General features: G+C 43.1%; 70 protein-coding genes and 1 pseudogene (1 of these 71 running past the window's edge). 20 read left to right on the top strand and 51 right to left on the bottom strand.

Translation table 11 applies throughout. From position 1 onward, the window contains the following. Positions 1 to 546 precede the first annotated feature (546 nt). A complete protein-coding gene (gene mauJ / locus BR06_RS0117955; RefSeq protein WP_031485552.1) occupies positions 547 to 1,266 on the bottom strand; it encodes a methylamine utilization protein MauJ in 720 nt (239 codons plus the stop codon). Positions 1,267 to 1,394: 128 nt separating this feature from the next. On the opposite strand from mauJ, the gene BR06_RS20405 reads away from it, so the two are divergent. The 3 genes from BR06_RS20405 (at position 1,395) to BR06_RS0117970 (ending at position 2,767) form a co-directional block, all read left to right on the top strand. Further along, a complete protein-coding gene (locus tag BR06_RS20405) occupies positions 1,395 to 1,559 on the top strand; it encodes a hypothetical protein (protein ID WP_456085393.1) in 165 nt (54 codons plus the stop codon). Positions 1,560 to 1,638: 79 nt separating this feature from the next. Then, positions 1,639 to 2,526 carry a Rha family transcriptional regulator gene (locus BR06_RS19960; protein WP_051677192.1) on the top strand — a complete coding sequence of 296 codons (888 nt, stop codon included), beginning with the start codon at positions 1,639 to 1,641 and terminating at the stop codon, positions 2,524 to 2,526. Between the two features lies 1 nt (position 2,527). Beyond that, positions 2,528 to 2,767 (top strand): hypothetical protein, encoded by a 240-nt coding sequence (locus tag BR06_RS0117970; protein ID WP_031485556.1) that lies wholly within the window; start codon positions 2,528 to 2,530, stop codon positions 2,765 to 2,767. Positions 2,768 to 2,809: 42 nt separating this feature from the next. Here BR06_RS0117970 and BR06_RS0117975 read toward each other — a convergent pair whose 3' ends face one another. The 29 genes and pseudogenes from BR06_RS0117975 to BR06_RS20410 form a co-directional block, all read right to left on the bottom strand. After that, the gene (locus tag BR06_RS0117975) at positions 2,810 to 3,418 is read right to left on the bottom strand and encodes a hypothetical protein (RefSeq protein ID WP_031485558.1); all 609 of its coding nucleotides are present in this window, start codon (positions 3,416 to 3,418) and stop codon (positions 2,810 to 2,812) included. Positions 3,419 to 3,497: 79 nt separating this feature from the next. Next, positions 3,498 to 4,481: a contractile injection system protein, VgrG/Pvc8 family gene (locus BR06_RS0117980; RefSeq protein ID WP_031485560.1), complete on the bottom strand. Its 984-nt coding sequence runs from the start codon at positions 4,479 to 4,481 to the stop codon at positions 3,498 to 3,500. Further along, positions 4,472 to 4,672 (bottom strand): tail protein X, encoded by a 201-nt coding sequence (locus BR06_RS0117985; protein ID WP_031485562.1) that lies wholly within the window; start codon positions 4,670 to 4,672, stop codon positions 4,472 to 4,474. Before BR06_RS0117985 ends, BR06_RS0117980 begins: the two co-directional genes overlap by 10 nt. Beyond that, positions 4,669 to 5,049: a phage tail protein gene (locus BR06_RS0117990; RefSeq protein WP_031485564.1), complete on the bottom strand. Its 381-nt coding sequence runs from the start codon at positions 5,047 to 5,049 to the stop codon at positions 4,669 to 4,671. Before BR06_RS0117990 ends, BR06_RS0117985 begins: the two co-directional genes overlap by 4 nt. Positions 5,050 to 5,058: 9 nt before the next feature. Further along, positions 5,059 to 7,659: a phage tail tape measure protein gene (locus BR06_RS0117995; protein ID WP_031485567.1), complete on the bottom strand. Its 2,601-nt coding sequence runs from the start codon at positions 7,657 to 7,659 to the stop codon at positions 5,059 to 5,061. A 126-nt stretch (positions 7,660 to 7,785) separates the two neighbouring features. Continuing rightward, entirely contained in the window at positions 7,786 to 8,025 is a 240-nt protein-coding gene (locus BR06_RS0118000; protein WP_031485569.1) for a phage tail assembly protein, read from the bottom strand. Between the two features lie 2 nt (positions 8,026 to 8,027). Further along, positions 8,028 to 8,537 (bottom strand): phage major tail tube protein, encoded by a 510-nt coding sequence (locus tag BR06_RS0118005; protein ID WP_031485571.1) that lies wholly within the window; start codon positions 8,535 to 8,537, stop codon positions 8,028 to 8,030. Further along, positions 8,537 to 9,739 (bottom strand): phage tail sheath C-terminal domain-containing protein, encoded by a 1,203-nt coding sequence (locus BR06_RS0118010; RefSeq protein WP_031485573.1) that lies wholly within the window; start codon positions 9,737 to 9,739, stop codon positions 8,537 to 8,539. The genes BR06_RS0118005 and BR06_RS0118010 overlap by 1 nt, the downstream gene beginning before the upstream one ends. A 14-nt stretch (positions 9,740 to 9,753) precedes the next feature. Next, positions 9,754 to 10,047 carry a hypothetical protein gene (locus tag BR06_RS0118015; protein ID WP_031485575.1) on the bottom strand — a complete coding sequence of 98 codons (294 nt, stop codon included), beginning with the start codon at positions 10,045 to 10,047 and terminating at the stop codon, positions 9,754 to 9,756. A gap of 3 nt (positions 10,048 to 10,050) precedes the next feature. Then, positions 10,051 to 12,615 carry a hypothetical protein gene (locus tag BR06_RS0118020; protein WP_031485577.1) on the bottom strand — a complete coding sequence of 855 codons (2,565 nt, stop codon included), beginning with the start codon at positions 12,613 to 12,615 and terminating at the stop codon, positions 10,051 to 10,053. Further along, on the bottom strand, positions 12,608 to 13,294 hold the full coding sequence (locus BR06_RS19965) for a phage tail protein I (RefSeq protein WP_051677193.1): 687 nt from the start codon (positions 13,292 to 13,294) through the stop codon (positions 12,608 to 12,610). Before BR06_RS19965 ends, BR06_RS0118020 begins: the two co-directional genes overlap by 8 nt. Beyond that, positions 13,294 to 14,172: a baseplate assembly protein gene (locus BR06_RS0118030; protein WP_031485580.1), complete on the bottom strand. Its 879-nt coding sequence runs from the start codon at positions 14,170 to 14,172 to the stop codon at positions 13,294 to 13,296. The genes BR06_RS19965 and BR06_RS0118030 overlap by 1 nt, the downstream gene beginning before the upstream one ends. Continuing rightward, on the bottom strand, positions 14,169 to 14,510 hold the full coding sequence (locus BR06_RS0118035; protein ID WP_031485582.1) for a GPW/gp25 family protein: 342 nt from the start codon (positions 14,508 to 14,510) through the stop codon (positions 14,169 to 14,171). Before BR06_RS0118035 ends, BR06_RS0118030 begins: the two co-directional genes overlap by 4 nt. After that, positions 14,507 to 15,346, bottom strand: a complete 840-nt coding sequence (locus tag BR06_RS20220; RefSeq protein ID WP_211252491.1) for a phage baseplate assembly protein V — start codon at positions 15,344 to 15,346, stop codon at positions 14,507 to 14,509. Before BR06_RS20220 ends, BR06_RS0118035 begins: the two co-directional genes overlap by 4 nt. Beyond that, complete coding sequence (locus BR06_RS0118045; protein ID WP_031485586.1) at positions 15,324 to 15,905, bottom strand: hypothetical protein; 582 nt, start codon at positions 15,903 to 15,905, stop codon at positions 15,324 to 15,326. The genes BR06_RS20220 and BR06_RS0118045 overlap by 23 nt, the downstream gene beginning before the upstream one ends. Next, positions 15,887 to 16,417, bottom strand: coding sequence for a hypothetical protein (locus tag BR06_RS0118050; RefSeq protein ID WP_031485588.1), 531 nt, complete (start codon positions 16,415 to 16,417; stop codon positions 15,887 to 15,889). The genes BR06_RS0118045 and BR06_RS0118050 overlap by 19 nt, the downstream gene beginning before the upstream one ends. Continuing rightward, positions 16,417 to 16,728, bottom strand: coding sequence for a head-tail joining protein (locus tag BR06_RS0118055; protein WP_031485590.1), 312 nt, complete (start codon positions 16,726 to 16,728; stop codon positions 16,417 to 16,419). The genes BR06_RS0118050 and BR06_RS0118055 overlap by 1 nt, the downstream gene beginning before the upstream one ends. Beyond that, entirely contained in the window at positions 16,725 to 17,003 is a 279-nt protein-coding gene (locus BR06_RS0118060; protein ID WP_156952740.1) for a hypothetical protein, read from the bottom strand. The genes BR06_RS0118055 and BR06_RS0118060 overlap by 4 nt, the downstream gene beginning before the upstream one ends. Further along, a complete protein-coding gene (locus tag BR06_RS0118065) occupies positions 16,948 to 17,406 on the bottom strand; it encodes a hypothetical protein (protein ID WP_156952741.1) in 459 nt (152 codons plus the stop codon). Before BR06_RS0118065 ends, BR06_RS0118060 begins: the two co-directional genes overlap by 56 nt. Continuing rightward, positions 17,388 to 17,861, bottom strand: a complete 474-nt coding sequence (locus tag BR06_RS0118070; RefSeq protein WP_084154263.1) for an N-acetylmuramoyl-L-alanine amidase — start codon at positions 17,859 to 17,861, stop codon at positions 17,388 to 17,390. The genes BR06_RS0118065 and BR06_RS0118070 overlap by 19 nt, the downstream gene beginning before the upstream one ends. Before the next feature lies 1 nt (position 17,862). Further along, a pseudogene (locus tag BR06_RS19970) lies at positions 17,863 to 18,270 on the bottom strand (phage holin family protein); the annotation flags it as partial. A gap of 62 nt (positions 18,271 to 18,332) precedes the next feature. Continuing rightward, positions 18,333 to 18,659 (bottom strand): DUF2190 family protein, encoded by a 327-nt coding sequence (locus BR06_RS0118080; protein ID WP_031485601.1) that lies wholly within the window; start codon positions 18,657 to 18,659, stop codon positions 18,333 to 18,335. An 11-nt stretch (positions 18,660 to 18,670) separates the two neighbouring features. Further along, complete coding sequence (locus BR06_RS19975; RefSeq protein WP_051677196.1) at positions 18,671 to 20,758, bottom strand: phage major capsid protein; 2,088 nt, start codon at positions 20,756 to 20,758, stop codon at positions 18,671 to 18,673. Further along, entirely contained in the window at positions 20,751 to 22,214 is a 1,464-nt protein-coding gene (locus BR06_RS0118090; protein WP_031485605.1) for a phage portal protein, read from the bottom strand. The genes BR06_RS19975 and BR06_RS0118090 overlap by 8 nt, the downstream gene beginning before the upstream one ends. Further along, the gene (locus BR06_RS0118095; RefSeq protein ID WP_031485607.1) at positions 22,211 to 22,420 is read right to left on the bottom strand and encodes a hypothetical protein; all 210 of its coding nucleotides are present in this window, start codon (positions 22,418 to 22,420) and stop codon (positions 22,211 to 22,213) included. The genes BR06_RS0118090 and BR06_RS0118095 overlap by 4 nt, the downstream gene beginning before the upstream one ends. Before the next feature lie 98 nt (positions 22,421 to 22,518). After that, positions 22,519 to 23,346, bottom strand: coding sequence for a hypothetical protein (locus tag BR06_RS0118100; protein WP_031485609.1), 828 nt, complete (start codon positions 23,344 to 23,346; stop codon positions 22,519 to 22,521). 72 nt (positions 23,347 to 23,418) lie between these two features. Further along, the gene (locus tag BR06_RS0118105) at positions 23,419 to 23,658 is read right to left on the bottom strand and encodes a hypothetical protein (protein ID WP_031485611.1); all 240 of its coding nucleotides are present in this window, start codon (positions 23,656 to 23,658) and stop codon (positions 23,419 to 23,421) included. Next, positions 23,651 to 24,526 (bottom strand): Rha family transcriptional regulator, encoded by an 876-nt coding sequence (locus BR06_RS19980; RefSeq protein ID WP_051677197.1) that lies wholly within the window; start codon positions 24,524 to 24,526, stop codon positions 23,651 to 23,653. Before BR06_RS19980 ends, BR06_RS0118105 begins: the two co-directional genes overlap by 8 nt. Positions 24,527 to 24,607: 81 nt before the next feature. Then, positions 24,608 to 24,769 (bottom strand): hypothetical protein, encoded by a 162-nt coding sequence (locus tag BR06_RS20410; RefSeq protein WP_156952742.1) that lies wholly within the window; start codon positions 24,767 to 24,769, stop codon positions 24,608 to 24,610. 164 nt (positions 24,770 to 24,933) lie between these two features. Between BR06_RS20410 and BR06_RS0118120 the strand changes: the two genes are divergently transcribed. Then, on the top strand, positions 24,934 to 27,342 hold the full coding sequence (locus BR06_RS0118120; protein WP_031485614.1) for a tetratricopeptide repeat protein: 2,409 nt from the start codon (positions 24,934 to 24,936) through the stop codon (positions 27,340 to 27,342). Between the two features lie 20 nt (positions 27,343 to 27,362). Here the strand turns inward: BR06_RS0118120 and BR06_RS0118125 are convergent, their stop codons facing one another. The 6 genes from BR06_RS0118125 to BR06_RS0118150 form a co-directional block, all read right to left on the bottom strand. Then, positions 27,363 to 27,587 carry a hypothetical protein gene (locus tag BR06_RS0118125; protein ID WP_031485616.1) on the bottom strand — a complete coding sequence of 75 codons (225 nt, stop codon included), beginning with the start codon at positions 27,585 to 27,587 and terminating at the stop codon, positions 27,363 to 27,365. 1 nt (position 27,588) lies between these two features. After that, the gene (locus BR06_RS0118130; RefSeq protein ID WP_031485618.1) at positions 27,589 to 29,550 is read right to left on the bottom strand and encodes a terminase gpA endonuclease subunit; all 1,962 of its coding nucleotides are present in this window, start codon (positions 29,548 to 29,550) and stop codon (positions 27,589 to 27,591) included. Continuing rightward, positions 29,528 to 30,097, bottom strand: a complete 570-nt coding sequence (locus BR06_RS0118135; protein ID WP_031485619.1) for a hypothetical protein — start codon at positions 30,095 to 30,097, stop codon at positions 29,528 to 29,530. Before BR06_RS0118135 ends, BR06_RS0118130 begins: the two co-directional genes overlap by 23 nt. Positions 30,098 to 30,197: 100 nt before the next feature. Further along, positions 30,198 to 30,632 (bottom strand): hypothetical protein, encoded by a 435-nt coding sequence (locus BR06_RS0118140; protein WP_031485621.1) that lies wholly within the window; start codon positions 30,630 to 30,632, stop codon positions 30,198 to 30,200. Between the two features lie 373 nt (positions 30,633 to 31,005). Continuing rightward, positions 31,006 to 33,375 (bottom strand): phage/plasmid primase, P4 family, encoded by a 2,370-nt coding sequence (locus tag BR06_RS0118145; RefSeq protein WP_031485622.1) that lies wholly within the window; start codon positions 33,373 to 33,375, stop codon positions 31,006 to 31,008. A 3-nt stretch (positions 33,376 to 33,378) separates the two neighbouring features. Next, complete coding sequence (locus BR06_RS0118150) at positions 33,379 to 33,846, bottom strand: phage regulatory CII family protein (protein WP_031485624.1); 468 nt, start codon at positions 33,844 to 33,846, stop codon at positions 33,379 to 33,381. 175 nt (positions 33,847 to 34,021) lie between these two features. Here BR06_RS0118150 and BR06_RS0118155 point away from each other — a divergent pair, with 175 nt between their 5' ends. Next, complete coding sequence (locus BR06_RS0118155) at positions 34,022 to 34,222, top strand: hypothetical protein (protein WP_031485626.1); 201 nt, start codon at positions 34,022 to 34,024, stop codon at positions 34,220 to 34,222. On the opposite strand, the gene BR06_RS0118160 is transcribed toward BR06_RS0118155, so the two are convergent. Beyond that, a complete protein-coding gene (locus BR06_RS0118160; protein ID WP_031485628.1) occupies positions 34,212 to 34,466 on the bottom strand; it encodes a hypothetical protein in 255 nt (84 codons plus the stop codon). The two genes, BR06_RS0118155 and BR06_RS0118160, sit on opposite strands and share 11 nt — an antisense overlap. Before the next feature lie 434 nt (positions 34,467 to 34,900). On the opposite strand from BR06_RS0118160, the gene BR06_RS0118165 reads away from it, so the two are divergent. The 12 genes from BR06_RS0118165 (at position 34,901) to BR06_RS0118230 (ending at position 41,346) form a co-directional block, all read left to right on the top strand. Then, positions 34,901 to 35,209, top strand: coding sequence for a hypothetical protein (locus tag BR06_RS0118165; RefSeq protein ID WP_031485630.1), 309 nt, complete (start codon positions 34,901 to 34,903; stop codon positions 35,207 to 35,209). Between the two features lie 124 nt (positions 35,210 to 35,333). Then, positions 35,334 to 35,624: a ferredoxin reductase domain-containing protein gene (locus BR06_RS0118170; protein ID WP_031485632.1), complete on the top strand. Its 291-nt coding sequence runs from the start codon at positions 35,334 to 35,336 to the stop codon at positions 35,622 to 35,624. Next, positions 35,611 to 36,111, top strand: coding sequence for a type II toxin-antitoxin system HicB family antitoxin (locus BR06_RS0118175; protein WP_084154265.1), 501 nt, complete (start codon positions 35,611 to 35,613; stop codon positions 36,109 to 36,111). Before BR06_RS0118170 ends, BR06_RS0118175 begins: the two co-directional genes overlap by 14 nt. 12 nt (positions 36,112 to 36,123) lie before the next feature. After that, a complete protein-coding gene (locus BR06_RS0118180) occupies positions 36,124 to 36,555 on the top strand; it encodes a hypothetical protein (RefSeq protein WP_156952743.1) in 432 nt (143 codons plus the stop codon). Between the two features lie 364 nt (positions 36,556 to 36,919). After that, positions 36,920 to 37,159: a hypothetical protein gene (locus BR06_RS0118190; protein ID WP_031485637.1), complete on the top strand. Its 240-nt coding sequence runs from the start codon at positions 36,920 to 36,922 to the stop codon at positions 37,157 to 37,159. Between the two features lie 120 nt (positions 37,160 to 37,279). Next, positions 37,280 to 37,594: an OapC/ArvC family zinc-ribbon domain-containing protein gene (locus tag BR06_RS0118195; RefSeq protein WP_031485639.1), complete on the top strand. Its 315-nt coding sequence runs from the start codon at positions 37,280 to 37,282 to the stop codon at positions 37,592 to 37,594. Between the two features lie 2 nt (positions 37,595 to 37,596). Next, positions 37,597 to 37,881: a hypothetical protein gene (locus tag BR06_RS0118200; RefSeq protein WP_031485641.1), complete on the top strand. Its 285-nt coding sequence runs from the start codon at positions 37,597 to 37,599 to the stop codon at positions 37,879 to 37,881. Positions 37,882 to 37,888: 7 nt separating this feature from the next. Further along, on the top strand, positions 37,889 to 38,107 hold the full coding sequence (locus BR06_RS0118205) for a hypothetical protein (protein ID WP_031485643.1): 219 nt from the start codon (positions 37,889 to 37,891) through the stop codon (positions 38,105 to 38,107). Further along, positions 38,104 to 38,622, top strand: coding sequence for a hypothetical protein (locus tag BR06_RS0118210; RefSeq protein WP_031485645.1), 519 nt, complete (start codon positions 38,104 to 38,106; stop codon positions 38,620 to 38,622). Before BR06_RS0118205 ends, BR06_RS0118210 begins: the two co-directional genes overlap by 4 nt. A 12-nt stretch (positions 38,623 to 38,634) precedes the next feature. After that, complete coding sequence (locus tag BR06_RS20585; RefSeq protein ID WP_031485647.1) at positions 38,635 to 39,033, top strand: hypothetical protein; 399 nt, start codon at positions 38,635 to 38,637, stop codon at positions 39,031 to 39,033. Next, complete coding sequence (locus BR06_RS0118220) at positions 38,966 to 39,961, top strand: tyrosine-type recombinase/integrase (RefSeq protein ID WP_169738262.1); 996 nt, start codon at positions 38,966 to 38,968, stop codon at positions 39,959 to 39,961. The genes BR06_RS20585 and BR06_RS0118220 overlap by 68 nt, the downstream gene beginning before the upstream one ends. 278 nt (positions 39,962 to 40,239) lie before the next feature. Further along, entirely contained in the window at positions 40,240 to 41,346 is a 1,107-nt protein-coding gene (locus BR06_RS0118230) for a tyrosine-type recombinase/integrase (RefSeq protein ID WP_031485651.1), read from the top strand. On the opposite strand, the gene BR06_RS20645 is transcribed toward BR06_RS0118230, so the two are convergent. The 7 genes from BR06_RS20645 to BR06_RS0118270 all read right to left on the bottom strand — a co-directional run bounded on the left by BR06_RS20645 (position 41,327) and on the right by BR06_RS0118270 (position 44,420). Further along, positions 41,327 to 41,671 carry a helix-turn-helix domain-containing protein gene (locus BR06_RS20645; protein ID WP_031485652.1) on the bottom strand — a complete coding sequence of 115 codons (345 nt, stop codon included), beginning with the start codon at positions 41,669 to 41,671 and terminating at the stop codon, positions 41,327 to 41,329. The genes BR06_RS0118230 and BR06_RS20645 overlap by 20 nt on opposite strands. Further along, positions 41,671 to 42,198, bottom strand: a complete 528-nt coding sequence (locus BR06_RS0118240; protein WP_031485653.1) for a hypothetical protein — start codon at positions 42,196 to 42,198, stop codon at positions 41,671 to 41,673. The genes BR06_RS20645 and BR06_RS0118240 overlap by 1 nt, the downstream gene beginning before the upstream one ends. Next, positions 42,195 to 42,539, bottom strand: a complete 345-nt coding sequence (locus BR06_RS0118245) for a hypothetical protein (RefSeq protein ID WP_156952744.1) — start codon at positions 42,537 to 42,539, stop codon at positions 42,195 to 42,197. Before BR06_RS0118245 ends, BR06_RS0118240 begins: the two co-directional genes overlap by 4 nt. Then, positions 42,526 to 43,275, bottom strand: a complete 750-nt coding sequence (locus tag BR06_RS0118250) for a ParA family protein (protein ID WP_031485656.1) — start codon at positions 43,273 to 43,275, stop codon at positions 42,526 to 42,528. The genes BR06_RS0118245 and BR06_RS0118250 overlap by 14 nt, the downstream gene beginning before the upstream one ends. Further along, complete coding sequence (locus BR06_RS20975) at positions 43,263 to 43,679, bottom strand: helix-turn-helix domain-containing protein (protein ID WP_051677199.1); 417 nt, start codon at positions 43,677 to 43,679, stop codon at positions 43,263 to 43,265. The genes BR06_RS0118250 and BR06_RS20975 overlap by 13 nt, the downstream gene beginning before the upstream one ends. A gap of 142 nt (positions 43,680 to 43,821) precedes the next feature. Continuing rightward, complete coding sequence (locus BR06_RS0118265; protein WP_156952745.1) at positions 43,822 to 44,145, bottom strand: hypothetical protein; 324 nt, start codon at positions 44,143 to 44,145, stop codon at positions 43,822 to 43,824. Continuing rightward, complete coding sequence (locus BR06_RS0118270; RefSeq protein ID WP_156952746.1) at positions 44,142 to 44,420, bottom strand: helix-turn-helix domain-containing protein; 279 nt, start codon at positions 44,418 to 44,420, stop codon at positions 44,142 to 44,144. Before BR06_RS0118270 ends, BR06_RS0118265 begins: the two co-directional genes overlap by 4 nt. Positions 44,421 to 44,547: 127 nt before the next feature. Here BR06_RS0118270 and BR06_RS0118275 point away from each other — a divergent pair, with 127 nt between their 5' ends. From BR06_RS0118275 to BR06_RS0118285, 3 genes are all read left to right on the top strand, one after another. After that, the gene (locus tag BR06_RS0118275; protein ID WP_031485664.1) at positions 44,548 to 44,937 is read left to right on the top strand and encodes a helix-turn-helix domain-containing protein; all 390 of its coding nucleotides are present in this window, start codon (positions 44,548 to 44,550) and stop codon (positions 44,935 to 44,937) included. Between the two features lie 83 nt (positions 44,938 to 45,020). Further along, complete coding sequence (locus BR06_RS0118280) at positions 45,021 to 46,709, top strand: AAA family ATPase (RefSeq protein ID WP_031485665.1); 1,689 nt, start codon at positions 45,021 to 45,023, stop codon at positions 46,707 to 46,709. A gap of 1 nt (position 46,710) precedes the next feature. After that, on the top strand, positions 46,711 to 47,850 hold the full coding sequence (locus tag BR06_RS0118285; RefSeq protein WP_031485667.1) for a hypothetical protein: 1,140 nt from the start codon (positions 46,711 to 46,713) through the stop codon (positions 47,848 to 47,850). Positions 47,851 to 47,886: 36 nt separating this feature from the next. Here the strand turns inward: BR06_RS0118285 and BR06_RS19985 are convergent, their stop codons facing one another. From BR06_RS19985 to BR06_RS0118320, 7 genes are all read right to left on the bottom strand, one after another. Then, entirely contained in the window at positions 47,887 to 48,582 is a 696-nt protein-coding gene (locus tag BR06_RS19985; protein ID WP_051677200.1) for a GIY-YIG nuclease family protein, read from the bottom strand. 270 nt (positions 48,583 to 48,852) lie between these two features. Beyond that, positions 48,853 to 49,155 carry a hypothetical protein gene (locus tag BR06_RS0118295; protein ID WP_031485671.1) on the bottom strand — a complete coding sequence of 101 codons (303 nt, stop codon included), beginning with the start codon at positions 49,153 to 49,155 and terminating at the stop codon, positions 48,853 to 48,855. Beyond that, positions 49,148 to 49,777 (bottom strand): nucleotidyltransferase domain-containing protein, encoded by a 630-nt coding sequence (locus BR06_RS0118300; RefSeq protein WP_031485674.1) that lies wholly within the window; start codon positions 49,775 to 49,777, stop codon positions 49,148 to 49,150. The genes BR06_RS0118295 and BR06_RS0118300 overlap by 8 nt, the downstream gene beginning before the upstream one ends. Position 49,778: 1 nt before the next feature. Beyond that, complete coding sequence (locus tag BR06_RS0118305) at positions 49,779 to 50,594, bottom strand: pentapeptide repeat-containing protein (protein ID WP_211252492.1); 816 nt, start codon at positions 50,592 to 50,594, stop codon at positions 49,779 to 49,781. 79 nt (positions 50,595 to 50,673) lie between these two features. After that, positions 50,674 to 51,399: a TRADD-N-associated membrane domain-containing protein gene (locus BR06_RS19990; protein WP_051677201.1), complete on the bottom strand. Its 726-nt coding sequence runs from the start codon at positions 51,397 to 51,399 to the stop codon at positions 50,674 to 50,676. Between the two features lie 254 nt (positions 51,400 to 51,653). Next, positions 51,654 to 52,013 (bottom strand): hypothetical protein, encoded by a 360-nt coding sequence (locus BR06_RS0118315; RefSeq protein WP_031485680.1) that lies wholly within the window; start codon positions 52,011 to 52,013, stop codon positions 51,654 to 51,656. 51 nt (positions 52,014 to 52,064) lie between these two features. Then, positions 52,065 to 55,379, bottom strand: the 3' end of a protein-coding gene (locus BR06_RS0118320) for an LPD38 domain-containing protein (protein WP_031485682.1). Its footprint extends 7,176 nt past the window's final position; the window shows 3,315 of its 10,491 coding nt (coding positions 7,177-10,491); its start codon lies beyond the right edge, outside the window; its stop codon occupies positions 52,065 to 52,067.

Below are 55,379 nucleotides of genomic sequence, written 5' to 3' on the forward strand. Positions count from 1 at the left end.
ATTCTTCTGAATACTTTCGATTACTCATGAGTATTTCTCCTGCATGAGCTGACTTTAACCTCTCGAGCCGTGTCCGTCATCTATAGAGCACTTCAGTCATTACCCCTGTGAGAGTGGCAAAACCAAACCCCCTACTAAGAGATTGAACAGGTTATTTGAGGGGTCCGTTTTTGTGCACTATAAAATGTTTTTACCACTGGTCCGTAAAACAGCACTGATAACAGCTCTTTCAAGCTCAAGATTATGGGGAGGTGCAGATGTGTTCATGGGCGTACCTCAAAACACATTTCTGTATTTTGGGTAGCATTTGGGTAGCAAAAATAAAAGGGTTTACGATGCTTTTGCAACGTAAACCCTTGAATTATCTGGTGGGCAATACAAGATTCGAACTTGTGGCTTCCAGCTCCGGAGTCCACGAAAGGGAATGTGCATCATGTTAATTCAGCGAGTTAACACCCATTCTATTCCCTTGAAATATGGTTATTGCTGGTGGAAAGGTGAGTAAATCGTGAGTAGAATTTTGACTCATTTTCCATAAGTTTTAATTCATATCTGGTACACTTCCTCACTGCACTTAAAAGTAGGTATTTGTAATTTATTCTCCATATACAACCTAACGGCAGGCTTTAGAATAAAATAAAATTTTTCGATTCTATGGTAGTCATGAAAAGTATGAACATTGATACTATCCTTACCGTGCGCGACAGCACAACGTCCTTGCCTCCACATATCAATTGAAAGCTGTTCAGCATCATCATACTGTTTCTTTACCAAATACTCTTTTAACCACCTTGACCTTTGCTTACCATCCATGCCTATTTCAAGAATTTTAAATAAACCAAGATACTTAAAAAAAATACTATTACTGCTTATAGCTTCTTTATAAAGACCTAAAGCAAGAAGCTGTTCATCTGTTTTTTTTGAATACGAATAACTTTCAAGGTCAACAGGTACACGGCTCCTGCTATGCCCCACAAAATCGGTTATCCCTTTTATTGGAATTGAACCACCTGTATGCATAATATCATATATCGCAACATCAAATAGCCATGAAAATTCACTCAAAAACATCCTGCCAGCGATATGAGCCTGATGCTCTTTATGTGATTTTATGATGATTTGATTAGACAATGCTCTCGGATTTCGGGCTTCATCTTCCCTCTCAATCTTCTCCCTAACAATTTTTAAACTATACTCGCCATAAGGAATTCTTATTTCTTCTTGCTTCAAGTAAGCCGCTGAATCAAACGCAATAACAGAAAACATCACAAATTCCCTACCTTATAATATCTTTATAGTATTTCTCTTTTCCAATACCCACCCCACCATATTAATTCAACACAAAATTATAATTTCACATTGACAGACAAACATTACAGCATTACAGCTATACTATGAAGAAAGAGCAAACCCTATTTTCTATGCGTTTAGACAAAGACCTTCACAAACGAATCAAAATCTTTTCCGCAGAGCAGGAAATGACCATCAAAGCCATGTTCATAGAATGTATGGAAAAGCGAATGGCAGAGGCAAAGAAGAAAGAAAAAGACGAGAAGTAGCCCAAATAAAAACGGCCCGGAAAGGTGTTGAAGCACCAAACCGAGCCTAACCACAAACGACCTTTACTGGAGGTACGTTATGGCTGGAAAGAACGTAGCCAATTCACACACTTCTGACAACAGTTCAGTTGTCGGTTCCCCTACGCTTGTTATAGCAGACGGTAAGCCTGTTGTTTCATCCCTTACAATTGCCGAGCATTTTGGCAAACAACACAAGGATGTCCTGCGTAAAATTGAACTCCTTGATTTACCTGACGATTTCGGACAGCGCAATTTTGCGCCGTCCTCTTACGTCAATGCTCAGAACAAAAAACAGCCTTCCTTCAACCTCACCCGTGACGGCTTCGCCTACCTAGTAATGGGCTTCACAGGCAAAAAAGCATCAGCATGGAAAATTAGCTACCTTGAAGCTTTTAATGCAATGGAACAAGAACTGTTGCAAAAGCAAGCTAACACCAACGTATACATAGGCAAAATCGAAGCAGAGCATCCGCTATGGTACAACCATATTAATATGTTCGTTCAAAACGAATGCTGCCCTGCTCCTGACAGCACAATTTCAAAAGATGATATCTACACCCATTATTGCAACTTTTGCACTCGCAATAATGTTTCGCCAGTTCACCGCGCCCGTCTATTTACGACTTTATATTGTCTCACAACCTATGTTCGTGAAACCCGTCCAAGAGTAAACGGAAAGCGGCCTCGTATTTTGGCAAATATTGCCATTACTCCACAACTGGAAGCTGTTTCAAAACTTTCACTTCGTGACAATCCGCCACCAAAAGTTGTGCAAAAAGCCGAGCCAGTAAGCTATAGCCATGTTCCACAGAACACGAATTTAGCCACAGCAAAAAAAGTCATGCTCAAAAATCTGGAACAATTGCCGAGAGCAGAACGCCAAGCAATGCTAATGGCCTACGATGCCCTTATAGAAGCTGAACATATTTTGAATGGGGAGGCATAAGATGAATAGTGATGATTTATGCCACCACGTTTCGGATATGATGTCAGCGGCTTGTTCTCTCGAATACTTGCGAGATCAAATGGAACAGGAACACCGCTATGGTGAAGCTTACATATTGGACTTAATACGGAAGACAATATCAGAGGGAGCCGAAGCTTTTAGTATGTACGAAGTGGAGGAACAAGTGAAGAAGGCGGGGAAGGGAAAACCTGCGGGGGGTCTGGAGTTGGTGCGGAAGTAAAAAAATCCCCCTCTAAAACAATCATTTTAGAGGGGGATTACTCTATCTACAGTCAATGCCTAAGAAATTTTTGCAAACACTGAGAAGTCCCTCTCTTAAAACATCATTTCTTTTAAAGATCTCTTGAATTAAATCAATTTCACCGTACATCCCTTCATTACAATTAACTTCAATTTCTGACTCTTTTTGGAAATACGATTCGATTTCAGCACGGAAAAGGCTAGGCAAAAAACAACTATATACGGACTTTAACTGTTTCAATTTTAGATTAAAATCCTTCAAAAAAGAATCATCTGGAACGGTTTCCAATTGAATACTCGGATCATTGAATGCCCCTGTGCTTACTAATATATTATGCTCAAGAGTGCTATAATAGTTATCTGCTTCATCTATAAGTTTTAATAAATCAATAAAAAAACTTTTACTAGTATCCCATAAGCGAGACTGCTTTTGCCATCTCAAATGCTCATAGTTAATCCACCCCGCAATGCAAGCGACTATTAACATAAAGAAACTACTTAAGATGCTAAGATAATCCTTTGCTTCAACATCACCATTTGGTCCCGTAAAATATAAAATAAAAGCAGTTCCAGAAATTATACCCAGTACAAATAAAAATACTGAGTGATACGTCGGTTTAATCAATCTCATGTGTAAAAGCTCCGTTAGTTCGATTTGCTTCATCCTTAATTACATAATTGAAATCTATATGTTAAGACTTTTATATATATTAAATTCTCTCTCCCTCAACACTAGTAACATACCCACCACTCCCCAATTTATGAGTCGCACGGGTAACACTCCAAAGACCATTAACCCCATCACGAAAACCAGAAAGCGAAAGCCTACACTCTGCCCTTAGCTCTGGCCTTCCCGGAAGGCTTACCGAAAGGGATTGCTTACCCCTTTGGAAAGCCTCTAGTTTAGCCTTTGCCGCTTTTGCCGCCGCTTCAAATGTTGGATAAATATGTCTAATGCGGTGAACTGGTTCCCCTGCTCCTGCAATCTCTTCAATATCTTTCGCGGATTCAACAGAACGCCAGATAGCAACAACCTGATTATAGTCAGAACGAGCAGTTATATTTACGCGGTAATTTGTAACTTCTGAAGGGATCAGGGCCACGGTAGGCATCGCCTTGCCGGAAATAGTTTTACCCTGCCCTTTGTGAGCAAATACAAGCTTGCCACCGTTAGCCTTTGCTATGGCATCATGATCCGCCGCTATGCGGGTAAGCAGGTGCATATCTGATTCGTTTATCTGGTCGATATGCGGTAACCCTACGCCGGACAAATCAGAAGCAACGGCAGGGTCAAGCCCGTGGTCGGCTCCGACGGTTGCCACCAATGCGCCTATAGTCTGCGGAAGCCATGAGCGAGTTTTCTGCGTTTGAAGATGGGAATAGGCCGCGCTCTTTTCCTGCGGTGCGCCAGCCGCTTTTATGTCCATTTTATCCGGCGGACCGGAAAGCGAAATTTCGTCCGAAACATACAGCCCCATGAAGGTTGCCGCCTGTCCGTACCCTAGCCATACTTTAAGTTGTCCACCTGCTTTCGGTAGCTTGTAGCCTCTGTCATGCAGGGAAATAGCCAAAGAATCAGACTTAACACCAGCTTCATCAGTTATGGTCAGAGATATTAAATTTTCGCGAATGGCTTCGGTTATATCGTTGCCGTCGGCTTCAACTCTATATGCGGGCTTGTGCTTTAATCCCATAAGCTTATTCCTTGATCCGGTTCCGGCGTGGCAATTTCTGGCAAATTGATTTCAATGCCAGCTTCTAAAGTAGTACCCTTATCAGCAAGACCGGGATTAGCTTCAAGCACGATTACAACCGCAGATTCAAAACCGTAATAGTCAAAACATATCCGGTCTAAAATATCGCCGTCTTTAGTTCTGTATATCATTCTTCATACCGTTGAATCTTGAGAGTGAATTCCATCTTGAGGGCAATGCCATCCTTTAAAAAAACACTGTCCTTTTCACCGACTGAAAGAATGCACCACTCGTCGTGAACATTACCCAGCCCGTCCACCAGCATAAGCGGGTCGCCCTTCGCTTGCATTTTCCGCATTTTATCAATCTGCCCTAGACCGCCCTTGTAATGAGTGTAGATAACACCCGGCAAAGTAATTTCATCCTTGCCCGGCCCTAAATCCTGCATAGCGGCCCGTTTGCCAATACGCTCAATGGAGGCCCATTTCTGAGCCGTTGAACGTTGCAAAGTTTGATACGCGGCAGTATCAACACTGAAAATAAAATCGCCTAGTTTCAACATTCCCATAAGCTATCCTTAGTCATGCATGGCAAGTCGTGAATTATCTCGGTCCTGCTCGTTCATTTTTTCGACAACCAGATTTGCAATATCTTCTTCAGATTGCCCCGGAGCGGAATTAATAACTATATTATTATGCTGGGTGCGCTGGTTATTATTGCGTGTAGAGGGCTGCACTGTATCGGGCACACGGATTTCCTTACCTTTAGCTGCACCGACTTCGGGTGTTGCTGTTTCAGATGCGCCGACTTCAGGCATTTCACCCTGTTTCAATCCATGCTTATCCCTAATACGTGTAGCCTTTTCCTTTTCTTCGTCTGAAGTCTGCATGTAGTAATCCTGCATAAGCTGATCGGCATCGTTATGGGCAGACTCGGCCAATTTGCGAAAATGCTCAGCGTTCAAATCCGCCTCTGCAAGTTGCTTTTTCTCACGTGCAGTCATGTTGCCAACTCCTGATACTGTTGAGCCGACTTCGGGTATTGCTGTTTCGGTTGCTGGAGCTTCGGTTACGCCGACTTCAGACTTTTCACCCTGTTTCAATCCATACTTATCCCTAATACGTGCAGCCTTTTCCTTTTCTTCTTCTGAAGTCTGCATGTAGTAATCCTGCATAAGCTGATCGGCATCGTTATGGGCAGACTCGGCCAATTTGCGAAAATGCTCAGCGTTCAAATCCGCCTCTGCAAGTTGCTTTTTCTCGCGAGCAGTCATGTTGCCAACTCCTGATGCTGTCGAGCCGACTTCGGGACGGGCATCAACCGGATCAAGCAAGGCGGATGAGTCAGCAACCGCCGTGCCGACTTCAGGTGATTCTTTTGATCTAACTTTCGACTTTTCCTTATCCTCTTCATCATCACCAAAGCCGAAAAAGCTTGCGACACTGGAAACAGCATCCCCAATACCTCCAAAAAGAGCGGAAGCCTTGTCACCTATCCAACCGAACAAATCACCAATCCACGCCTTGATAGGTTCCCAATGCTGAATAACCAGCCCCAATGGGGTAAAGTTCATAAAAATGGACTTAATAAAATCAAACCCTGATGAAACAGCATCACCAATCATCGAACCAATATTACAGAAAAAATCGCAAATCGGATCCCAATACTTCCAAACAAGCAACGCCACACCGATTACAGCAGCAATAGCAAGGCCAATAGGGTTAGCCATTACAGCCAGACCTATAGATCTTATTCCGCTAACGATTGCGGGGAAATACGATGAAACTAAAGGTATAATGGCCTTGCCCACCGTGAAAAGATTAGTTGCAAACCGCCCAATTCCAAACGCGGCCTTAACTCCAAAGGCAAGCCCAATAATAATAGCCAAATTATCAAATCCACCAACCAGTGAAGCCACAGTAGAAACGACGCTTCCTATGCTTGAAACAACGGTATAGATCCCGCGTCCAAATGCCAGAAAGCCCGGAATAGCATTTTTTACAGCATCCCCTATGCCGATCAAATCCTTTTTATGAGACTTCACCCAATCGGCAAGTTTTGGGCCATATTCATCAACAAGCGGAGCTAGTGCGCCCCCAATCAAGCCTGAAACTTCCGACGCACAAGACCCCACAACTGTAGTAAGATGTGAAAAAGCAGTATTGTATGCAGATGCTCCAGCCCGCCCTTCGTCTGACATGACATTCAAACGCTTTTGCTGGGCAAGCAAAGCATTAATACCTTCCTTACGAGACCTGATATAACCGAAGAATTTATTAGCTTCACCACCGAAAATCATATCTGCCGCAGACACAGCCTGTTGCTGATCAGGCACATCTTTCATAGCTTTAGATATTTTTTCAAACTGTTCTTCAGGGCTTAAACCTTTAATTTCCTCATAGGACAATCCGAGCATGTCCAAGCCGTCTTTAACAGCGGTAACCTCTTCAACCCCGGCAGATTCACCGAGCTTGTTATTCATTTCCTCAAAAAGGTCACCAACAGTGTCTACTTCAAACCCTGCTTCTTTCGCTATCCCGCCCCAAGCTTGCAACTTTTCAGCGGAGACCCCAAGAGAAGCAGCAAGGGCAACCTGTTCCCCAGTAGCCTTATTCGCCATTGTGACCGCCGCGCCAATCACCCCAACGCCAGCGGCAACACCAGCACCAACACGAGCCGCGCTACCTATTTGGCTTTTCATCTTTCCGCCCGCTTCCATAGCGCGATTAAGGCGGTCCATTTTATCTTTTGCTTTATCTAGCTCAGTTGAAAGACGGCGATGCTCCCCGGCAAGGTTATGAGTTGAAACTCCAGCCTTTTTCAAAGATTTGCTCATACTTTCGAGCTTATCGCGCCCAGCCTTATAAGCTTTGCCCGCTTTTTTAGCGGCTGCTTCGGCGCGGGCCAACTCCGCCGCCATCTTTCTAGTGGGCTTAGCTGTGGCTTCGTACTCCTTACGCAACTTAGCAGCATCACGCCGCAGGGCGCGATATTCCTTGCCCATTTTACGAACACCTTGAGGATCGTACTTTTCTAACAAATCGAGCTTTTTCTTTGCATCCCGGACAGCATCGCCTACATCGGAAAGATCACCGCCCAAGACCTTAATGCTTGAGCGCAAAGATTCTTTCACGGCTCCGCCAATTTCAACTACTGCGGAAAACTTTTTACTTGCCACCTTGCAACCTCACTGCCTCATACAAATCATCAAGAAAGACTTCTGTGTCCATGTCCATAAGTTCGGCACGGCTCCAGCCCGTAAAATGGGCAAGGACCAGAACACCGCGCCGAACTTCAACAGGACTTAAGACAAAAAATCGCGATACACTTGCTGAAGCTTGGAATAGTCTTTCATATCCATTTCTTCGATTACAGCCGGAGCAACTTCGCAAAGATTCGCAAAAAGCAGAACCTCTAGTTCGTCAGAAGATTTGCTAGTTTTTTTTGCTGTAATTTGATCTCGAACTTTCGGACGGCGCATTTCTAGTTTTTCAATTTTCCCGCCATTATCTTCAACCGGATATTCAAGTTTAATAGTAGTCATTTTTATAATCCTAATGAGTTGCGTCTTTCAGCAAGCTGGTCAGTTCCGTTAATAAATCTTTTCATGTTTGGGATATCGATTTCATGAAGCACAACTCCATTCTGTTCACGCTTGTAATATTCAAGCTTCATGGAAAAAGTCTGATTATTCTTTTCGCCGGGCTTCCATGTTCCATCTTCAATCTCAGTGATAATGCCACGTAAATTGACCACCACCGGAATGACAGAACCATCATATGATTCAAGAGAACCGCGCGCGGTGAGCTGTGTTTTCTCGCCGACGGAAACTCCCCATTTTGTAAGAACTTCGGGGAAATGCCCAGTCAGAATAAAAGAAGATTCAAGTGCTTCCATACCCATTTCAATAGGTACGGATGAATCCATACCCCCGGCGCGGTGGTCCTCGGTTTTCAAGACAAGCTTCGGCGGCTTGAACTCCTCAATGTTCCCGGCAAATCCGTACCCATCTACAGTCAGATTTAAATCTTTTAAAACTTTATCTGCTACGCCCATTAGAAAATCTCCTCAAAGTAATCGTTAACCATACGACTACGGAAAGTTACGTGTTCAGCTGGTGCTGGCGGTGTGAAATCAAAATCAAAATAGACCTTCCCCGCCGCTATCTGATCCGTTGAATTAAGCTCTTCATCGGCCCAGCAAGTACCGCCAAGAATCGCGCCTATATTTGTAAGGTTGCGAAGATAGGCATTAACGCCTTCAACCACATCTTCCATGTATGTTTTGGTTATGTTGCGATCTACCGCCCATAAATGAGCTTGCAATAAAGACTCGTTAATCATGTCTGCTGTACGGCGAACTGAAAGGAAGGCCCATTTAGCATCAGCCGAACAAGTCCGGTTGCCCCAAAGCCTGAATCCGTCTTCATTAATAATAGTGGTCACGTTCTTTTCATTGAGCAGATTAGCGCGACAATTTGCATCACCAAGTGCAAAATCAATAGGGCGGGCCGTACCGGATATACCGCTGATTTCTTGATTAGAAGGCGACCACCAAAACCCTTTATCATTGTCGATCGAGGCAATAAGTCCTGCGGCGCGCGGGGAAGGAGGCTCATTTACATAAACCCCATCACGATAAACTTTGACCCAAGGGTCAATAAGGTAACAACGTCCACCAAGATCATTTTCCATGCTAATTGCGTCGGCATCGTTCGTATTAGGGCCATCTACAATAATTATTGCCCGTAGACGCGGTGCCAATCCTTCAAGCTCTGCAACCACCGGATTCTTAAAGAAAGTACCAGGATTTTCGGAATCCTCTTCTTGCTGGTGAGTAAAGCCCGGAGCAATCAAAATACGAGGGGTAAATCCTAAAGCAGACTTTGAACCAAGCAGAGCCTGAACTCCTAAATAATTACCATTAAGCGGATCAACGCCCCCAATGACGTTTGTCATTGCTTCTACTTCATTGGCTCCTTCATCAACACGAATCACGATTACTACTGCCCCGATTTGGTCGAATATGGCATCTAAAGCATTAGGCAAAGTTCCAGCCCCATCTCCGACAGTATCCAACTTTGCAGCTTCAGTCCGATTACCCGCAATCATCACAGGAGTATTAAGCGGAAAGGTTGCCGGATCAGCATCAGGAGCAGTGCCTATGATACCAATCACCGAGGACCGAACGGTCCTAATAGTGCGCGGCCCATCGTCAATTTCGATAACCTCAACACCATGTAAAAAATTATCAGCCATAATTATTCTCCTATTTAGTTATTGTGGCCCATTAAAATTACAGTGAAAATTTCAATGATTGATTTAAGCGCATCTTTACGAGTTTCAACATTTGTCGCAGCCTCGTAAGCGGCCTTGGCTTCTGCCAGTTCGTTATGTGTTCCGGTTGATATTTTTCCGCTATCAATAAGACGAACCTGAACCTTAACGGCTCTATCTGCCCCCGGAAGAATGATTTCAGAAGAGTTGCCAATTTCATCAAGAATGAACGGGGCCAGCTCTGCCGCAAGTATCTTTTTATCGGCAACAGTCATGTCATTTATATTCATGTGTTATGCTCCTGTTTTCCAAGTATCTATTTGCGTTTCAGACACACGACACTCGCTGTCCTTAGACAATTCAGACACGCCAAGGGCCACCCGGCGGAAAGATTCAGCCGGGATTTGCTTTATAGATTCAAGTAGAATGAAATCAGGGCGGTCAGGGTCGGAGTCTGTACCAAGAGTTGTGGTTTCGATTGGAATTTCAATGAAATCTTCTGAAACAAACGAAATTCCATCGGGTCCATAGGCGGCTGTGAGAGCGGGCATTACGTGAACCTTAGAAGGTGCACCGCTAAAATTGGCCGAACTTATATCAATCTCATAGCTTCCGACATTATATAGTGATTTGCCAATGCCAACGTAACTATCATTTAAAGTGACATAGCTGTTTGTACTTAGGGTATATTCATAGGCTTTAGAGCTTCCGGCCCAAAGAATAAAAGTATCAGCGTCAACCATACCCAGTGAAAAATATCCCTGTGAAGGCGGCTTTGTTAACTCTACTAAGCTATTTGTACTTATAGTATATTTATACAAAGCATAGTCAGAGTAACCGATAGCAAGAAGCAGCGTGTCATCATCTACCGAGATAATTGCATGGTATGTTGTATCGTCTGTGGTTAAATTGCCTACTTTTAAAGTTATTGTGCCAGTAGCAATGTCGTATTCATAAAACCCACTTTGAATTGCAAAATAAAATTTACCATCTACATTGTGCATAGTTTTACAAATACCCACAACGCTATCATTTAAAGCAACATAGCTGTTTGTACTCAGGGTAAACTCGTAGGCTTTAGAATTTCCTGCCCAAAGGATAAATGTATCAGAGTCAACCATACCCAATGAGAAATATCCCTGTGAAGGCGGCTTTGTTAACTCGACTAGGCTATTTGTACTTATAGTGTATTTATACAAAGCGTAATCAGAGTAACCAATTGCAAGAAGCAGCGTGTCATCATCTACTGAGATAATAGCATGGTATGATGTCTCATCAGAGGTTAGATTCTCTACTTTTAAAGTAGTTGTGCCAGTAGCAATGTCGTATTCATAAAGTTCACTTTGAATTGCAAAAAAGAGCTTGTTATTAAAATTGTTAACGACATCTCCAGAAACAACGGCCCCTAGATTGGTTATGAGGTTTGTATTCGCTAAAACTTTTTTATTTGTAAAAAGAGTATCCGCATCAGTCTTTGCAAGAACGGGTATTCCCTTATCCCGCACTTTCGCCCGCATCGAAATTTCAGCCCAATCAGTTTCAGCCGCATCCTGATCTACGCCATTACTCCGAAGCGCAGCATTATCAGCAAGAGCAACACCCGCCGCACTTGCATCATCGTGCCCATTCCATGCAGAAAGAAACACAGCTTCGTCACCTGTGATGAAAGCCGAGCTCGTGCGGAATCCTGTTGCCGTTGACCATTCAGACCAACTAAGCAACGTACCCTTATGGCGACACTCAAAAACATAATCAGTGGAAACCTGAAGCAATCCGGCAGGCATTAAGTATTCCAGCACCACGCCAAGTTCAGGCGATAAATGCAGAACTGTATCACCCTGCCTAATCCTAAACTGAATCCCCGCGTGAGTGTCCGCAGTATCACCAACAACGGCAAAGGGGCCTGACATTAAAGTAGGGCATTCCTGCACGTTGGTTGCATCGGCTACAGGCAAAGTATTTGCCGGACGTTCTGCATAATTAAAAATTGAACGAGTTGTGAAACTCTTAGGATCAGACCATGGCGACCATTGCCCAGTATTCAAACGGCGACGAGTCCGCACTTTGTAAAGAGTGCTTACCTGTAAATATCCGGCAGGAATTTCAAAGCTGTTCAAAGCAACGGAACTAGGACCAGAATCAAAAACAGGATTTGAAAAATTTCCCGATCCAAGATCAACCTGCCACTGGCTTGCTTGATGCTCAGTATTTGCAAACACAGGCACGAACTCATGGGCGGAAATAATAGGAGTTTCACCGATATCAGTTGCCCCGTCTGCCGGGCTTATAATTTCAGGGATTCCGGTTGCGAGTCTTGCCAGCAAATCAGGATGGGCTTCAGAGTCAACATCATGGACAACAATGTCATCTTGCGTTGCTAAAAGTACCGGACTTTGCATGATAGTAATTTCAGCCGCATTGCCAGTTACAACATCAATACGAAATTGCTTTTCAAGCGGCGCGGCCCCGGCAGGAAGTTGCGGTATATAATCGTATTGTTCACCCGCATAATCCACGGCGTAAAGAATTTCACCGCGCGACGGATGGGTTGCAAAAATTCCTATTTCACGCAGAGCAAAACCCGAGACAAGGCCCGAATTGGTCAGCATTGCGTGAAGAGTATAACACCCTGCGGGTTCATCAGTATCCGGCACGGAACTAGGAGCAATTGAACCAATATCAAGGCTCATAGCTTCATCAAGCAACGCGGTTAGCTCCGCTGGTGCACTTAGTTGAGATTCATTCCAAATGCCGGACCCTACAGCAATACGCGTAAAATCAAGCACGGTTCCCGCACCGACCAAGCCTAAAAGCTCCATGCCGTGCCGGGTAAGTTTCATACCTGTAAAATTAGGCATTAATGCCTCCTATGGTAATGGTATCAATCACCTGTACAGCTCCGCCAAAAAACAACCCCACAGGGTCAACTTCCAGCGACGTAGCAGGTAAATTTATAGTAATAATGTCCGCTTCTCTGACACCTGCACCGCTGTAAAAAAGGGCTGGATCAGAAGAAATATTGATATGCACAGGAATATGCTGAACTGAACCGGAGCGAACAGCCCCGCCAGTAAATGAAGGATTTATAAGCGTGGAATGAAACACAATTGAATCGAGGTGTGAACGGGTGTTTTTCGCAACCGCTACAGCTTCAAGCATGTCAAAATATACAGCTTCACTCGCGGTTGTTTCAGTGGAAACTTTGAACTTGTATTCATCTCCGTCATATTCAAACCATTCAAGTACGTCGGCAGAAATACCGAGGGCATCAAGATACCTTTCAACGGCAACCGGAGTTCCTTTAATACGATGAATAGCTATGCTTGTTTTAATGACCGCCCGCTTTGTTGCCTCGGGCCATGAGTCTTTCCACAGGTCCACGGAAAGCGACCACGCCAACCACGGCAAGAAAACAACCGGACATTTTTCAGGGTTCCATAAATCACGGATATCAACCGGAACGGCTTCAATTCTAGCAACGGCGTTGGATAAATCCCGTTCCTGTTTAGTTGCGCTAATAGGCAAAAGGTCAGACATTAGCCTTCCCCTACTTCAAACGAGGTGCAATAAGCCGCCTGTTCTGGTTGCATTGCTAAATCTGAAACAGGGGAAATAAGTTCAACTTTTGCCACGCCTTCAACGTGCAAAGCGGCATAAATACCGGAAAGCGGAACAGTTGAGCCAAGGCTATGCCTTTCGTTTGCATATTCAGTTACAGCGGCAAGGGCTGAATCAATAACAGACGAAGGAGCCGGACCGGGCTGAATGTAAAGTGTTGCTTTAACTTCGTAGTTTACAATCACAGCAGGTTTTACGGTCACATGGTCAGTTAACGGCCTAACTTCGCGATCATTGACCACATCATCTACAGCAATAAGGGTTTCAGCATCCGGCAAGCCGTCACCGTCACGAGTTAAAACATAAACCTCGACCTCACCCGGCAACGAACTCAAAGCCGCCGCACCACGCACAGCGGGTACTTTTAAAGCATGGAAAACATACGCCCCATCAGGACCAGCGGAAGAAAACCCTTCCGGGGCCATTTGAACGCGGGCACGAAATTCATCATCACCTTCATAAGTAGGAAGAATAACGGGACGGGCTTCAGAATCACCCGCATCAATAAGCTTTCGCTCAACTGGCGCAAGAGCCGCCAGATTATCAAGGTCAGCACCCGGAGCATAAGCAACCATCACAGCGCGGGCGGCATCGTTAACGCGCTGGCGCAAGCCGAGTTCACGGTATGCGGCAACTTCTAAAATTTTATAAGCGGGATCAGATTCAACAAGCGCAGTGAATTGCGGATCACGCGCGCGAAGGTCAGCCAGCAATTCAGCAAGGATTGATTCAAAATCAAGCGGCTCGACAATATCAGGGGCCGGAACCTTGGACATATTAATAGGTTCAAAGGTCATGATATTACTATCCCGTCTAAAGTGATTTCCTTTCCTTCCGGCAAGTACTTACCAACTAAATTGATAATGATTTCCCCGGCTGAATTTAGGCTTTCAACTATAACGCTGGTGAGCTTGTAACGTGGTTCCCATTTCTTAAGAGCTTCAGCAACGGCAGAATAGTATTCAACCAACAAGTCGGAGCTGTACGGCCTATCAACCAGCTTAAATAAGCGACTGCCATAAGTGCGCCGCATGATTCTTGAACCTATTGGAGTAGTAAGAATGTCAGTAATGGACTGGCGAAGGTGTGTAAGCCCCTCAACATGTTTGCCAGTTACAGCGCATACACCTTTCATGATGCACCTCCAGTGGGTTCATCAGTGACGGTGCCGTTTTCACCGTGAACATGATGTTGTAGGGAAACACCCTCGGAAATGGTATCGCCGTCATGCTGAATAAAATCACCTTCGCGGTGGATAATTTCACCGTAAAGTTCTGCCCCGCCACCGTGGGTGCTGTTGCCGTGGGTGATAGGACCATCAAAAACAAGTTGCGGAGCGGAAAGGGTTACACGGGTTGCGCTGTTGATTACAATTTCACCAACAACATCAAGTATTACCTTACCGCCGACGGCACGGTTAACATCCCCGCCAATATCATCTGAAACATTGCCGCCGATAATATCAGTGCGGTTGCCGCCAATATCATTAAAAACATCACGCCCGACCTGCTTAAACTCATCACGATCAATGGTCATGGAAACATCCCTGTGAACCTGAACAGTCATATCCTTATCAATTTCGCGATTCTCAAAACCGGGAATGTAAGCGTGTAAAATATGATTCAAGCGGTCATACTCGATAATCGCGCCATCTTCATAAGTAGTACGATGAATAGTAGGTCGATCCGCCGGGGCCGGATGATTAGTGGAAAAGAGAGAACCCAAAACAGCACCGCCGGAAATCTCACCGGACGGAGCCAAAACAATCACCTGTTCGCCGACTTCCGGTGCCCACCAAGTGTGGTCGCCACCAGCGCGAAATGTAACCCACGGAAGCCAATCAGAAACAGCTTCACCAAAGGACACACGAACACGTGCCTTGCTGTAATCAGCTTCGGCAACGGTTCCTATGCGGATCATGTTTGATAAGCGGCGGTCAATTTCTGACTTATGGAAGTTCGAATTCTGCAATGACCTGCCCTCCGCTTTCCTGTGTTGGAATTTCACCATCTGTAACCACTTGATATTCCGGCTCATGGTCCGCGCCAATCAATGGCGAATAGCCAAGAAAAACCGTTTGCGGTGTATTGCCTTCACCAGTCCAAATAGATTCGCCAAGCAAGCCACTGAACTCAAATTCAACCCGCCACTCTTCATATCCATCCTTTGAAGGCTTGAAGTCTTCAGGATAACCACCAATAAACTTTGTCGCTGAAACCGGAAGCCCAAAGCGGTTCCCGTCGATAAACTTAGCAAGAGAACAAACTAGGGCGGCAACTTCACGGGCCGCATCCTTCACTTTGAAATGGATAAGCGGATAGACAACCCAACGCATGTTTATTTCAAGCTGGCCTGTACCGGGATCTTTTTCGCCCGGCTCAACATGGGCAAGCTCAAGAGCAAGGGCCGGAGCAACCACCGTTCCGCTTTCACGGCGATAGTCACCCACGGAACAAGCGGGAAAAGCTTCTTTAAGCTTTTGAACAATCGCTTCATGCGCTTCGGATATGTCTATTTGCTCGATTCCCATTTCATTTCCCTTTCAAAAAATATGTAAAATTTGCGTTCAAAAGCTTTGAGGATATCGGCCTCAATTACATGTTTAATGGCCTGATCAATTTTCGCTGTTTGTATGGCGATGGGTAGCCGGTTATCTGTTCCCTTCTCTAATGTAACTCGCCTATAAACCTCAGTTTTACCGCCACGCTGTTGAATGAAACCGTGTTTACGTTCAATCTTTCCAGCCTGAACACCTGTCCGATTCTGGTTAGGGTTCATTTCCCGCAAAGGAACTCCATACAATCCAAACCAAAGCCGAGAGGTATTGCGACCACCACCAAAAGATACAAATAAACGCTTTTTAAGAACGGCCTGCTTAATTCCAGTTACCTTGCTGGTTTCACGCAGAGCTACAGTTTTTAAATGCCGGGCAAGCTTTGAAATGGCTCTTTTGCAAGCAACATCAATTTGCTTTTCAGTTGCGGCAAAATCAGCGGCGATCAGCTCAAGTTTATCGCCATCTATCTTCAGAGCTGTAGCCATTACTGAGCCAAAGTAAGTTCAATTTTTCCAAGTCCGGAGCCATCAGGGCGAAAAGCATACACATCGTAAGTTTTGCTTTCCAAAACCACCTGGGAACCTTGTTCAAGACCAGACGCGTCAATTTCCTTACATGTCAAAACAGGGCTGTCAGGATTAAAAACCATTGCCCTGCCTAGCATTGCTTCATCCATGTCAGCATCTTTGTAGGCTTTAAATGTTCGATTCTCGGCAATGACAAGAATTTCATGTGCATCCAGCCCATCAAAGAATATATCTAGGTCGTCTTCCATATCAGCTAGAAAATCGTTCATTGTTCCGCCTGCGTCTCGTAACATCTGATGGTTGCATTTTGATCTTTGATCAACTTGTCCTGATTGATGACATTGTCGGTCAGAATCTTAACATTATAGGGTGAACCGAGGTGTTGTTCGGAATCCAGACGACTGAATTCATAGACTCCTGGGCCGGGGCATTTCTCAAGCTTTGCTACAACCTCGATAACTTCAACCTGAGGTTCAGGAATCTCGAGCTTACTGCTGCAGGAACACAGAATTAAGCAGGCCAACAGCAGAGTTGCTTGTCGCATCGTCGATTACTCCGGTTGTTTGTTCAGGCTTAACCGCCACGGCCTTCCGGCTGATCTCCTGACTAGTGGCCAAGCGAACAACATACTCACGATTATTCGTCCGCTCATCTTCCAACAAATTATTAAGTCCGGCGTTTACCCTATGCAGTCGATTCTCATCCGCTTCAGCAAGATTAGCCCTTGTCTCAGCGTTTGCACGTAGCCCCTGCTCCGTTACAATCGTAGCGTTCAGAGCTACCTTTTCGCCTTTCAGAGTGGTGATGTCGGCTTTCAAAAACGCAATTCTCACGAGCATGCCGACCAGAAGTAATGCCACCACGACTACGCCGCCAATGCAGGCAATAAGTTTTCCTTTGCCACCAAAAAGACCGAGAAGGATGGAGATCATGACATCAAGTTCCAAAGTCGATCTCTGATTTCAGCCACTTCCTGATTCGGACAGGTCTTGTGATCATCTAGTTCGTTGTGACCGTAAACAGCGTCCGCATCGAGTCCGTAGTGCTGGAGTATTTCAAGCAGAACTTGCGTCAAAGTTTCCATCTGATTTTCGGTAAAAGTCTCTTTACCAATCAGGCAAACACCAATGGACCTACTGTTAAATCCTTTGCAGTGCGCACCCTTGACTTCAATATCGCGCCCAAGTTCAACAATACCATCAAGCGAAGGATCATACTCTCCGCGGCTTGTGGGGTGGCCGTTCAGAATTACCATGTGGTATCCGATCCCGCTCCACCCCCTTTCCAGATGCCACTCGTTGATTACTGCCGCGTTGCCCCAAGCCGAGTCCGAGCAATGAACCACCACCATATCTACCTGACGTCCCATAACGACTCCTGTCTTGAATCGGATCAAATTCATCCCTGAAGGACTTAATCCTGTCTGTAAGTTTACGCGGAATCACATGCACATCCATTTCAGCTAGATGCACAGCCACGCTTAAAAATTCATTAGAAGCCAAATACATAACCAAGAATTCGCGAACATATGCACAAACCGAGGGCAGAGATTCATCAAGTGTGACATCAAGCATATTTGCCATGATGATTGCCACGGCATAGACCACAAATTTGCTTACGCCATGCCTGAATTTCGCACTGCTATATGAACCGTTCTTCAATGCTCTTCCGAGTCCAAGAGCGAAATCAGACAGATAGAGAACAATCAAAGCAAGCAAGGCTTTATCGAATCCACCTAAAAGCCATGAGGCCGCAGAACATCCGACTGCAAGGCAAGCTTTGATTGTAATATTGTCGAAAAGTTGGTTCATATCTGTCTCTAATATTTCTTTCAGGTTCGGCCCCGATAAGACGGAACCGAACCTAAATAGTATTAAGCGTTAAGCTTCACCCGAACAGTTTCATCAGCATCAGCCGCAGAAGCGAAAGCGATTCCCGCTCTTACGTTATCAGGAGCCAAAACAGTGATAGCTCCATCCCCATCAAGGTAAACAACGGTCCCTTGCAAGATTTCCCCGGCGATCTTTGGAAACTCCCAAACCTCTTCCGTTGCAAGTTCACCAATTGCGCCATCTGGAATATCTACAAGAGCGACACCCACCAAAACCCCGACAGGAACCGGAGAACCAGACAGAACATCCGCTCCGGTGCTGTTTGTCCATGTCATGGTTTTGCCAATCTGAACGTGATTACCAGCCATGTTAATTCTCCTTATTTACCGGGGTTCTTCTGGAATCCGCGATGATCCATAAGCCCTGCACCAGCTTCGAGACGAACCTTTATTTTAAGGCCGTCTGAATCAAAATCAGGCTCTTCATCAACAAATGGGGATTCAATACCGTCAAGGAATGCCACTTCAATAGTATCCACCTGTGCAGGATCACCGATCAGATAATGTGCATCGACATCAAAATCATCAAGACGAGGTTCGGAAATAGGTTGGAGCTTTCCGGCCCAAGGATTGTGAACACCGGAAGACATATTTGCATCTGGCAGAGCCGCAGAACGGATAAGAACTTCTGCTTCGGTTTCCTGTGCGACTGGAGTCAGTAGAAAGCGTGGACGCAAATCAAGACGCGCCCCATTCGGACCTTTCTGCATACGCATAGACTTACGACCAGCATTCAAAGTGGCAGCAGAAACACGCCCCTTAACAGTGGCTTCAAGGTTGTTATGCTTTGCATGGAATAGGTTGTAATTGTCGCTCATTTTAGGATTGGAAAGCAGCAAACCATAAACAATATCCGCAACTTTGCGGGCCGAAGCATTACCGAACAGTTGCGGAATACGGGTGAAGACTCGTAGATCATCATTAACCAGCATTTCACGGGTAAGGCGCACGTTTTTGCCATAACGGGCAATGCGGTAGCTTTCCATGGAATCCTTGAATGATCCTGTCTTGTATTCACCGTGTTCGTTGATAAGTTCCAGATCAGGAGCTTCGGACAGACTCACACCGTGGATTTCTTTAAAATCATTGGCGGGGATGATGTTCACCCAAGGCCGCCAAGTTGCCGGAGCTTCTGCATAAGCTTTAAGCAACACTTTGTTAGTTATTGCCGCAAAGATTGACGGAAAATCACTTGTGGATGCTCCGAATTGCTGAGGCCTAAGAACCTGCGATGCAAGTTTTGACTGGGACATTCCACGGGTTGAAACACCGCTTCTTTCCAGAATATCCCTTGCAAGATCGGTAAGACGCATCACTCTGAAATCTTCATAGCCCGGTGCGGGTTTTTCTTCGGTTATTCCAGCGCGGAAAAGCATTCCAGATACAGCGGCATCATGAAGCTTTTCACCCTCAGTACGTCCGGCAAAAATATGACCGGAAGGTGCAAGTGGCTGGTGCTGGGAACTTAGTTCCGACAGGATCAGCTTATTCAAATCACTTGCCCCTTTTCCGCCATCAACCAGCTTTTTGCGGAAATCAGCAGATAGCCCGAACATGGTAACCTGATCATCAATAAAATTAATGCGCTGGCGTTCAGCTAGGGCAACTTCCTGTTCGTTAACTAACGGTGGTTGAGGCGTAGCACTTTGATTCGCAGGTGCTTGCGGGGTTTGAGCTTGTGCGGGATCTACTTTCGGAGCACCATCCGCGCTCAACCATGCAGGTGCATCTTCAAGGTTATTCAGGGCTTCGTAATCTAGTCCCATTTCTTTTAATAAGGTGCGGGCAGAGTCCTCAGTGACATTTTCAAGGCCATTAGCCCGCAGGAAAAGTTTCAACCATTTCTTCATGACCGATTCCTCCGGTTTAGGTTTTGGCCGTTCATTCATCGCCACGGCCTCGGTATCTCCATCCGCGCCAAGAACGCAGAAGGATGTTTCACGCACAAACGACTTGCGCCACACATATAAAGGTCCAACAAGCTCTTCACCGTTAACGGTAACGGTTGCACCTACTTTTACTTCTTCAACAGCTTCAGGCCACACCCCTATGGATGCTTGCCACGGAAATTTCTGGTCAGAGAGTTTAATGACTTCCTTCGCATCGTCCGTATCCAGAAAGAACCCTTCCAGCACCAAGCCGGATTCTTCCAGCTTGATAGAATCAGCAATGCCGATCTTCTTTTTAGGGTCATGTTCCTCAAGAATAGGAATGCGCTTTTCTGTACGGATGCCGGAAAGCTCAATGACAAAACGCATGAAACAACGCTGAACAATTGATCCGGTGTAACCGACAATATGAAAGCGGCGCGGCTTGCCTTCTTCCTGTTCTGATAGATTCAGCCCCGCAGTTAGTTGCAGTGGTGCATTCTCACTTTCTGCAAGGTTCAATGGGAAAATTTTATTCACTTTTATTCTCCGTCATTTGCCATTTCTTGATGTCTTCATTTTCGCGCGCCAACTCTTCAACAACTTCATCGTAATCTTCGCCCCGCTCCGCGCATATTTTGCGACGGGTAGTACAGCCCATGCGGAGCATGAGGTCTGCGGACTTGGCATCTTTCATAGGATCAACCCAAGGCCAGCCGGGGAACTGACAACTTGCCGGAACAACCGGACCAGTCATCAAAGGTTCAAGCCCGCCCAGCCAGAGCATCCGGCAGAACATTTTCCAAGTAGGCATAACGCCCTTACGACCTAGAAGATTTTGTTGAACGCGATAGCCGCGCCGTTCTTCCAGAGTGGCGGAACGAGCGGACGCAAAGGAGGCATCTGAATAATCGTTTGAAAAAGCTTCGTAAGACATTCCGAAACCAGTAGAACTACCGCGCAAGCTTGTTTTCACATACGGCTCATAAGTCGGGCCGGGGTGCGTAAACTGGGCTTCATGAACCTTGGTTCCTTGCGGCAAGGTCACAATCTGCCCCGGTTCAACATAGTCGGGAATGTACCCTTCCACGCCTTCGGCCTGATCACCCATTTCGCCGCCAAGCGGATTAACCATTTCTGCATAAGGTGTTTCAACGAAGAAACCGAAAGCCGCCATCAGCCGTGCAACAATACGGTGCGAGTCCTGAAATTCGCTGAAATCGCGCATTTCCATAACAACCGGAGCCATCCACGAAATGCCACGGTTCTGGCTGGAGCGAATAGGCCGAAAAATATGACGCACCCACTGAGCCGAAACTCGAACAGATTCGCGGCTCATCAAGCGGCGCATATCGCCGGGGTGTTCGCTGAATAAATGATAAGCGACAGGATGCCCTTTACGGTTGAACTCAACGCCTCGCATGGCATAACCGCCACCCTCTAAAGGACCATCAACCGAGCTGTCCAAGTGATCGCATTCCAGAAGTTCAACGCCCAAAGGTGCAATACCAAGATCAAGTAAATCAGGATCAGGATAGAAACGGAGAAGGCATTCTCCGTCCTGCCAAAGGTGGTTCATAATCAAACGCTGAATATCTTCAAAACCAACTTCGTCCGATTCCGCCCAGTCTTTCCAGTGCTGTTCGATTTTACGGTTAAAGGTGTGGTCAAGATCACCATCAGCATTGAGCTGTGCGGCCTGCGGTTTGATTCCAGTATAGATAACGTTGTTTGCTATGCGTTCCAGCGCACCGGAAACATGGGTAGAATTGCGAACCAGATCACGCGCACGGGCCACAATCAAAGCATGTTCGTGTCTAGAAAGGTTATCGGCACTGCGGTTGGTTGGTCGCCAATTAGAATTGGGACCACGACGGGAAGCCGCAGAGTAAGCAGAAAGATTCGCACGGCTACGACACCAGCTTGCAGCAGCATCCGGCGAGACTGCACCGACACACTGAGCAACAAAGGAAGTCCAGCCATTATAGACGTTCATTTACGCCCCCGAAACGAAGCACGGGCAATGAACCCCTTGCCGCCGTTACCAGCAAAGGCAAGGCGCATTTCCACTTTGTCACGCTCAGAATAAAGCGACTGCAAAGAACCACGGGTGAGAGTCCGACCATTCAAGGTATAGGACTGTGCGCCGCTTTCGATTGCTTCGATTGCCTTATTTAGAGAGTCCAGCCGTTTCTGGAGCATTAAAAAACCTCGATTATTATGGTTGTCCTTCAAGTTGGGACAATCATAACAATCGAGGTGGTTATTTTGGAATAGGGTTGTTTACTGGGGAGTAAAATTTACTGAGAAGAATTTGTAAAAACAACTGAAGTTTTATTACTAATTGAGTAAGTTTTTAACTTCAACTCATTATGATAAAAAGCAGAAAACCACCATTTAATATCATTAAAATAACCAGTAAATGGTCTGTAATTTGTTTTTTGAACAATAGATGAAATATCTGAATAAAAAATGAACTCAAGTTTTGAAATATTATTATCATACACAATAACACCTTTCTCAAGAAACCTAATAACATAACGCTTTACAACTTTTTCATTCTTAAATTGTATCTCTATCTGCGATCCTAAATATTTCTTAACTTGATCAGCCTCAGTTACACCTGTAAAATACGACAGAGAAATTAATAAGAGTGAGAACTGAAGCATTATTATATATTTTTTTTTATTACCTATATTCCTTGGTCCAAACATGACAGCAAATGGCACAATTGCTAATGCAAATGTAAAAAACATTATCATATTAAATCTTCCACCAAACAAAACATAAAACATTACAGAGATAAGAAAAATTAAAATCATAAATTTAACAATGAACATTCCAGCCTTACTCTTATAGACCGAACCAGAATCGCCTTTTTTTTCAATTATTTTTGAAAAACATAACTCGGTAAACAAATATGTGAGGAAAGTCGCACCGAGGACAGCAATAATACTTAATGAACTCATTATAATATCAGACACATTCACAGGCCATAACGTAATAGACGTTCCCAACTCATTGTAGAAAGCAACTTCATGAACTAAAGCAAAAATAAAATATATAGTTAAAGAACTAAAAAGAGCTACAACAAACGTTTTCAAAATAGTGTCAGATTCATTTTCCATATTACGACTCCATAAAAATTGAATAAGATTAGTGCAATTAGCTCACACCCACACGCGGGTTTTCCATTTTACTCACTTCCGCACCAACTCCAAAACCCCAGCAGGCTTACCCTTCCCCGCCTTCTTCCTCTGCTCCTGCGTCTCATACATACTAAAAGCCTCGGCCCCTTCTGAAATTGTCTTTTTAATCAAACCCAGCATAAAAGCTTCGCCATAACGGTGATCATCTTCTAGCTTTTCTTGCAAGTACTCAAGCGTACAGGCCGCAGACATCATATCCGAAACATGGTGACATAAATCATCTTTAAGCATGACGCACCTCCCCGCAAAGTCCCTGTTCCGCTTCTATCAGGGCATCATAAGCTAGGAGCATGGCTTGTCTTTCCGGCCTTGGGAGGCTGGACAGGTTTTTAAGCAGGAGTTCTTTTGCGGTGGCAATGCAGGATTCTGGAGAATTCAGGCTGTAATCAGGATTTGCGGATGCAGGAAGCTCTAACGGTTCCGATCCTGCCGGAAGCGGATTGTATGGAGCAATGCCTAAGAGCATACGAGGCCGTTCTCCGTTCACCCGTGGGCGGGTTTCTTTAACGCTTCTAATCATGGCGTAAAGGTCACTAAAAAATCTTGCGCGGTGCACAGAACGGCATTGTGTGCGCTTGCAATAAATCTGGTAGCTTTCGTAAAGCTCAGTTTTTGAAACCCTGCCCCATGAGGCTACTTCGCAAGCTTCTTCAATAAAGGCATGCACTGAGTTGTCACGGATCAGGCAATCCGAGATTGCTTTTATAGTTTTATTTTCTAGCGGCCTGTTCCGCACACGTAGAAGTTCCTGCTCCATTGCATTGAAAGCTTCGATATAGCGAATCTTCCATTGCATGGCTTTCTTTCCGGTGAAGCCCATTACTAGCAGGGTGAAGCCATCGCGAGTTATATTGTAAGCGGGAAGTTTGCGGCCTGTTCTGTCTACATATTCACTAACCTCAAAATTGAGGGCAGTGAAATCTTGAGGAACTTCTAGATTTTCAATAGTTCGTAAAACATTATCGTGCCGCTTACCAAAATGCTCGGCAATTGTAAGAGACGAAACAACGGGCTTGCCATCAGAGATAACAAGCGTAGGGGAACCGACAACTGAACTGTTGTCAGAAGTGTTTGAATTGGCTAAGTTCTTTCCAGCCATAACGCACCTCCTTTGAAGGTCGTTTGTGGTTAGGCTCGGTTCTGGTGTTGGTAGCACCTTTCCGGGCCGTTTTTATTTAGGCTACTTTTCTTTCTTTTGCTTTTCTGCTTCGGCTATTCTTCTTTCCATTTCCTCTATGAATATCTCTTTAAAAGTTATTTCATGCTCCACGGCGTATAGTTTGTAACGCTTGTGGTCTGCCTTATCTAATCGAATAGAGACGGCTACTTTTTCTTTGATCATGTGAAGTTTGTACGTACGAGCGTTTAGAATGTCAAGTGGGGATTATATTTTGGAGGTGTAAAAATATAGCTACAGTTCAACCAATAATGTTTTTAGTTGTAAAATCATCTACGCTAAATTATAGACTAAAGAATTACGAATAAGGATTTAACTGGAGAAATTCAATGAATATGCAGCTTGATACAACCGCGACACTACTTGATATATGCGATTCATTCTGGGACCAAGACTTTGAAGAAAAAGCTACGTTTCTTGATGTAGTTGATACGGCTACTTTTACCACTTTTGAAAAAAACTTAGCGACGTTAGTCAAGGCTCGCATTATAAGCAAAAGTAAAGGATACGATGTTGGTTTAGAATTTGTAGCAAAAATATCATCTCTTGACTCCACTTTTGCGTTCAATGATTTTTGGTGTAATGCACTCTTTGCACTATCAAGATACGAAGAGATGCTTCCATATATAGAAAAATGTAAGACTCTTGCAAAAAGCGATAAACAGAAAAGTTATCATTCTGTGAACAAAGGTTTCTACTATCAATATGTTGAAAAAGAAATCTATATGGCACTTGAATGCTATATTGAAGCAGCTAGGCTTTATCCAAACTATTGGGCACACAGTAATGCATACACGATACTACTAGAAAAATATAATTATGATGAAGCGGAAAAGTTCCTAAATAAATGTAAAGAACTAGCATCGAGTGATTTAGAGAGAAGCAACTACGCTCTCAATAAAGGTCTTTATTGCGACCACGCAAATGATAACAGTGAAAAGGCATTGAAACACTATATACAGGCTGCAGAAAAACATCCTAACTTTTGGGCAAACAACAATGCTTTCTTAAAACTAAGAGATAAAGGTGATTATAATAAAGCTGAAAAATACTTAAATAAATGTAAAAAATTATTTTCTAATGATAGAGAAAAAGGTGAATTCCAATACAACAGTGGTTCTTATTGCGAAAATAAAAATAAAGACACCGAAGCATTAAATTATTATATACAGTCCGCTAAAAAACATTCTAACTTTTGGGCTTCAAGCAAATTATTTAATATATATTTAGATAAAGGGGAATACACAGAAGCATTACTACATCTAAAAAAATCGAGTAAAATAGCTACAACGCGTAAAGAAAAAGAACATTTCCTCACCAATAAGGAGCATTGCATTTGGGAAATGCCACATGAAGAGTGGTTTTCCGCTAACTACTGTAGAGAATTTTCATCAAAAATGAACTTTTCATCAGAGATAGATGCTTTCACTCTTTTTCACCTACTTTACAGCAACAATTCCACATATCTTTTAAGTTATAGACTTATACGTGAGCACCCAGAACTTTTAGCACATAGAGAATGGATTGAATTTAAAAAACGTCTTCTAAAAGGCCGTGGACAGCAACTAATCAAGCTACACGAAATTATTAGATCTAATAAAAAACATTCTATTATTGATATAGCAACCCTTGGAATACTTAACTACTATGGCGGAGACCACTTCGTTGCAGAGAAATACTTTTCTTCGATCACCCCAAATAGTGGATTCTTAAATTTATCAACCTATTACATCATAAAATGTAGACAAGGTCAGAACAAAAAATATGATGATATCATTAGTAGATACTTAAAAAGAGACAATGCAAAATTATTTAGCAGCGATAGTGAAAATTACTACCGAGGAATGATTTTAATTTTAAACAATGATTTGAATAAAGCCCGCAAAACAGTTCCTATAAATATAAGACATATCCCATCTTTACTTCTTTTGGCATACATATATGATCAGCTAAAAATGAATAATCAAAAAAACAAGTGTATAAATTTAATCCTTAGCCACGAAGTTATCAAACTACCTAAAAGTAGAATCGTAGGAAAAAGTTTATCCCAATTCCATAAACTTCCACATAAAACAAGCTTCAAAACATTTGAACATTTACTATATTATATCAAACCATATGAATTGCATGAGCCGCTTAAAATGATTTATATAACCTCTAAAACGATTACAAGAAAAGAAAGCTGGTTTAGATTCAAGCATATATTTCAAAACTACACTTTCTATGAAGAATACCCACTTAACTTTAACTGTGGATTAGATTCTAAATTCGATCAATTGTGGGAAAAAATTGGAAACGAAAAAACAAATATTGCTCAAAATATTTCAAAACTCACTGCATTAAACTGGCCTATTTACAGTTTATCCAAGATGTCTTCAGATGATTTAGAACAAAGAATAGGCCTTTATATACAACATAATAAATACCCCTATGACGAGATAGAACTTGCGATCTCATCATTTTATATGATGAAGACACTATCATTTGAAGCAACATTACGATTATATAGTTACCTTAAACTTAAAACAAACAGATTTATACTTACACCTCAACAAATAACGACTCTTTTAGCTGGATATTTAACACTAATGTATGGTGATACTTTTACACGCCCAATACAGGCCTTTTTAACAGTATCTCCTCTTATTGCTGACTATATAACATCTAAAAAAAATAACGAAATGACTTATGAAGAGTACCATAACTTAATATGTTCTAATAGCTCAATTTACAACTAACCCTGCTCCGGCGGGGTTTTCTATTCCCCCTGAATACTCTTAACCCCCTGCCCCATCTGAGCCAGCAAACAACCATGCTCCTTACACTTATGATACCGAATCTTAATCCCAGCATCCCACTTAGGCGATGAAGTAACCGGAATCCGCACAGCCCCGCACCACGGACACACCGCGCCATCCTTCGGGCTGAATATCACGCCCTCTTTCGCTTTAGCCATTGCCGCCGCAATTAACTTGGCTGACATACTATCTACCACCGTTAGTGTAAGGGTTTACTTTCTTTTTCGGAGCTTGCTTCCTAGGCTTCATGCCCGCTTGCTTGTAGGATTTAACGCCCAGCAGGTCCGCAGCAGCAAGGTTGTATCCGGCAATATCCCATGCATGGTTGGGCCTTCCTTTCGGACATTCCCAATACCCTTTTTCATTCACGTATTCAGCGGTCATTTCCCGCGCCCACGCATCCGAAACTTCACTGTGCAGGTGATACGCTCCCGGATCAGCGGGATTAATGGCAAGGCGGTTGGATAAAGCGTTCTTGTAATGCGTCACATTCACCCGCAAAAGCTTAAGGCCGCCGGGTATAGGCTTGTTTGAACCGGGGAAAATATCAATCTGGCTGTATGAAAACGGGCGCGCCATTGTCTGCTCACCTTTTAGCGGCAGAATGCGGCCCCGATTAAGTCGGCAAAAATCGTAAACTTCATCTGTCCGATGCCCCATTGCATCTATTAGAGCCAGCCGCACAAGATATGAATTGCCTTCTGCGTCCTTGTATTCCCGATCCCATAGAACTTCCGCCAAAGCTTCAAAGCTATCCACTTCACCATCAGCAACCAGCCATGATTCATGCGTCATGCCGTAACCCCACGCGCGGATTTCATAGGGGAAATAACCGCCCCTGCCGGACTGCGTATCAATAGCGGCAGTGAGACAGGCCACCACGTCACCACCGGGAACAAGCAACCGCGGACGATCATCTTTAAGCGCAAGAATCTTATCTTCACTACGCTCCTGCTGATAATTAACCCACGGTTCCGCCTTGTGAGAGTTCATGAAGTCTTTCAACTTTTCGCGCCATTCAGGGTTAAGGCCGGACTTCTGACCCCGCAAAAATGCGGCGGCAACTTCAGACAACGAAACGAATCTTGATAGCCAGCTAGGAATATGGAAGCCGATCTTCTTAGGCCGTTTAGATTTAAGGTAAGCTTCAAGTGGAGTGCCGGACACACGATCAAACCATGCGCCATAACTCACGGCCTTATCCCGTGTTCCATCATCCCACTTGCAACCCATGTTCGGGCATTCGTACCACGCCAGCTTTTCAGCCTCGACCCGTTCGGCATGCTGGGAAGGATCAGCCGTTTCTCTTTCAGGCCATTTAATCTGGTCAAAATCCATTTCATGCACATAGCCGCAAATCGGACAACGCACCTTAAAACCGAATACGGCTTGCGCTTCGATATTCAGAGCCGTCCAGATAGGGCCGCTTTCATTTGTCGGTGTGGAAATTTTCAAAAATTTGCGATTGCGATAAGTACGCCCGCGCTTTTCCGCCAGACTGAGCGGATCAGCTTCTTTCTTGTTTGCGGTGGTGGGATATTTATCAATCTCATCAAAGAAAACATACCGGATAGGCTTCGATGCCAGACGGGATGCAGAATGCGCCCAGCCCATATAGATCGGCATATGCCGTAAGTTTATGCGGAGCGATGCTTCATCATCCGTTGAGCCAGTCAAATACTTAGAAAGTTTCGGTGAAGTTTTGAGCATTGGCAGAACTCTATCCCTGCTCGAATCCTTCGCCGCTGTCATATCGGGATAGATGATCATTGCCGGACTCGGTTCACGATCCACGGCATAGCCCAGCGCATTAAGCAGCACTTCGGTTTTACCAACCTGCGGAGCGGCACAAACAACAACGGTCTGAACTCCGCTATGGAAAAGACTATCCATTATGTCGGTAAGGTACGGCGTTACATCATTACGCCACATGCCCGGCAAGGAACTGGATTCAGGAACCAGAATTCGCGACTGCTCCGCCCACTTGCTGACCTTGATCTTTTTACGCTTCCGCAAAATCTGCTTTTCACCCCTGCTAAATGAAAAGGTGAACCGCTTCCCTATCATTTCTGGAGGTAATGAAAAGCGACCTACCGGAACGGGTATGAGCTTTCCGACCATTTTTTTAACTATCGAACTGGCTTCCACTTACAAACTCCATTGTGATTTGATCAGTACGCGCAAACTCGCTCAGTAATTCGTCCAGCTCGTCATTCATAAGCTGGATGAATGTTTCCTCATGTTCCGGTTTACCTTCAACAGCATGGATAAATTCACGCCCTTTCATCAAAAACAATTGGCGAAGGCCCGTATCCAGCACCGAAGTCTTACCAGCCATGAGCATTTCCACGCTTTCACGGTCAATGAGCTTGCCTTGTGTCTGTTCAAGTTTCAGCCTTCTAAGCTCCGCTTCGTATTCCTTGTCCTTGGCTTTTGCTTCCTGAAAACGCTTTGCTGAATCTCCGGTTAAGCCTTCCTCGTCCGGCTGTTCGGCTTCAACCTTTTTACCGATGGGAACCCAGCCGATTTGCTGGGCAAGTTCTGAAATATCATCTTCGTAATATTTGCCGCCGATGGGCTTCACCTGTTTATTCTTACCGACGTAATTGAAGAAGGTTCGCCGCGAAATTTGCCAGTTCTCTTGCCCGAACTGAACCCACGCCTGATTTATCGAATTGTAAAATTTTTCAGCCATTTAAGTAGCACCTGAATTGTGAAAGTGACACGTTTGATACAGTTTGTGCAGTGTGCATATTTTTTAAAACATTCCGTGTGCAAAAGACCCGAGGTCGATACTACCCGTGTTTCGGGAACCGCCGGGGAGGACCCAAATTTAACATGGTGCTTGTAATTCTCTTCGGTGGTTCATCACCATGAAAAGGTAAGCGATTTAGGTAGCATAAACAGATCAACGGCGCGGCTTGTTCGAACAGCTCCCACATTTGCCACACGGTTTCACCATTAGCTCTGCCCCACGCTTCATCAATCACCACAACCAACTCATCCGCCTTGTTCCGTTTAACCATGAACATCTGCCGATGCTCCCGAATCATTGCGCCTAGCTTCTTCATTGCCTTGTGTCCGTCTTCGAATGTTTTCCAATGCTTCTCGAATTCTTCTTTCTGCATGGGAATAAGATCATCCTGCCGACACATACGGCTATACCTGCTGAAAAGGGATTCAGGTTCCAGCTCTTTGTATTTGCTTTGAAGCTTTGTCAGTGCATTCATTTCGGTACCATGTCCCAGTCTTGGTCCAACTCAATTAAAACCAAAAGTACCTGATAACTCTTACTTTTTTTAACTTCAGTCCAAGTGGTCCATGTACCAGACCAGAAAACCAAATGCTCAGAATCTCGCGTGTACGGGTACATATACGCACACACGCATGTAAGGAGATTTACCGAATGGACGTGGACCGCTGGTACCACGTGGACAGAGCCAGTATTCATGCGGGTTAACAAAATTACATGCGGGACCAAATGGACCAGACACATGGACCGTCTCACCAAGGGAGCGGATATTTGCATACATGAATCAAAATGTCGGGCAGTCGAGGCGCGGGCACGCCGCCGTGTTGAAAGGGGTACGGGGAAAACAGACATCATGAAGCCGTTAGTTCAAACTTAGTTTTAATACCCGTAATCATCCGACACCGCCGACCATCTACCCGTGGGCGCGTCTCTCTAAGAGTCTTCACCGCTGAATAGAGTTCCCTGAAAAAGTTCTCCTTATGCATGGGCTGATAGCCATTCTTTGCGCTGTATTCGCGATAGGCTTTATAGAGCGAGTCTTTCGACTCCTTAACGCCGTCTGACAGTTCGCAAGTATCCTCAACAAACGCCTGAACAGGGTTATTAAGCCGCCTGTAATCCATCAGTAGATCAATTGTTTCATCTGATGCCGTGAACCGCCCCTGCTCATAGAGCCGATGCAGACCAACCAACGCCCAATGAAATATTTCCGATAGCTCGTTCTCTTTCAATTCTTTGAATAGATTTGGATTGCGATCAGGATCATCTTCTAGATATTGCCGTTTAAATTTGATCGGCAACATGCGCCTGAAAAAGCCATCCGTATTATCAAGCACACGTGGCAGTTTATTAGCCGCAAATGCCAGCTTACAGAACGGCGGGAACTCAAATGAATCTTTATGCTTGAATGCGCCCTGAATCGTGTCACCGGATACAACAGCCTTAAAGGTCGGTGTTTCCATAGCGGCAGAGCCTATTTCAGTCGAAATATTGAGAAGCTTATTATAGAGGCTAGCGCGTCGGAACTGGTCTTCCAAATCCTGAAAAGCAACTGCCGAACAGTTAGCAGGTGCAACCAACTCCCGCGCAATTTTCAAATATGTTGATTTACCGTCCGATCCGTCACCAAGAAGCAGCAAACACTTTTCATAATGCACGTCGCGAGTCAGACAATAGCCCATGAACTCTTGGAGCTGGGCAATAGGTCCGGGAGTCTGAACCGTTTCATCCAGATACTTTAACCAGCGATTACATTTAGCTTTTGAATCCGGATTAAACGAAACACCGAGGCAAATTGTAGAATAGTAATCCGTATCGTGCGGTTTGAGCTCGAGCGTTTTTAAATTGAGCATGCCATTTTGTAGACACACCCATTCACCCTGATCATTTACTTCGCGACCATGCGGAAGATTCGCAAGATTAATCGCAAGTGACGTTGCATCGTTCACCCTGCTTGTTGTGGCCTCGATGCCGAGATAATTGGTAGCCGACTGTTGCAGATTGCCCCTTGAAATTTGTTCCCAGTATTTTCCGTTCCAGCGATAGAGCAAACCTGTAAGATCATCATAAAGCAAAGGCTGATCCTGAAGCAGTTGATCCGCCAGTAGTCGAGGTTTGAAGGTACGTTCCCTAAAAAACGCCCATTCGCTACCGCTTTCACCAACTTTAGGAATCTCAACCTTGCGGGCCGAAGCAAACAGAGCTTGCAAAGCTTTTGCATTCTGTTTGAACTTCACAAAGTAATCAGTCAGATCAAGGCCATCTTTCGCGGGCAATGAACCATCTTTATTACGCCCCATAAAATCAGGCCATTCAATAACCCGAACAGAGCGCGCAACCTGTACCAGAGAACGAGCCGCATTATCTGCATGCTCTTGTCCCGGCTGATCCGCATCATAAGCAATAATTACATCGCGCCCATTAAACGGTTCTAAATGCTCATTTGACCATCTAACGGTCTTTGATGTTTGGGTTATGGCATTAAAACCATTCGACAGAGCGCAAATAGTATCCGGTTCCCCTTCGCAAAGCAGAACAGGGCCGGACTTACCAAGTAGAGCTGGAGCAGGAAACAAACGAGCATTCCCATATCCCCTACCCCATGACATAATCTTCTTTTGCAGATTAGTGCCGGGCTTGCGATACAAGCGGATATTATGAAGCCTGCCGTCATTGCCGCGAATAGGGATAGCAATACGCATAGATTGCCCGTTAATTGGGCGAACCATGTTTTCCTTATCCCTGAATACCATCTGCATACGCAGATCAAGCCGCTTGATAATTTCAGGATTCCAGCCGCGCTCTTTCTGCAACAGTTGAAACCAATCATCCGGCAACAGGTGCATATGACCCCAAATATCTTCAGGGATAACCGCACCGCCGCCACGTTTCGATTCCTTGCGCTTTTTCTGCACAGTGGGCTTAACCTTCGGCGCGTCGTTAACACCATGCCCGTACTTATCTTTGAATTCCTTAAAGGCTACTTCATTGGGCAAGCCAGTAACCAAACTATAAAGCTTAATCAGGTCGCCACAATCAGTGCATCCGGCAAGGCATTTGAAATAGTCATCTTCAAAATTATATCCAAAGGACGGATTATCATCATTATGAAGCGGACATTTGCCGTTCAGCCATTTACCTTCTTCCTTGGCAACTTCAAACAATGAACGCGCTATAGTATTGCGTTCACTTTCGGAAAGATTTGTTCCGGCCCAGCCCATAGGTTACCCCTTCACCATAGCTTTGATTCCATCCCGCCAGTACAAAGCAGTTGAAACGAGTTCCATGATTTCCTTGTCGAATTCAGCAAATTCTTCGGGCTTGATTTCGCCGTCTTCCATAATGGCGGAAAACTTGACCACGGCATCACCGAATTCCTTAGTGGTTCGGTTCATGTCGTTTTCTAAGTGGCCTGTACAAACTCTCGCTTCCGGCAACGGGATAACCACCATATTCATCTGATGGGCAATTGCTTCAAGAGGTGCAGGTGATCCGCATGTTTTCATGAGCGGCACAAGGTCCAGAACGCCCATCTTCGCTGTAGAATCTTCGGGGTTCAGTTCCTTGTATAATGTCCAATGGCTTTTGGCAGAGCCGAAAGTTAATTCGCTTATTTGCTCTACTGATAAAGCCCGATGCCGTAGCACCATGTTTTGAATTTCTACTGCTACGCTTTTGCGTGATTTATTCATGGATATATTCCTCTTCCAAAGATAGCCGCTATCTGTAGTAGATAGAACTTCACTCCGGTGCTATTTTGTCTTTGCTATAGTTAATCCGATCTTTGACATTGCCCTTCAGAGTCTCCTTCTGATAATGAATCAAACAACAAATAAATTTATAATTTAATCAGAAGGAGAACCCAAGATGTTCACTATTAAAACCTGTCCAATTACAGAAAAACAAATCAATGTAATTGGGGCCAGATTTATAAGCAGCTGCAACGAAACCAACTGTAAGTTCCACCATGAAGGAGTATGCGTTCTGGTCCACAGTTTCATCGTTGAAAGAAATAATGAACAGCGACTTGATGAAATCGAAAGAAAACTCGGAAGAATCAGCCGCTAACGGTTTTGTCGGAGTCGGGATTAAACTTAGTTGAACGGTACAACCCGACTCTTTCCCCTTCAAATGCACTTCTGACATATTCAATTGCAGCATCAAGTTCTGCGAAACTTAGTCCACTTGCCGAACCAATCATTTTTGCAGCAACTTCTTTGGCACGGACTTCCTCTTCATCACTCAAATGGATAAGCGGTAGCATCTTTCCTCCTTCACTTTTAACAGGACGTACGAGCCCCGTTATCATCATATTTTTTAGGCTCCCTCTCCCGACATTCACACTCACCGCACGACAAAGGTGGGTCATGAGTGTGTTTAATATGGTATAGAGGGCAGTCTTCGTTGCAGATTTGGAATTGATGGGATGGAGGGAACACTAGTGCGCCTCCATTAATGAAGCCTCAGAAGGCAAAGGAAATTTTTCGGGATAAGCGATATGTTGCGCTAATCGAACAACTGTAGAATCTGCTCGATTTGTGGATTTGATACGACGAAAGGATGCAGGATGGATTGATAGCGCATTGGCTACATTATCCCTGCCTAACTTTCTCTCTAACTGGGAGATCAATTCTAGTGTAAATGGTTCGCTTCGTTTCATAGAGTTCAAAATAGAACCATTGGCTCCATTTTGTAAAGAGAAATTTGAACAATGACACTTACACCTTTATATGATGATTAATAATAATGAATAGTGAACTACTTGAAAGAATTATTGTGGATGAATTTGCCCAAATAGCTAAAGATCAAGGTATTCATAAAACCAAGGTCGGACGGAAAGCATTTGGCGACAGCGAATCTGGCAGTAAAAAATGGATATATATCCTTGAAGGTAGAAAGGACCGACGCCCACAATCTCTTACAATTGCTGACATGTCAGATCTTTGTAATGCGTTAGGTGTTCCTATTGAATCAATTATGTTTAATGCTATTCAACGCTGTAAAAATGAAGTGCAAGAGTTGGCTAATACCCAGCAAACGAAGAAATCAGCTTAAAGCTTATATATTCGTCTGGCACGGCTATTCGACTAAAAAACAAGAATCATTATAATGGCCCAGCTACAAACCAGACTAGAAAACTATTAAATTTCTATATTGACTCGACTAAAGGCGGTGTATAGTGGTATCACTAAGTGATGGCATTGAGTTGAACACGAAAAATAGAAAGCTACTTGCTAAACTTTTTCGACAACCAAAACCTAAAGATATTAAGTACCAAGAGGTTGAAAGACTACTACTCGGCCTTGGAGCAATAAAAAGTGAGAAAGCCGGAAGCAATGTTGCTTTTTTCTATAACGGACATATCACACAGCTCCACATTCCGCACCCGGACCCAACATTTTGCGGGGGGCGGATAAAAGCCATAAAAGAGTACTTAATTACAGCGGGAGTCGTAAATGAAAACATTTGAATACAAGACCTACACAGGCCAAATTGAGCCAGACACAGAACAAGACATTCTGTATGGTAGAATACTCAATATTAATGATGTTGTTGATTTCCAAGGCACAACCATTTCAGAAGCAAGAAAAGCATTTGAGGAATCAGTAGATTCCTATCTTGAGGTATGCAAAGAATTTGGCAAAGAACCAGATAAGCCTTTTTCTGGAAAAACAACATTAAGAATGGGGACTGATCTTCATAAAAAACTAAATAAGGCTTTCATAACAGGTGGATATAAAAGCTTAAACAGCTATATAGTTACAGCCCTTGAAAAAAATCTTGAGGAAGAACAGCGAGGAAATCTCGAATGTTCCAAGTGTAAACACAGTGCCGCAATAAACGAAATGCAAAGTCAAATTTTCAAGTTCAAAACGGCATTTACAAGCATACCTTCAAGCTCAGCCCCAAACCTCCTCGTTACAGACGACAAAGGTTGGAGCAACTCGATACAATAAATGAGGCATAAGATGAACCCCATAAGCACCATATTCACCATTATAGACTTGAATTACAAAACATATGAACTCAAATCGGCAACTTACACTGGCCAAAATGATATAAGTACTAAATTTAGAATAAATAAGACCAGCAACCTAATATCCGTGAGACTCACCTACACAACGGCTGAAAATGCATTCCCCTTTTTCTTGAATACAACAGGAGAACTTACAAGTCAGTATAAAAAATTAGGCAATGCAAACCAAATAGTAGAAAGCTTAATAACAGTACTGATACCCATTTTGTATGACAACATAAGAGCTACAATTGGATCATTGACACTCATTGGAGGTCATCAAGCTTTTTTAGGTGCATCACGCTCTGAGATCATTGCAAACCACTCAACACCTGACCACAAAAAACTCCTAAAGCAACAAGCAACCCAAATGCTCAAGTCATAACTACCCCTCACGAATTCAACTTAGAAACCCCCGCCCCCGCGGGGTTTTCTTTTGCCCAATTACCAGTGTAATCCCCACAGATAGCAAAACTGCCCCATGTATTTTGAGCCAATGGATCTATTTTTATGTTGACAAATAGATCCATTGGCTCTATTTTTAATTCTACACAACGACCACAAGACCAAACGCACCGCGCGAAACATCCGGAACAAGTACGCCTTGAATCAACGTGTGAATTGATTTTCAAATTATTCGAAGTCTGTGAAGGACTGCATAGATACAGATACCTCCTCACAACTTGGGTGTGCCGGAAACTCCCCTTTCCGGCCTCCTCACAGGCTTCGAACAAGAAAACGGAGATAAGATGTGCCTACATGTAATCTTTCACCGCACAGTCACCTTTGAAGCGACATGCACTTATTGCGGCGCACATGAATGGCTGACCACTGAAAAGGCAGTGACGAAGTTCACCAAAGACCACGCAGACTGCAACAAGCTTTACGAGGCCGAGTATGAGCAATCCTTATGTGAATTACGAATTGGCGAAAATACAGAAGCAACTTCAAGAATTGCGCCCACACATGACGAACAAAGGCATGTGTAAAATTGGCGGATTAATAGTGGAACTTACGGACTTGCAGAACTTTGCGGCTCCGCAGGATCAATACCCGACAGACGAAAACAACTGTCATCGCGGGTTTCATCACAACAGGTAGGAGTAACTATGTCAGAATTAAAAATCATAGATTTGTTCATCATCTGTCACGAATGCCGCAAGGTTTTCACTGGCAAAAATATAACCCTCAACACCCCTTGCCCTGATTGCGGAACAACCGACTTCGCATACATCAAAGCTGAAGGCATTGTGGATGCCGTTGAAAACGAAATGGCCCTTGAAGCTATCCTTGCTCACTCAAACTGTGCCGTAGTTCACGAAGTTGCAAATGTAATGGGCTACTCGGAATCCGGCGGCAGAGATTCGCGTAATAACGACAGCCATTTGAAAAACCTGAAAGAATGGCTTGAAGATCAGGAGTAACCATGTATCGCGCAGAAGATTTTATCAGAAACTGCCCACTGCTGAAAGAAGGTGGCGTTGTGAACAGACTAAATAAAGCTAAAGCCCTTAATCCTTTTAATGCCAAAAAGGTTGCAAACCTTGGGTGTAGTTCCAGCGAAAAGGCTTGTCTGAATTTCGCTCTCACCCTCTATAATCCCGGCAACTATCCTTTTGAAATAGGAAAACTTCTTATCAACGTTTCCGACCAACCGACACTTGATCATGTTGCAGAATGGATTCGTAAGGGCAGTCTAGGGCTGGACTAGATAGGCCATGTTGAAAGCAGGACTGCGAGTGCAGGTTAAAACAAGCATCCGGAGACGGTCATACCTAGCATATGTTGATAGGCTCGACCCTCGCGGCTTTTGGGTAGGATTCAAAATTGTAAATGGACGCATGAATAAAACAAGGCTCTGCATATTCAGACCTAAACATGTAACCGCTATAGAAACCGAAGCTGGTTTGCGGTGCGTTTTACAGGAAACTTTATGAAAAAAGAAATCAAAGAAAGATACAAGATTAAAGGCTTTGATTATGAGGTCGATGAAAAAGGCCGCGTGTTCAGCACTAAGCACCATCCCGGTTACGGCATAGGCTGGCAGATGATGCCCACTAAGCCGGGCTTAACTCGTATTCCGCAGTATACCCTGCGCCGAGACGGTGAAAGTTTCGTTTTCCGTATTGATTTACTGGTAGATAAATATTTTGATTCAACCGAAGTTTTTGACGGCAATTGGTTCCGCAAAATGCGCTCAGAATCTAAAAAGCATAAAGCCCTAATGCGCGCGACATTCCTTGAAGAGAAAAGACAGACGAAGGAAGCAGGAAAGGCACTAGTAAGACCTACGCCTGAAACGGATATTATCATTGAACAAAAGTCAGCTCCAAACACTTACATACCTTGGTCGAACACAGAACAGCTTATAGAAAATTGCCGTTTTGATGAAAGCTACTCTGCCGCAATTGGTGGAGATTCAAGAGACGCTCAAATGTGCCCACTTAGATAAGGACAATTCACCATGAATCTTACAAGCACCCTGCAATCCCACTTAGGCCGCCGCTATTCTGCCGAAGACGTCGCAACAGCATTTGCGAAATCTAAAAACTGGGTCTATAGAAATGCAACCGCTATCGGCGGTGTTCGCATGGGAAAAGAATGGGTGTTCTTTGAAATAAACATGGTCAATTGCCTCACCAGAGGAACAGACGATGCCAATACAGCGAAAAAACAAGACCACGCAGAAGAAGGAATGGTTCGGAAGGATAACCTTGCCGAATGGAAAGCAGAAAGAAAAGAAAGCTTCGACCAAAAAGGAAGCGTTGGATTGGGAATGTATGATGAGGCAGAGGTTGAGCGAATTATCAGCGACCCCGACCCTTTCAATCTCATTACACAGTCTCACCACCAGACACCTTGAAGCACAAGTAGCCAAAGGAATCAGCGAAAGTTGGTTTCAGGATAAAAAGCTTGTGCTTAAGGAACTTCTAAACGCTTCTGGTGTAAAGCCCTTTCAACCTGCGGTTAATCTTGAACACGAAACCGTCCGCAAATTCCTTGATAAAATTGCCACGCTAAAAACGGGGCATAGGGCCAACAGATACCGCCGCCATATTCTTAGAATGTGGTCATGGGGCAAGACGGCCCGACTTATATCCGGCGAGTGCCCTTGGGATGTTGAGAAATACAAAGAAGTGCGGAACCCTCGTTATATCCCTTCTGAAGACGACTTCTGGAAGGTGTACGAAATAGCTGATCAGGTTCCGGACGGTTCAAGCCACAGAACAGGTGTTTACAATTCTGAGCCGCACCGTAAAACGATCCTGCTTACATTCCTTCATACAGCCGCCAGAAAATCAGAGATATTTGATCTCAAAAAAGAAGACCTCGACTTATCAGCCCGTAAAATACGTTTATGGACTGCCAAGCGTGACGGCGGCGTGGAATATGATTGGGTTCCAATGACTGGAATTCTGCACGATGAGCTTGAAAAGCACCTTGCCCGGCAAAAGCTTGAATTCCCATTCACGGATTACGTGTTCGTGAACCCTGCAACCGGACTCAATTATTCCAGCGTAAGCAAAATGATGGAAAGATTGTGTAAACGGGCTGGAGTAAAGCATTTTGGCTTCCACGCTATCCGACACCTCACCGCGTCGATTCTAGATAGCAAGATGGTGCCTATGGCTGATATTCAGGCCATACTACGGCACAAGTCTATGGAAGTGACCGCAAAGTACGTTCATTCCATAAGAGGCGCGCGCGTTGAGCTGGATAAGGTGTTTGGAACAGGCAAAGTGATTCAGTTTGAGGACATAAAAAAAGCCCCCGCAAAAGCGGAGGCTTGAAATAAAGGTGAGTAAAGCAGTGAGTAAAGCTTACAACCGACTCACTATTTAGCTCTAAACCCTTGAAATAATTGGTGGGCAATACAAGATTCGAACTTGTGGCTTCCAGCTCCGGAGGCTGTTTTCGCAGTTGTTTCACACATAGCACTCAAGTCAATATCCACTCTATTCATTAATATTATTGATTTTATTTCAAAGACATTGTTTACTGAATCTACGAGCAAGGGTAGCATTTGGGTAGCAATTCCGCATTTGGGTAGCATTTGGGTAGCAAAAAAATGATCCGTATTAAGACAAGATATATTGGCGTTTATCATAGAGAATCTGACACTCGTAGGTTCAGAGGAAAGCCTGACATTTGCTATGAGATAACCTACAAGCTTAAGAACCGCAAAAAGATATGGGAAAAGATCGGCTGGAAAAGTGAAGGCTTTTCCGCTGTCATGGCCAACAACCTGCGCAGTGAGCGTTTGGTGAAAATTAAGACCGGAACTGTCTCGGTTATCATCAACATTACATATGCAAAAGCATGGCAAAATTATTGCGATAGACATTTGACCGAAGGAAAATCTAAGGCCACCGACATATACCGTCATAACAAGCATATTGAAAACACTCTCGGACACTTCAGGCTGGATCAAATAACACCGGACATTCTCCAAACCTTCATGAATCGTTTGTCGGACACACTCAGTCCGCAGAGTGTTAAACATGTCCTTGCCCAGGTCAGAAGAGTCATCAACAAGGCCATTAAGTGGGGCCACTGGGACGGAGTAAACCCTGTCACTAGAATCACAATGCCCACTATCAATAATAGTAGAACACGATACTTCACACCTAATGAAGCAGCTCAAGTGCTTGAAGAGCTCCAATACCGCAGCCCTCAAACACATTCCATGGCCACCGTCAGCCTCCACACCGGGATGAGATTCGGAGAGATCGCAGCTATTCGCTGGGCAGATGTAAATTTTGATGCCGGAACCATCTCTATTTTTGACGCCAAAACAGGTGATAGACACGCCTTGATGACTGACACCGTTAAGAAAATGCTTTCTGATATGCCCAACAAAGTTCCAAGCGATTACCTTTTCTTTTCTAGAAAAGGCGACAAGATAAAAGCAGCCAGCCCCACCTTTGAGCGAGTTGTAAATGAACTCGGGCTTAATGCCGACATAACTGATCGACGCCAAAAAATTGTATTTCATTCTCTTAGACACACCTACGCCTCCTGGATGGCAACTAAAGGAATCCCGCTTTATGTTATCGCAGAACTGCTTGGCCACAGTACTTTAGAAATGGCCAGCCGCTATGCTCACCTCTGCCCTGACCAAAAACGAGAAGCCTCAAACATGGTGCAGGAAGTTTTCAACTCGGCTGGTCAATAGTTCTAACCAAACCCGAAGTGTAAAATTTCTCCAGATCTGACTTTCTATACAATATTTTACTGCCCCTTCTAGTATACATAGGCCCACGCCCTTCTCCCCTGAGCTTTCGTAATGAAGCCGCACTTTCACCATAAAGAAGAGCAACTTCATTAGTATTCAGGTTTTCTTTACGCTTAAGGAATTCCATTTCAAACACCGGCTTCATATTTTCGCCCACAACTTCGCGCAGCACACTTTGCATTTCCTGCGGGAATCCGGAAGAGACTGGTGCTAAATGTTTTTCACATAGCTTAGACAGCTCTGCTTCAAATTCTTCTTTGCCCATCACTCACTCCATACGATATTGGTTAAAGCCATTCCAACCTCAGTTCCGAGCAACGGATCAGTGGTTGCCGCATCGCCACACTCATACAACTCATGCTCCCTCTCTCCGGCCAGATCCTTAATCAAGGAAAGAACTGACATTTCCAAATACCGCCACGGTTTCTTTCTGCCAGTTTGAAGCTTAACAATGAGCGCATCGCAAACCAGCATATGAACCGCCAGCCAGTAGTGCATCCATTCATCGGCCTCAAATTCATTATCTGGAAACATTACTTCCACGATATCTTTGACCTGAGCGAAAGATTTCTTCACGGCCTTGTCAGCTCTGGTACTGGTTATTGGATCAAGCCGCCCCTTTGCTTCAGAATACCATTTACGGATTTTCTCTGAAGCAGAACGACCGCGCGCAGATCTACAAACAGACTCGTCCATCAGATCAAGGCCGGTATCAATCATGGACAGCACAACATGAAGCTGCCTGTTTGTTATGGCCTGCCGTTTGCGCCGGTTGTTTAAATTATTTGTCATGAGATCTCCCTTATAAAATCTTCCAGCCCACTACCTTTCATATCCTTCAGACAAATCCTTAACGATCCTTCCACCAATTTCGATTTGGTAACTACTCCGAATTTTCGCTTAAGCTTTACCTGCATCAGCTCCAAATCTTCATTTACATCTTCATCTACATAGATAGTAAGTTTGTAAGGCTTAGCTTTTGCCGTCTTGACGTCAGGACGTCCAAGCGGTTTAACGTCTGGACGGTTTGCCGTTTGGTCGCTTTGCTGCTCTGACGGCTTACCGCCACCCTGATCTCCCAACACGCTACCCAAAATATCAGGAGTCTTCTCCCTCTTGCTACCGCCTGGCATATTCATCCACCGTGCGGACCAGCACTTCATACATTTTAGCTCCTGTGCATTCAGGAGAGTATTCAAAAATAGTCTGTCCATGACCAAAGCTTTCAGCCAGTCGCACGTTAACGGGGATTGGTTCCCGCACTATTTCACCGAAATGATCCTGCAACTGGATCAAAGTCTCTTCCGACTGTTTCACCCTGCCATCCAAAAAAGTAGGGACAATGTGATCAATTATTATATCTTCACGATACTTCTGAACCTTTTTGAAGTTCTTAATGAACTCCGCAACTCCATTCAGAGTCATAGGCATGAGAGAAATGGGACACACCAATTCATCTACGTAAAAGAACACGTTAATATTCAGAACATCCCAACCTGGCGATGTATCAAAAATCACGTAATCAAAATTCATGGATTCAAGAGGCTCAAGCAGCTCTGTAAGAGCCATTTCCCGCTTCATGTCTTTGTTAGATATCCATTCCTTAAGAATGGCCAAATCAGCCCCACCCGCTATAACCTGTAAATTTTCCCGGGCCTGCACCAAACAATCTTCTAACGCGACACCACGAGTCACATCAGTCAAACAGTATTTGGGCTGCAAACCCAAATACGGACTCACCTGCCCTTGGGTATCCAGATCAATCAGCACCACAGACTTACCGCGCCGCGCCAGCCCATGAGCCAAGTTAACGGCGGTAGTAGTTTTACCTACCCCGCCCTTTGACAAACAAACGGCTATTTTCCGCATGACTGTCCACCCTGACCACCGTACTGAATACTAATGAATGCTCCTGGCAATTTTACCAGCAAAGCATCCATCAGTTCCTGTGAAGACATTTCCCGCTGGTTTTCCTCAGCGATCCTTTTTTTCAGCTCAGTAATGGTCAAAGCTCCCGTGGCTTCATCAGATAGAACTCTGAACTTCGGGCCTTCACCTGTTCGAATCCAATCTGGATCCACGCCGCCGATCTCAAGAGCTTTAACAAACCACTCTGCCGGAATTGAGTTCCGACGCTTGGCATCAGATATTGACGATTGGCGAATTCCCAAAGCTTCAGCCAGCTTAACCTGAGTCGGTCTTCCTTCTATAAGAAACGCTTCACCAAGCCTCAGCAGTACCGCTTCAAATTCGATTGTGCCTCTCATAAGCATGAAAACCTCCGTTTTGTTTTGCTTTATTCCTCGCCGGAATACAGAATCACTTCCATTTTCCGGCCAGAAATAAAACTTGCCAAATCTGCAAACATAACCACCTGAAATAATGGCTTTATGATTAGAAAACCCAACATTGCCATTAATCACCGTCCAGAATATCTACTATACTGGGGTTATCTTTAAGTGTCGGGAGAGCCAGACGCACAGAAGCGCGAATGTATTTTGATTGCTGTCCACCTGAAATTTTAAGGAGGTCATCCTTCATCTTTGCAGACATGGCTACAGATACATTTTCAGTAAGGGGACTTTTGCGTTTGCGGGAGAAGCTGGTGGCAGTGAGAAGGTCCGTAGCGTGCGCTTCTTTGCGATTCTTAAAAGACAGAACAATCGCAGCAATAACTACAGCAGCCAGCGTACAACAAATGATGGTTAGGGAAACGTCAATTCCACTACCTTGCATCATGCTACCCTCGCTTTTGGGCCGGTCTTTTGAGCTTTTGTAGGTAGAGGAACCAGATGTTTTGGAATTTTAAAACCCTCTTCACCTAACTCTACACTGCAAAGTTTCTCGTAAACAGATAGCTTTGTGTACTGGCTATTCAAAAACTGGGACAGCTGCTGAGGAGTAATATCTAGCTCTTTAGCTACATCCTTTTTTTTAATTCCATTGGCCACAAACCATGCATCCAAAGCACGCTTTCTGCTTTGACTGAGATTATCGTTTAGTGCTAAAGACAAAAGTGCTCCCAAGTTATCGGTTACAGGGTGTTTGTTCAAAGGCCACCCCGAGTAACTAAATATTAATTTAACTCTAAAGTTGTGATTATCCAACTTACTACTAAAAATCAAGAAGAAAAGTAGATTTATGAAAGACTTTATAGGAGATGGCTTCCCAGAACGCCTTCAACAGATCATAGATTCTAAAGAATGGAACAAGGGTGAATTTGCCAAAGTAGGTGATGTTACAGGAAAAAGTATGTCCACTTATGTTGGTGGTACTGCTTTGCCTAAAGCGAAGACTTTGGCGAACTGGGGTACTTTTGCAGATATAAGTATTGATTGGCTGCTGCTTGGCCGTGGTGAAATGTACTATTCTAAAAGAGCTAAAGAAGAATTAGATCCTATAATTCGCAGAATCCACGAAACACGGAAAGTTCTTGAAGAGCTAGGGGCAGACCCTGAAACCATCCAACAAGCGATTCTGAACATCACTAAAAGCTCAGGTGATGAGCTTCAAGAAAATTTCGCGAGTTAAAGAAAAAAGAATACCCCTTCTGGTTCAAAGGATTGTTTGGACCGGAGGGGGAAATTTTTTAGGATTTGATATAGGTAGTTGGATTGAAATATGGAATAAGCATTGACAATTATAAGTATAATGACTCTAACAAAATTGAAATTGAAAACAATTATTTTTACATTCTAACATACACAAATACTATGAAATCAATACAAGTTGAAAATCTAAAAAGTCTTGTCAAAACACCTAAAATTGAAATTAAACCTATTACTATTCTTGTTGGCAAAAATAGCAGTGGGAAAAGCACCTTTTTAAGAACCTTCCCACTTTTTAAACAGAGCGTAGAGGAAAACATAAAAGCTCCAATACTTTTTTGTGGAAACTATGTAGATTTTGGTGAATTTGGTGAAATCAGAAATAAGAGCACTAAAAATGATTCTATAACATTCACTATTGAATCAGAAATTGATCAAAAATCGCTACTAAATAATGCTTATAGATATAGTTTTAACTTAAGCAAATTTATGGATCAAAATAGTAATGAAATTCTTCCTATAAAATTCATATCAAAAATAAAAAACAAAGTAAAAAATGTCCGTAATACTTATTTAGAATCTTTTAAAATATCTATAGCAGACCAGAATTTAGACTTTAAATTTGACGAAGACTCGAAGTTGATTGATCTCAATATTAATGATGAAAGCTTTAAAGATTTTTTAGCTGACATATATAGTACAAATTCTGGATTAGTACCGAATCTCATAACTAAAATATCCTTAGATAAAAATTACATATACAGCCATAGCTGGGTCTTTCCGCAATTCCAGGAACAATCTCGTTACGAACGCTTGGTGAAAATAATTAAGAAACACGTCTATAATACAACTAGTGATGAAAATATTGCCGACATTGTGCGCTCCATATCAATCGGATCCAAATCTTTCACCTTATCAAGCTGTAAAAACGATTTTCTAAAAACTAAAACTTGGATTAAAAAAGCTAAAACGTGGACTACCGATTCCAAAGAATTTCAAAGCGTTAACAATGCTTTATTGTTTGAAAATTTTATGAGTATGGTAAATTTTATTGGTAACCATTTTAAATTATACTCTCAAAGAATTAACTATATAAGTCCTTTTAGAGCTTCTCCAGAAAGGTACTATCGCCATCAAGAATTAGCTGTCCATAACATAGATCCGCAAGGTAAAAATACAGCAATATTCCTTGACAATCTAACCAACAGGCAAAAAAAGAATTTAGAAGAATGGACCGACAACAATTTTGATATAAAACTTAAAACAACATACAAATCAGGTCATCTTTCTATTGAACTTAAAGAGAATAAATCTGATTTTTACATAAATATTGCTGACATAGGATTTGGTTATTCTCAACTTCTGCCTATTATTATCCAACTTTGGTTCAAAACTACTAAAGATCATAAAGACATAATCTTTGAAACTGGATACGAAACATTCGCTATTGAGCAGCCAGAGTTGCACCTACACCCTAAAATGATAGGTCATTTTACGGATTTACTAGTAAAACTGATATCTTCAAATCATTTAAAAGAAACAAATATAAAACTAATTATCGAAACTCATAGCAAGTCACTTATTAATAGAATTGGTCAACACATAGCTAAAAAAAACATTACTCCTGACTCAGTAAACGTAGTTATATTCGACAATAAAAACGGCTACGAATCAAACATAGACATTGCCAAATTCAATGATAAAGGAATGTTAAATAACTGGCCTGCTAATTTCTTTCTTCCGGAGCGATTTTAAAATGATTTTTGAAATTGACTCCAGCATATCTGATTTTCTTAAAAATGAGACCGGAAATCGTGATTTAACCATGAAATGTTTAAAGAAGGTCGAGGCTCTTCTATTAAATGCTAGCGATGGAAAAAATGTTATCTTTTTTGAAGATATTGAAATTATAGAATCATTAATTGACTGCGGAAAATTTTCAGAACCGACGGGTTATTTCCTTGAATACCTAAGAGAAAACTTTGCATCTACAGGATCATTTATAGAATTAACAAGTAGACACATCAAAATTGTTTTAGAATGTGAACCCGAAATCATTATTAACGACAAAAATCATACTGTAGTAACATTACCTATTTTTAAACTCGATCAATCTTTTTTTGGTAAAAGCGTGCTGCTAACAGAAAATCTGGTAGACGGTAAATTTTATAAGAGAATGACACAGTGTTATTGCAAAAATTACGGACAAAATATAGATTTTGATTTTGAACTAAAACATGGCGGTGGCAACAGCACAGGGACAGTATTTAAAGAAACTTTTAACAATCAAGATAAAAATTGCTTATGCATTGTTGATTCTGATAAATCTCACCCCGAATGTAACTTTAAAGAAACGGCTAAATCAGTTTTAGACGAGCATAACAATTCAGATTTAGCTAAATTTATATCCGACTTCTACATCTTAGAAGTAAAAGAGGCTGAAAATTTGATCCCAACGGAAGTCATCGAAAAAGTAATCGATCCTCAACAAACTGATAATTTTAATACTTATAAAAGTTTAAGTAACGAGGGCGCACAATTTTTTGACTGCAAAAAAGGAATTAATCGACGGTCTTTTTCAAAAAATAGAGATCAACTTCATCTCGAGTTTTGGAGAAAAGAGCTTGAAGGAATTGATCCAAATGCAAATGACTTTTTATCCCAAATTGCCAATAAACCTGCGGGTTGCATGACAAACTGTACAGGTTGCCTTAATAGAAATTGCAAGCAACCTTACTGCGGAGGAATTGGAAGCAAAATCTTAGATAACTCTATTGATATAATCAATAATGACGAACAATACTCATTACGCGAGAATATTCAAAAAGAATGGGAAACCATTGCTAAGAAAATAATTACTTGGTCAATTGTTCAACCAGAATATCGATTTTCATAAATTTTTAAGAAATAATACGAGAAATACTATCCATATCTAGCGATTAAATTCAAACGGATCAGGAACATTCTCATAGAACACCTGTTCCAGCTCATGCAGATCAACTTTGAAATATTCTCTTTTGCGGTTAATTCTGCAAGCATCTAGTTTGACATGAAGTAACTGTTCGGTCTGGAATGGCTCCATGCACTTAAAATAAAACTCAACCTTAAAAGGCATAGGGACTCCTGTCCCACTCCCGTCACGGCCTTTGTACAGATCTTCTGCTCTTCTATGTGGACAATGCTTTGTATATCCAACTTTATACAATCCCGGCATTGCGGGATTAGAAAGGCAATACACACAGCCCTCATATTCAATTTCACGCCACGCGCTAGGGGTAAAAACTTGCCGTGCAGTTGGAGTAAAAACGACATTTTTATTTGTAAGCAGTTTTGGTTTTACAATGTCATCCTCTACAGCCTTTCTCTCCTGAATATTCACATCAGGCATACTTCGGTTGACTGAAACAGGAAAAAACCTTGATTCAAGATGGTTATAGCTTTTAAAGTATCCCCACAAAACCAAGATAACCCCAACAATTTCGGCAATGGATTCAAACCCCTGACCTAGCAATGGAGTAATTATCAAGTCTGATATATTTACCCCGAATATCAAACCACAATATATTGCAAAGACAAAACCACATACTCCAAAAATCCAGTCCCATAATAACTTAAAAAAATAGCGCATTATAGCAGTCCTTTACACCGAGAATACTCACAAGATTGTATGCCAACAAGAACCTATTTTTAAACAATATTCACCATAATCAGCAAGACAACAAAAAAAGCCGGAACGCACGACGGCAGTTCCGGCTATATCTTTATTAAGATATATTTCAATACCATCAACACATAAAGCGGCAATAGTTAAAGACTCTACATCATACACTCAAAAAGACTTTCCGACTCACATGAAACACACTGAATATTCATTTCATAATACTTGAGTGATTTACAATTAATTTTCTGAACAAAAGTAGTCTTCTAATCCTTCAATCTGCCTATTCACTGCATTTTCAAGTTCAACATACTCACCAGTTATCTGCTGCTGACTTTGGTTCGCCAAAAAAAGAAGACTGCTAGATAATCCTTGAATCAACAAGACCAATTTGTCGTTTTGATCCAATTTATTCTTTAGCACCCACCTAGAAATTGAATTCTGCGACAAACCAAAAAGAGGTTCGCTGCTATCTAAAAAACGATCATTAATGATCGTTAAAACACACCGTTGTTTATTAAGACGACTTTTAAAATCACCCATAAAAACTATCTACCTCCTTTATCAATCTTCTCATCCAATCATCAACGATAGGTAAAGAATCAATCGTTTCACAAATCAATTCTCTAGATGGAACACTTCCTACCCCACGAACACTAAGAATCCGTGCAGACTGTAAGCATTCATATGCGTTCTTGGAAATGATCAAACTTTTTTCAGCCAACTCCAAAGCCGAATTTCTCGAAAAAGTTGGTTTAGTACCTAAGGCCAACGAATAGCAAGTTGCTAGATTCCTTACTGCCAAAAAAAGCGTTGAAAGCTCAAACACCTGACTATTAGTTATTTTTACAGTAGCCCTAGCAACTTCGAAAATATTGTAGAATTTCCTACAATCACTTATCGAAGAAGTATATTTATTCGGCATGCCCAAAGACTCAATGTAATCTATACCATCTTCTGAATACAACAGCCTAGATTCATAATAAAGATGCCATGCAAAAGGATTTCCTTGCTTCCAAAGTAATTTAATTTTTTCCGGTGAATAGATAGAAAATGTTAGCGGATCAATGCGAGACAAATTAGTGTCTACAATGGCCAACAAATCAATATCAGAACTTAAATCAATTTCACCTCGACAGACTGACCCAAAAGCATAAATGTGCATTTTATCTTTTATTAAACCTTTTAAGAATTATTGACATAAAAAATCCAAACATAACTAGTCGAACGAATTTTATCACTGTTAAGGATACAGAACTATAGCTTTTAGGGGAGAATGTGCCTAAAAATATTTGTGGAGCCACCTCCACCGACTCCCATAATTCAGAAACGAGTTTTGATTCGGTATGATATATAAAATTAAAAAAAGCGATGCTCACGAACACCAGCCCCACAGCTCTACACAATTTATATGTACTTTCACCATTTCCCCAAATAAAATCTAAGCTAATAAAATTAACATAGCTCATAAAAGATTTTAGACGAGCAAAGCCTTTATATTTTCTCCTATAGTAAGACTCTTTAGAAAGACATGACTTACGTAGATGAACCTTAGTAGATTCTAGTTCTATCTTTATTGCCTTATTAACTGACTGGACTTCGCCCAGAGATTGATAATTTTTACGTAAAGTTCGTGCAAATGAACTTTTTAAATTATCATATGCAGGACAACATACATCAAGAATTTCACTAGTGATAATTGTTTTATCAAAGTAAGAATAATCAAAAGAGCATCCTTCAAACGTGCTACCATTAAAATTTGAATTAATAAAACGACATCCAGTAAAATTACATGAATCAAAATTGCAATTTCTTAGATACGAAGAATCAAATATACAGTATTTGAAATCAACTTCTTTAAAAGTTTTCCCCTTTACAACTAGCCGCAAAAATAATTTATTAGCTAAATCTATATTTGCAAGATCCTCATTTATTTTTTTATCTGTTTCAATAATCCTATCGCTATCGGTTAGAATATCCATAATCTATTTAAGCCTTGATTTAGATGTTAAAATCAACCTTTCTTTTAAGAAGAACTAACCTGTTATAATAAAATCAACTCTATAATTTATCAACATTAAGAATAGAATATAAATCAATTTCTTTTGGATCTAAACCTGCGAGATGCAAAGCAATCTGAGCCTTAACAACAGCAGAAATATCCTTATTTTCAATACTCTCAACTAAACATTGAGATTTCAACATTTGATTATCAGACCTCAACCTATCGTAAAGAGCAGTTGCTCTTTCTCTAGTTTGCTCAGACTGTTTAAAGAATAACAGCGCAACACCATCAATTACAACTCCAGGCATAATTTGCATATAGCTACTAAAAACATCTGGTGAAATTAATGCTGCTTTATAGATTATCAAAACAAAACCAACAGTAGCAGCTACTACACTAAACCAAAATTGAACTTTAGCTTGAGCAAGAGCCTGATGATGATAACCTTTAACAAGATCTTGAATAACCCTTCCGTCATAATTGAGCGTTTCATTAACTCCTCGCCCCAACTCGCTGGATCTATTCAAACCAGCCCTTCCCCCAGCAGCCATACCGCAACCGGCCACTTCCCCACTACTAAAGTCATCAGTTTTTTTTACCTTTAAAACTTGGGATTTTGCCTTCTCAGCAATGCTTTCTATCTCGTCTTCTTTCTCTTTTTGTTGCTTTCGATAAAATGAAGAGAGTAGAGAAGTTACTAGTCCTAAGACAGCAGATATCAATCCAGCCATAATTGTTACAACAGATTCAGATGCTAGCGAAGCGACTATATCCAAGCTCATAATTTAATATCCTGCTTAACTTTGTTTAACTTTATTATTCATATAAAAATATTACATACAAAGTCAAATAATCACTTCCCGATCACCCGTCTCACAACCAAATTCCGCTTCTCCAAAAGCCCATCAAGCAAAAAAAGGCCGAAACCACCCAAGAAAGGATAGTTCCGGCCTTTTAAATTTCTTTTACTAAACTCAATCAAGCACAAAAATGAAGTTCTTCACACGTCCGCAAATATAATTACACTAGGATATTGTCATACCTTCACTTGCTTCTTTCTTAACTTCAAAACCCCTGCTCCAAATTCTATTTCTTCATAATCTTTATATAACGCAACAAGAACAGTCACCCCTATAGCTACAGCTGGTATTATTGCGGCTATTTCCATGCCAGATAAAGCGGCAACCGAAGTGACCGCTGCAGCTCCAATCGGGCCTGTTAATGCGGCAACACCTCCAAGACCCAACATTGCAGCAATGCCTGCGGCACCAACTAATGCAATTTTTTTTGTACTATGAAGCTTGTCAGCGAATTCACCATAAACGATGATTTGATCGGCTCCACTACTCATAGCTTCTTCAAGTTCTTCTTTCGTATAAACTACAACTTCTTCCAAAATAGCACTCCTTATATTCATAAATAAAAACAACTAAGCCTATTCAAACTATCACTTCATAACCCGCCTCACAACCAGATTCCGCTTCTCCAAAAGACCATCAATCCGCACCCGCTTCTCATCAGGTGTAAGCTTCCTGGAACGATGAATCTGTCGCATAGCAGTTTCAATCTGAGCAAGCGCACGGCGTAGCTGATTGTATGGCTGGCGTTTAGCAAGAATCTTTCTGTTATCCGGATCTTTCACCAGAGCTTTGGCTTTATCCGCTTCGCCAGTTTTTGCGTAGTTCATTACCGTTGAATAGAGTTCATCGGCTTGCTCAACCATGTCGTACAATTCTGTCAGATGGCAGCTATGCCTTGAGGGTGTAGATCTAAAGAAACTTTTAATTAGCGGCATGTCGTCTAGACGTCTGGACGGCAATTCCGGTGCATCCACCATTTCGCGGGTTACAATGTCCGCCATGCTCATCACGTAAACACCCAGCGTTCCGAAATAGCCATTAACAAGATGCTCGATGCGCTTAGGACTAGTTCCTGTCTTCTCACCAATCAAAGCTGCTGTCTCGCTGGTACGATGATCGCGTTGCGCTCCAGGCTGAAGCCTTTTCAAACGCATAGGAACGATCGCTCTGCCAGTGAAGAAACTCTTGTCTGCCCACTGCTCAAGAATCGGCGTTACAATCTGCGGAGTGCCTACAGAGAATGTCTGCGTCAGCATAAACTGAAGACGTTCACGAAGCAGATCCCCGTCCTTACCATCCAGCGAATACTCGGTTAACCTTTCCGGAAGAGTTCCAAATATGGCTCCAATCTCAAAAGGTTTAGGCATTCTGAAATGTTTTTCATCCACAAAGAAGTGATAGTAATTGTCCCGATCCCAATGTTCCAGTCCCTTAAATTCTTCCCGATCCCGATTATTCAGATAGAGCAACACAGAAGCCAGCGCGACCATTGCGCCCTTGGTCATAAATCCGGACGGATTCTCATACGCCCCTCTACCCAATCTATTCAGCCCGACCATTCTTGCACCGAAGAACGGGACAGTTTCACAAAGGAACCGTGTGGCCAGCCAGTCACCGCCCATGGAATAATCCATGATGTCCTTGGCTTCATACGCAGCTTCAAGATGACTACCGCCCTTTTTCTTTACACCTTCATAAAGGCGCGCACGGGTCGCATTCTCAAATGCAGAACCTAAGTCCTGCCATTTCATCCAGCCCAGTTTAGCAAAGTTGGCCAACTTTTTAGGAGTATCGAGAATTGAGTCACGATCAATTTTATGCTTCTTTACCAGCTTCTCAACCAACAGCTTTGCAGCCGCAGGATCATGCCCAAAAGCATAACCACCATGGAAAGCTGCTCCGGCGGCCATCATTTTAATAGTGTCTTCATCCTTACTCAGAGTTTTGATTGCACCCTTGAATGACCCGACCACAGGCAAAAAAGTTCCAGTCCGATCGACGCCCCAACCGTGGACCGTATCGCGCACAAGGTTGCGAACCATGAAGTCAGGAGTGGAAGTAATTCCAGTTGTAAGCATCCGCTTAAACAGCCGAGCTGTTTTCATTCCGAAGTTATTCCAGCTCTGCATATTTACCGAAGTCAGCGATCGGAGCAGGAGCGGATCAGCGATGTGGTAATAGACAGGCTTGCCGTCACGAAGCACAGAAACAACATCCTTTGCATCCGGCTTTACCATCCTAAAAACAGTCTGCAATGAATCACGCTGCGCCTTGGTCATTTTGGCAACAGCATCTTCATCCCCGAACACTTTAACCAAGGAAGAGCGCAAAGCCTGCCCCTTCAGCTTAAGTGCTTCCCACTTAAATTCTGCATTGGTTGCAATGCCGATATTCTCAGCATGAACCATGGAAAGTTCCATAGCTCTGTTCTTCACAGAAGTGTCGATCAAATGCGAAAAGTTGCGGATGATATTTTCAAACGGATCACCGAGATTCGAAGTTCCACCCCGTAGCCGGCGAATGCCAGAATACTGATTTGCAATTCCCTTGCTACCGTGTGGCGACTTAACACTTGCCTTCTCTTCACCAGTTTCATTGATACGATAGAAAGGAATATACTCGTCATGTTCCCAAAGAGTGCGACCAGCTGCGTTAATAACTCCGGCATCCTGAGCAAAGTCCAGAACCTTGGTTTTGAACTCGATATACTTCTTCTGAACCGCTTCATATTGCGCTTCACGGCCAGAATTCAGTTTGCAAAGTTCATCTATTTCCTCTTCGGTAAACAGATTCTCGCGCCCTTCAGCCATAAGCTTTTTAGCTCGAAGCCCCACAAGCCAGCCAGTGAATCTATCCAACTCATGTGCAACCGGCTCAAATATCGTTGCCAGCCCTTCGCCCTCAACATCCATAGCCCCTTCACGCCAGATAGGTGCGCCGTGCTCGATGACAGCCGCAATCTGATCAGCATGTGAAGTAGACATTCTAGCCGCCACATAAGCGGACTCTTCCATATCCGTAACTCCAGCCGCTTTATCAAGATCCTTGAGCGAATCAAAACGATCAAACATGCCCTGGTTAAACTCAGTGGCCATAAATTCACGAATGCGCCCTATGCGTTCACCAATGGTAGTTTTTTCTTTAACTTGTCCGATCTTGGCCATAGCAGATTCACGAACAGGATTTGAACGGGAATAAGAAACGGCTTCAGCTCCACCTCTAGGTGAAGGAGAATGTAAACCGTCACCTTGCACTGTCCAGAAAACAGCATCAGCAACTATACGGTTAATCTCACGGCGAGTCAGCGAACCGGGCAGACGTATGCGAAGCTTGGCCAGCCATTTCATGACGGCATCAACAACCTTACGCCACACCCCTTTTTCACGCTGAGTCAGAACCTTATTCTGATCCACCTTTTCAGCAAGCTGAGCCAAATATTCATGACTGGCCATATCTCTGCCGGAATCAGTGGCAAGATCAAAATCGTAATCCAAAGCTATATCTTTAAATTCTTTACTACGCTTTGCAGATCTCCCAACCTTGCGGAGCATCTGCACATAATCGCTGTCACCAAGAAGCCCACGCAATCCGTGATGCGCTCCTTGTTCATGCATCCAGAGTTCCACGGCCCGTTTGCGTGAAGAAATGTTCTCCGCAACCATCCAGACCTTTCCGGTCTTAGGATCATTGCAGGCTTCACAATAGCCGCCACCCTGCGCATTAAATGCCTTACGGATATGTTCAGGAAGATCTTCGAAAAGACTAACCACTTCCAAAGGCAGCGCGTTTTCAGCTCGTGCCTGAAGTTCCTGCACAGCTCCGCGCACGGATCTAACAGAAGTAGGATTACGAATAGTGGATGTCTTGGAGAAATGGATTGGATTATCAGAATCTGAGGATTG

It is taken from the genome of Maridesulfovibrio frigidus DSM 17176 (assembly GCF_000711735.1).
Classification (GTDB): Bacteria; Desulfobacterota; Desulfovibrionia; order Desulfovibrionales; family Desulfovibrionaceae; genus Maridesulfovibrio; species Maridesulfovibrio frigidus.

Excerpts from the sequence above, each read along its gene's own strand:
- mauJ (WP_031485552.1), bottom strand. The coding sequence starts at position 1,266 with ATGTTTTCTGTTATTGCGTTTGATTCAGCGGCTTACTTGAAGCAAGAA.
- BR06_RS20405 (WP_456085393.1), top strand. The coding sequence starts at position 1,395 with ATGAAGAAAGAGCAAACCCTATTTTCTATGCGTTTAGACAAAGACCTT.
- BR06_RS19960 (WP_051677192.1), top strand. The coding sequence starts at position 1,639 with ATGGCTGGAAAGAACGTAGCCAATTCACACACTTCTGACAACAGTTCA.
- BR06_RS0117970 (WP_031485556.1), top strand. The coding sequence starts at position 2,528 with ATGAATAGTGATGATTTATGCCACCACGTTTCGGATATGATGTCAGCG.
- BR06_RS0117975 (WP_031485558.1), bottom strand. The coding sequence starts at position 3,418 with ATGAGATTGATTAAACCGACGTATCACTCAGTATTTTTATTTGTACTG.
- BR06_RS0117980 (WP_031485560.1), bottom strand. The coding sequence starts at position 4,481 with ATGGGATTAAAGCACAAGCCCGCATATAGAGTTGAAGCCGACGGCAAC.
- BR06_RS0117985 (WP_031485562.1), bottom strand. The coding sequence starts at position 4,672 with ATGATATACAGAACTAAAGACGGCGATATTTTAGACCGGATATGTTTT.
- BR06_RS0117990 (WP_031485564.1), bottom strand. The coding sequence starts at position 5,049 with ATGGGAATGTTGAAACTAGGCGATTTTATTTTCAGTGTTGATACTGCC.
- BR06_RS0118000 (WP_031485569.1), bottom strand. The coding sequence starts at position 8,025 with ATGACTACTATTAAACTTGAATATCCGGTTGAAGATAATGGCGGGAAA.
- BR06_RS0118005 (WP_031485571.1), bottom strand. The coding sequence starts at position 8,537 with ATGGGCGTAGCAGATAAAGTTTTAAAAGATTTAAATCTGACTGTAGAT.
- BR06_RS0118010 (WP_031485573.1), bottom strand. The coding sequence starts at position 9,739 with ATGGCTGATAATTTTTTACATGGTGTTGAGGTTATCGAAATTGACGAT.
- BR06_RS0118015 (WP_031485575.1), bottom strand. The coding sequence starts at position 10,047 with ATGAATATAAATGACATGACTGTTGCCGATAAAAAGATACTTGCGGCA.
- BR06_RS0118020 (WP_031485577.1), bottom strand. The coding sequence starts at position 12,615 with ATGCCTAATTTTACAGGTATGAAACTTACCCGGCACGGCATGGAGCTT.
- BR06_RS19965 (WP_051677193.1), bottom strand. The coding sequence starts at position 13,294 with ATGTCTGACCTTTTGCCTATTAGCGCAACTAAACAGGAACGGGATTTA.
- BR06_RS0118030 (WP_031485580.1), bottom strand. The coding sequence starts at position 14,172 with ATGACCTTTGAACCTATTAATATGTCCAAGGTTCCGGCCCCTGATATT.
- BR06_RS0118035 (WP_031485582.1), bottom strand. The coding sequence starts at position 14,510 with ATGAAAGGTGTATGCGCTGTAACTGGCAAACATGTTGAGGGGCTTACA.
- BR06_RS0118045 (WP_031485586.1), bottom strand. The coding sequence starts at position 15,905 with ATGGGAATCGAGCAAATAGACATATCCGAAGCGCATGAAGCGATTGTT.
- BR06_RS0118050 (WP_031485588.1), bottom strand. The coding sequence starts at position 16,417 with ATGGCTACAGCTCTGAAGATAGATGGCGATAAACTTGAGCTGATCGCC.
- BR06_RS0118055 (WP_031485590.1), bottom strand. The coding sequence starts at position 16,728 with ATGAACGATTTTCTAGCTGATATGGAAGACGACCTAGATATATTCTTT.
- BR06_RS0118060 (WP_156952740.1), bottom strand. The coding sequence starts at position 17,003 with ATGCGACAAGCAACTCTGCTGTTGGCCTGCTTAATTCTGTGTTCCTGC.
- BR06_RS0118070 (WP_084154263.1), bottom strand. The coding sequence starts at position 17,861 with ATGAATTTGATCCGATTCAAGACAGGAGTCGTTATGGGACGTCAGGTA.
- BR06_RS0118080 (WP_031485601.1), bottom strand. The coding sequence starts at position 18,659 with ATGGCTGGTAATCACGTTCAGATTGGCAAAACCATGACATGGACAAAC.
- BR06_RS0118090 (WP_031485605.1), bottom strand. The coding sequence starts at position 22,214 with ATGAACGTCTATAATGGCTGGACTTCCTTTGTTGCTCAGTGTGTCGGT.
- BR06_RS0118095 (WP_031485607.1), bottom strand. The coding sequence starts at position 22,420 with ATGCTCCAGAAACGGCTGGACTCTCTAAATAAGGCAATCGAAGCAATC.
- BR06_RS0118100 (WP_031485609.1), bottom strand. The coding sequence starts at position 23,346 with ATGGAAAATGAATCTGACACTATTTTGAAAACGTTTGTTGTAGCTCTT.
- BR06_RS0118105 (WP_031485611.1), bottom strand. The coding sequence starts at position 23,658 with ATGCTTAAAGATGATTTATGTCACCATGTTTCGGATATGATGTCTGCG.
- BR06_RS19980 (WP_051677197.1), bottom strand. The coding sequence starts at position 24,526 with ATGGCTGGAAAGAACTTAGCCAATTCAAACACTTCTGACAACAGTTCA.
- BR06_RS20410 (WP_156952742.1), bottom strand. The coding sequence starts at position 24,769 with ATGATCAAAGAAAAAGTAGCCGTCTCTATTCGATTAGATAAGGCAGAC.
- BR06_RS0118120 (WP_031485614.1), top strand. The coding sequence starts at position 24,934 with ATGAATATGCAGCTTGATACAACCGCGACACTACTTGATATATGCGAT.
- BR06_RS0118125 (WP_031485616.1), bottom strand. The coding sequence starts at position 27,587 with ATGTCAGCCAAGTTAATTGCGGCGGCAATGGCTAAAGCGAAAGAGGGC.
- BR06_RS0118135 (WP_031485619.1), bottom strand. The coding sequence starts at position 30,097 with ATGGCTGAAAAATTTTACAATTCGATAAATCAGGCGTGGGTTCAGTTC.
- BR06_RS0118140 (WP_031485621.1), bottom strand. The coding sequence starts at position 30,632 with ATGAATGCACTGACAAAGCTTCAAAGCAAATACAAAGAGCTGGAACCT.
- BR06_RS0118145 (WP_031485622.1), bottom strand. The coding sequence starts at position 33,375 with ATGGGCTGGGCCGGAACAAATCTTTCCGAAAGTGAACGCAATACTATA.
- BR06_RS0118150 (WP_031485624.1), bottom strand. The coding sequence starts at position 33,846 with ATGAATAAATCACGCAAAAGCGTAGCAGTAGAAATTCAAAACATGGTG.
- BR06_RS0118155 (WP_031485626.1), top strand. The coding sequence starts at position 34,022 with ATGTTCACTATTAAAACCTGTCCAATTACAGAAAAACAAATCAATGTA.
- BR06_RS0118160 (WP_031485628.1), bottom strand. The coding sequence starts at position 34,466 with ATGATGATAACGGGGCTCGTACGTCCTGTTAAAAGTGAAGGAGGAAAG.
- BR06_RS0118165 (WP_031485630.1), top strand. The coding sequence starts at position 34,901 with ATGAATAGTGAACTACTTGAAAGAATTATTGTGGATGAATTTGCCCAA.
- BR06_RS0118175 (WP_084154265.1), top strand. The coding sequence starts at position 35,611 with ATGAAAACATTTGAATACAAGACCTACACAGGCCAAATTGAGCCAGAC.
- BR06_RS0118180 (WP_156952743.1), top strand. The coding sequence starts at position 36,124 with ATGAACCCCATAAGCACCATATTCACCATTATAGACTTGAATTACAAA.
- BR06_RS0118190 (WP_031485637.1), top strand. The coding sequence starts at position 36,920 with ATGTGCCTACATGTAATCTTTCACCGCACAGTCACCTTTGAAGCGACA.
- BR06_RS0118195 (WP_031485639.1), top strand. The coding sequence starts at position 37,280 with ATGTCAGAATTAAAAATCATAGATTTGTTCATCATCTGTCACGAATGC.
- BR06_RS0118200 (WP_031485641.1), top strand. The coding sequence starts at position 37,597 with ATGTATCGCGCAGAAGATTTTATCAGAAACTGCCCACTGCTGAAAGAA.
- BR06_RS0118205 (WP_031485643.1), top strand. The coding sequence starts at position 37,889 with ATGTTGAAAGCAGGACTGCGAGTGCAGGTTAAAACAAGCATCCGGAGA.
- BR06_RS0118210 (WP_031485645.1), top strand. The coding sequence starts at position 38,104 with ATGAAAAAAGAAATCAAAGAAAGATACAAGATTAAAGGCTTTGATTAT.
- BR06_RS20585 (WP_031485647.1), top strand. The coding sequence starts at position 38,635 with ATGAATCTTACAAGCACCCTGCAATCCCACTTAGGCCGCCGCTATTCT.
- BR06_RS0118230 (WP_031485651.1), top strand. The coding sequence starts at position 40,240 with ATGATCCGTATTAAGACAAGATATATTGGCGTTTATCATAGAGAATCT.
- BR06_RS20645 (WP_031485652.1), bottom strand. The coding sequence starts at position 41,671 with ATGGGCAAAGAAGAATTTGAAGCAGAGCTGTCTAAGCTATGTGAAAAA.
- BR06_RS0118240 (WP_031485653.1), bottom strand. The coding sequence starts at position 42,198 with ATGACAAATAATTTAAACAACCGGCGCAAACGGCAGGCCATAACAAAC.
- BR06_RS0118245 (WP_156952744.1), bottom strand. The coding sequence starts at position 42,539 with ATGCCAGGCGGTAGCAAGAGGGAGAAGACTCCTGATATTTTGGGTAGC.
- BR06_RS0118250 (WP_031485656.1), bottom strand. The coding sequence starts at position 43,275 with ATGCGGAAAATAGCCGTTTGTTTGTCAAAGGGCGGGGTAGGTAAAACT.
- BR06_RS20975 (WP_051677199.1), bottom strand. The coding sequence starts at position 43,679 with ATGCTTATGAGAGGCACAATCGAATTTGAAGCGGTACTGCTGAGGCTT.
- BR06_RS0118265 (WP_156952745.1), bottom strand. The coding sequence starts at position 44,145 with ATGATGCAAGGTAGTGGAATTGACGTTTCCCTAACCATCATTTGTTGT.
- BR06_RS0118275 (WP_031485664.1), top strand. The coding sequence starts at position 44,548 with ATGAAAGACTTTATAGGAGATGGCTTCCCAGAACGCCTTCAACAGATC.
- BR06_RS0118285 (WP_031485667.1), top strand. The coding sequence starts at position 46,711 with ATGATTTTTGAAATTGACTCCAGCATATCTGATTTTCTTAAAAATGAG.
- BR06_RS19985 (WP_051677200.1), bottom strand. The coding sequence starts at position 48,582 with ATGCGCTATTTTTTTAAGTTATTATGGGACTGGATTTTTGGAGTATGT.
- BR06_RS0118295 (WP_031485671.1), bottom strand. The coding sequence starts at position 49,155 with ATGGGTGATTTTAAAAGTCGTCTTAATAAACAACGGTGTGTTTTAACG.
- BR06_RS0118300 (WP_031485674.1), bottom strand. The coding sequence starts at position 49,777 with ATGCACATTTATGCTTTTGGGTCAGTCTGTCGAGGTGAAATTGATTTA.
- BR06_RS0118305 (WP_211252492.1), bottom strand. The coding sequence starts at position 50,594 with ATGGATATTCTAACCGATAGCGATAGGATTATTGAAACAGATAAAAAA.
- BR06_RS19990 (WP_051677201.1), bottom strand. The coding sequence starts at position 51,399 with ATGAGCTTGGATATAGTCGCTTCGCTAGCATCTGAATCTGTTGTAACA.